Here is a 57671-nt window from a genome sequence, read left to right on the forward strand (position 1 = left end):
AAACCTTTTAAATATTTTAAGAAAATGACAAAAGTAGCAATTAACGGTTTTGGCCGTATTGGTCGTCTGGCTTTCCGTCAGATGTTTGAAGCAGATGGTTACGAGGTTGTTGCCATCAACGACCTGACAAGTCCTAAAATGTTGGCTCACCTTCTGAAGTATGACACTGCTCAGGGTGGTTTCGCTGGAAAGTACGGCGAAGGCAAACACACCGTAGAGGCTGGTGAAGACTACATCGTTGTTGACGGTAAGAAAATCACCATCTACGCTAAACCAAACGCAGCTGAGCTTCCTTGGGGTGAGCTGGGTGTTGACGTAGTTCTCGAGTGCACAGGTTTCTACACTTCAAAGGAGAAAGCTTCTGCACACATCAAGGCTGGTGCCCGCAAGTGCGTTATCTCTGCTCCTGCAGGTAACGACCTTCCCACTATCGTTTACAATGTAAACCACACCACTCTGACCAAGGACGACAACGTTATCAGCGCTGCTTCTTGCACCACTAACTGCTTGGCTCCTATGGCTGCTGCTCTGAACAAGTACGCTCCTATCGCCAGCGGTATCATGTCAACCATCCACGCTTACACTGGCGACCAGATGATTCTTGACGGTCCTCAGCGCAAGGGCGACCTCCGTCGTTCACGTGCAGGTGCTCAGAACATCGTTCCTAACTCAACTGGTGCTGCTAAGGCTATCGGTCTCGTTATCCCAGAGCTGAACGGCAAACTGATTGGTTCTGCTCAGCGCGTTCCAACTCCTACTGGTTCAACCACTATCTTGGTTGCTGTTGTTAAGGGTAAGGACGTTACCGTTGAGGGCATCAACGCTGCTATGAAGGCTGCTCAGACTGAGAGCTTCGGTTACAACGAGGATCAGATTGTATCAAGCGATATCATCGGTATGAAGTTCGGTTCTCTCTTCGACGCTACCCAGACCATGGTTAGCAAGATCGACGACGACACCTATCAGGTACAGGTTGTTTCTTGGTACGACAACGAGAACAGCTACACCTCTCAGATGGTTCGTACTATCAAGTACTTCTCAGAGAACTGCTAATTAGCATTGTCCCCAAAAAGGCAACATTGATAAAGCCGCCCTTGGCATGTGCCTTGGGCGGCTATTTTTCTAATTTGACAAAATTATAGCTATCCTTCAATACACTTCTAACCGCTTATGCCATTCGATATGATAACCATTCTTGGTCCTACTGCATCGGGAAAGACCGACCTTGCCGCCCATTTGGCAGTAAGCTTGAGAAACTGTGAAATCATCAGTGCAGATAGCCGACAGGTTTATAAACACATGGACATCGGAACCGGAAAAGACTTGAAGGACTATGTGGTTAATGGTACGGCAGTGCCTTATCACTTGATAGACATCTGCGAACCTGGCACGAAATATAACCTTTTCCAATATCAGCAGGATTTCCAACAGGCATACAACGATATCAAGAACAGAGGCAAGATGCCCATCCTATGTGGTGGCACTGGACTTTATATCGAAGCTGTATTGAAAGGATATTCCCTATCACCCGTTCCACAAAACGAGCAACTGCGCAAAGACCTTGAAGGCAAGTCGCTGGAACAACTTACGGCTATGCTTCAAGAATTGAAAGCACAAAACGGCTCTGTCATGCACAACACGACCGATGTTGATTCTGCACAACGTGCCATACGTGCTATAGAAATAGAGACCTACAATCTCCACACACCGACAGAACTGCGACAGGTGCCGCCCGTCCATTCACTTATCATCGGAGTAGATATCGACCGCGAAGCACGACGCAACAAGATCACCGAAAGACTCAAATCGCGTCTTGAAGAAGGCATGACTGATGAGGTGAAAGCCCTACTTGACAGGGGAATCCCTGCAGAAGACCTGATTTATTACGGACTGGAATACAAGTTTGTGACTGAATATCTTATAGGTAAACTCAGTTACGAAGAGATGTTCAAACGGTTGGAGATAGCCATTCACCAGTTTGCCAAGCGACAGATGACATGGTTTCGAGGCATGGAACGTCGCGGATTTACCATACATTGGATTGACGCTCTCCTACCAATGGATAAAAAAGTGGAGGAGATTCTGCGCATTTCCAAATCGGAATAATCACAACCAATTATCAGTATTCAACATTAAAAGAAATATATAAGGTGGCAGTAGATGATAAGAAGTGGGGCATCCTATATTGCCCCAAGCACCGTTCGGGCAAGCAGCGCGAACGTATTCAGCGTGCACTCAATGAGCATGGTGTGGATTACGACTTTGTGCAAAGCGAGACTGCAGGCAGCGTAGAACGCTTGATAAATATGTTGATTCACAACGGCTACAAGACTATTATCATTGCCGGTGGTGACTCGGCACTCAATGATGCGGTAAACTGTCTGATGAAAGTAGAGAAACAAATGCGCGACACCATTGCCTTGGGACTCATTCCCAACGGTTTGATGAACGATTTTGCACGCTATTGGAACTTTCGTGAAGGCAATCTTGACCAGACTATCAGTTGGCTGAAAAAGTATCGTGTACGCCCCATCGACCTTGGTTGCGTGCGCTACACCAATAAGAAAGGCGAACAATGCCATCGCTATTTCCTCAACTGCATCAATATCGGCATGGTGGCAGACGTGATGAACCTGCGTCAGCAAACGCGCGCCATATTGGGTTCTCGCTTTCTTTCTATTATTCTGTCCGCCATATTACTCATCTTCCACCGCATGGATTATAAGATGAGCATCAAAATCAATGCCGAAACCATACAACGCCGAGTGATGACGCTATGTATAGGTAGTGGCCCCGGTTATGGATTGACACCTAACGCTGTGCCTTACAATGGACTTTTGGATGTATCGCTGGTATATCAAGCCAAAATAGTACAGATATTCCACGGACTATGGATGATGCTGACAGGTCGTCTGCTCAACCATCGCATGGTGCACCCCTATCGCACACAAGAAATCGTTATAGAAGATGGTGGTAAAGCCTTGGTATCTGTTGACGGACGTCCGATGGGAACTCCTGTAGGTTCCTATCGCATCAATGTAGAGCAGGAAGTGATACGTTTTCTTATTCCAGATTAAACTTCTATCTATTATAAATCAAAGGAAAAGACGCATCTTATCCACAAACCGAAATGCTTTTCAGCTTTTCCTCATCATTGATGGCAATACGGCGACCATCAAGAATCACCAATTCCTCCTCAGCAAAAGCAGACAAAGTACGGATGGCATTACATGTTGCCATACTTGACATACTGGCAAGATCTTCTCGACTCACCCGGATATTGAGGGTTTTCCCGTCGCTCTCTGTACCGTATTTTTCCTTTAGGCGCAATAGTGCTTCTGCCAATCTGCCACGTATATGCTTTTGTGTCAAGTTGACAGTCTGTTCATCGGCACGTCCTAAGAGATTGGCCAGATGTTTGATAAAACATATCGCCAACTGATTATTTTCCGTAATAAGAAATTTGACAACGGATATAGGAATAAGACCAAGTTTCGAAGCTTCGATAGCTGATGCCGATGTGGTATAGGCTTCATCCATAAATCCAGCACGATAACCGAAATAACTATGCGGTTTCACCATGCGAACTATCTGATGACGTCCACCAATTCCCTCTTTGAATATCTTCACTTTTCCTTTGATGAGACAAAACAAAGACGTTGGATTCTCACCTTCGGTATAGATCATTTCGTTTCGCTTGTAGTCCTTCAACGTGATATGATCTATGAGATACTGACGTTGTTCATCAGTAAGTGGTGCCCAAAGATCCGTGAGGACTTTGGCTATAACAGGGTCATCTATATTTTTTCCCTCTATAATCATGTTAGTGTTGTTTATCGTGATCGAAACATTGTCCTTTGCATGCAAAGTTAATTGAAATCATGGAAAAAACAAAAAGAATATAAAGAAAAACGAATACTAATAGGTACTTTTACCGATGATATGGGTTAAAATTCTATGAATTTGCAAAAAAAACTATCTTTTATTTTGTAGAGACAACTAAATTCAGTAACTTTGGAGAAATAAAACTCCATCGCATATATGATGGACGCCTATATAACATATAAAACTAACAAAACCTAAATAGGAACTATGAGTTATTTACGATTTGAAAAAGCAGTAATGACAAACCTGCAGGAGTCACTGCACCGTGAATTGCTGCGAACTAACCGTTCGGGTGCCTATAGCAGTTCGACTATTGCCGACTGCAATACGCGCAAATACCACGGTCTGCTCGTTGTTCCCGTACCAGAACTTGACGATGAGAACCATGTGTTGCTCTCTTCATTCGACTGTACGGTAATCCAGCACGGTGCTGAGTTCAATCTCGGACTCCACAAGTATCAGGGAAACAATTACAGCCCCAACGGTCACAAGTACATCCGCGAATTTACTTGTGATGTAGTGCCTACCATGATCTACCGTGTAGGCGGTGTGATTCTGAAGCGCGAAACTATTTTCCAGTGTTACGAAGACCGCATCCTCATCCGCTATACGCTTGTTGATGCCCACAGTGCCACTACTTTGCGCTTCCGCCCATTCCTTGCGTTCCGCTCGGTACGCCAGTTTACTCACGAGAACTCTGTTGCAAGCAGAGCTTATCAAGAGGTGGAGAATGGCATCAGCACCTGTATGTATGCCGGATACCCCGACCTTTACATGCAGTTTGATAAGAAAAACGAGTTTATCTTCAAGCCCGACTGGTATCGCGGTGTAGAATATCCGAAGGAACAGGAGCGCGGTTACGCTTCCAACGAAGACCTCTACGTGCCTGGCTATTTTGAGTTACCCATCAAGAAAGGCGAGAGCATTGTGTTCTCTGCATCTACATCGGCCATTAAGACCAGCAAACTGAAGAGTCTTTTTGAAAAGGAAATAGCTATCCGCCAACCTCGCGACAACTTCTACCATTGCCTCGTGGCATCAGCCCATCAGTTCCGCAATCGCCAGCCCAATGATGACCGTTACCTGCTGGCAGGTTATCCTTGGTTTAAGGCACGTGCACGCGATACATTTATAGCACTGCCGGGACTCACCCTTGCCATAGGCGAACGCGACTACTTTGAGTTGGTGATGAAGACTTCAGAAAAAGGACTTCGCGAATATATGGAGGGCAAACCACTGACAGTGAAGCTCTACGAGATAGAACATCCCGATGTCCCCCTATGGTGTGTATGGACCATCCAGCAGTATGCCAAGGATGCCGGCCGTGAACAAGGCTATAAGATGTATGGCAAACTGGTACATGACATTGTAAAATATGTGATGGAAGACGGTCATGAGAATATGCACCTCGATGACAACGGACTGCTGTTCGCCAACGGACGTGACAAGGCCATCACCTGGATGAACTCTACCGCCAACGGTCGCCCAGTAGTGCCACGCTCTGGATATATTGTTGAGTTCAACGCGCTGTGGTACAACGCGCTCCGCTTCTGCGCTTCACTCGAAGCCGAATTTGGCGATGCTAAATTTGCTGAACAGCTCGAAGAATTGGCAGAACGTTGCAAAAAATCATTCGTTGACACATTCCTCAACGAATATGGCTATCTGCTCGACTATGTTGATGGCAATATGATGGACTGGAGCGTACGCCCGAATATGATCTTCCCTGTAGCTTTCGACTACTCTCCGCTTGACCAGAATCAGAAGAAGAATGTGCTCGACATATGCACTCGCGAACTGCTCACTCCAAAGGGACTGCGCTCGCTATCGCCCAAAAGCGGTGGATACAACCCCATGTATGTTGGTCCACAGGCACAACGCGACTATGCTTACCACCAGGGCACAGCATGGCCATGGCTTGAAGGATTCTATATGGAAGCCTGTTTGAAAATCTACAAGCGTAGCCGTCTCAGTTTCATTGAGCGACAGATGGTAAGCTATGAAGACGAAATGAACTATCATGCCGTCGGCACCATCAGCGAACTCTTCGACGGCAACCCACCTTTCAGTGGACGTGGCGCTATGGCTTTTGCCATGAATGTGGCTGAAATTCTGCGCACACTCAAGTTGTTGGAGAAATACACATACCAAAAGTAACTAACAGGAGGACAGAACTATGAAAGTATTAATGTTTGGATGGGAGTATCCTCCTCACGTGTATGGTGGACTCGCCACTGCCAACTATGGCATATCGCAGGGCTTGCATGCTCAGGGCGATATGGACATCACACTATGTTTGCCAAAACCTTTCGGCGATGAAGACCGCTCGGCATGCAACATTGTAGCTATGAATGCTGTGCCTATTGCATGGCGCGACGTCAATCGCGACTATGTAAGCCAGCGTGTAGGCAATATCATGGATCCCGATCTCTACTATCGTTTCCGTGACCATCTGTATGCCGACTTCAACTATATGCACGTCAACGACCTCGGTGCAATGGAGTTTGCAGGAGGCTATCCCGGCAATCTGCACGAGGAAATCAATAACTACTCGATTATTGCCGGTGTAGTGGCACGCACACTCGATTACGATATCATACATGCACACGACTGGCTGACTTATCCTGCCGGCATACATGCCAAGCAAGTGAGCGGTAAACCTTTGTGCATTCACGTACATGCCACTGACTTTGACCGATCACGCGGAAAAGTGAACCCCACCGTCTATTCTATCGAAAAGAACGGTATGGATCAGGCAGACTGCATCATGTGTGTATCAGAACTGACTCGTCAGACTGTCATCAACCAGTATCATCAGGATCCACGCAAGTGCTTCACGGTGCACAATGCCGTATATCCTCTGCCACAAGAATACGATGCCATCCCCCGTCCCGACCATACTGGTTGCGACAAGGTGGTAACCTTCTTGGGACGTATCACCATGCAAAAGGGTCCGGAATACTTCGTTGAAGCTGCCAACATGGTCATTCAACGCACCCGCAACGTGCGCTTCTGTATGGCAGGATCTGGCGACATGATGGATGCCATGATTCAATTGGCTGCCGAACGCGGCATCGCCGACCGTTTCCACTTCCCTGGTTTCATGCGCGGTAAACAGGTTTATGAGTGTCTGAAAGACTCCGACGTATATGTCATGCCCTCTGTTTCCGAGCCGTTTGGCATATCGCCACTCGAAGCCATGCAGTGTGGCACTCCGACTATCATCAGTAAGCAGTCGGGCTGTGCAGAGATTCTCGACAACTGTATCAAAGTTGATTACTGGGACATCCACGCTCTGGCAGATGCCATCTACAGCATCTGTGCCAACGATTCACTCTTCAACTACCTCAAAGAGGAAGGCAAGAAGGAAGTTGACCAAATCACTTGGGAGAAGGTTGGCGCATGGATCCGCACCCTCTACCTCCGCACTTTAGGCTGGGAATAGTTACTTATCAATAACACAACAACAAACGATGAATAGATTATGAAAACCATTTGTTTATATTTTGAAATACATCAGATCACACATCTGAAACGTTACCGTTTCTTTGATATCGGTACCGACCACTATTATTATGATGACTACGAGAACGAGCGTACCATCTGCGACATTGCAGAGCGCAGTTACATGCCCGCCCTCAATGCCATTGGCGAGATGATTCGCGACAACGGACAGATGTTTAAAGTGGCATTCTCCCTCTCTGGAGTCGGCATGGAGCAATTGGAAATGCACGCCCCACAGGTATTGGAGAAACTACAGGAACTGAACAACACAGGATGTGTAGAGTTTCTCGCTGAGCCTTATTCACACGGATTGTCATCACTTGCCAACGAAGAGACATTTGCCCTCGACGTCAAGAAGCAGTGCCAGAAAATTGAAGAATACTTCGGCAAACGCCCAACCGTATTGCGCAATTCATCACTCATCTACAGCGACGATATCGGCGCACAGGCTGCTGCTATGGGATTCAAAGGTATGCTCACCGAAGGTGCTAAGCACGTGCTCGGATGGAAATCGCCACACTACGTATATCATTGCGCCATGGCCCCCAACCTCAAATTGCTGCTGCGCGACGTGGAACTCTCTGACGATATTTCACTGCGTTTCAACAATTCTGACTGGGAAGGATATCCGCTCTTTGCCGATTCATATATAGACCGCATTGCTCGTTTCCCAGAAGAGGAACAAATCATCAATATCTTCATGGAACTCTCGGCACTTGGCATCGCACAACCACTGTCAAGCAACATTCTGGAGTTCATCAAGGCATTGCCCGCCTGTGCGAAAGACAAAGGCATCACCTTCTCTACACCTACAGAAATCTGCATGAAGGTGAAGAGTGTTGGTGCACTCGATGTACCCGATACGCTCTCATGGGTAGATGAAGAGCGCGATGTAAGCTCATGGCTTGGCAACGCTTTGCAGCGCGAAGCCTTCAATAAGCTCTATAGCGTGGCAGACCGTCTGCGCATTGCCGACGATCCAGGCATCAATCAGGACTGGGACTACCTCCAGGCAAGCAACAACTTCCGTTTCATGACCACCAAACCATCCAACGTTGGACTGGACCGTGGTTTCTATAGCGGACCATTTGATGCTTTCACCAACTACATGAATATACTTGGCGACTTCATCAACCGCGTCAATGCACTCTATCCTGCCGAAATCGACAATGAGGAATTGAATGCTTTGTTGACCACCATCCGCAATCAGGGTGATGAAATCGTATATAAAGACAAGGAGATTGCACGCTTGCACACACTGCTCGCAAAGTATGAAGATGGTAGCGAAAAGCCTGCAGCTAAGCCAGCAGCCAAAAAGGCATCAGCTAAAAAGCCGGCTGCTAAGACTACTGCAAAAAAAGCTCCTGCTGCAAAAACCGCTACCGCTAAAAAGGCAGCCACAAAGACTACATCAAAGAAGTAATAGCGTGAGGAATTATATTTCCCGCATAGTTGGTGTATTCTAACTCATAAAAAGCCAAACTCGTTGTACGTCCATATCGTGATGTGCAACGAGTTTTTCTTGTTGCTATAGATAAACACAAATCGGTCATTAGCATTTGCTTCATCCTTCGTAAGGCACAACGCTGTCATACACATTTTACAAGCATCATCGCTGACAGTTCGTGTTTCGTTAGCTCCATTACATGGCAACTTTTCTCGCCATGGGATAAATCAACCGAAGTCTGCCATTCGCAGCAGGATTGGCAGTTTCTCGTCGTGACTTCGATAGTTTCCCGTCGGCTTCTCGATCGACGTTCGTTGCTCTTTCGTTCGTTTTTTGCTTGTTCCTCGTTCGGTCCTCGTTCGGTCTTCGATAGACTAACGAATAAGCAACGAGAGACGAACGAGAGACGAACGAGGACCTAACGAGAACCGAACGAGAAGTTAACGAGAACCGAACGATAACGGGTCGGGTATCAAATGAAGACTCATGATCCTTCTGTTGTAACCAGTTGGGGTTGTTGAACGTACTGTTTGTAAACATAAATGCGCGGTTTTGATTATTCGTTAAATGGTTTGTTGCAAAGCTACCATCTTGTTTGGGAAATCATCCTCAGGTAGGGCTGCAAAGATACAACATCACAAAACCCAAATGTCCATCTTTGTCACTCTTTGTCACTCTTTGAGCTATTTTTTAATTTTATTTAACTCATTTATATACTTTTTATACAAATTCTGTACGCAGTCACACCAAACACTTTTGATGAGAAATCAATAATCGATCAATAAGACAACATATCTTTTGCCGTTAATAAGGCAGAATCTATTACCGAATGGTCTGTAAGTATCATTTACCGCAGTTTGAGTCTTTATTTTTGATCAGTCAAAATTTTCTGCGTTTCAAATCGCCATAGTCCATGATGTTTCATTCAAAGTTTCACAAATACAGTTTTATAAGAAATACCAAATACAAATCCAAATTCCACCCAAACCTTAATAATCGATTTGGGGTTAGTATGTTCTTTGAACCATCTCTTTAGTAAGTCCCCACCTGTTCTATCAAGCAACCAACCGGAAATTAATGTCCAGACGAAGTAGTTTCTGGATATAATTCACGCTCTTTTGCCAACTTCTCACGAAGTTCCGTGAGATTGATTTTGTGGTGTGCTTTCACTCGGTCAAAGCCCTGACCATATACACCAACCACAGCCGATTGAGCCACAAAGGCATTGGGATCTATCTCATCGATGAGGTCGAAAATGAAGCGCGACTCGCTCTTTTTAGCGATACAAAAAATCACCTTGATGTCTTTCTTCGTAAAGAAACCACTACCGTTGAGTATCGAGCATCCGCGGTCGGCTATCTGATTGATAGCCTCACCAATCTCTTGATACTTGTCGGAAATGATGAAAAACTGCACACTCTGACGTAGTGAGTTGACCATGTGGTCAACAACAAACGATATGACAAAGAGTAATACATAGCCATAGAGTACCTTTTCCCAGTCTTGCAACACCACATAGGAAGATGTGATGATGGTGAGGTCGCAGAACAAGATGATTTGTCCAAGCGACACATCACGATACTTATGTATCATGGCGGCTATCACATCCGATCCTCCAGTAGAACCTCCGGCAGAAAGTCCCAATCCCACACATGTGCCAAGGAATACGGCTCCCACCATACATGCCATAAACTTCTGATCGGCAAGCAGATGAAAATCGGGTGGCATGATATTTTGCAATACCGTAGAGGCTACAGTAAAAATCACAACACCATAGATGGTTTTAGCACAGAAACGCCATCCCAAGACCTTCAGCGCCACAACGAGCAACAAGGCATTAAGCACAAAGAATGTTTCGTGGGCTGGAATACCCGTCCCCCAATAAACAATCGATGCTACACCAATGATACCACCTGTTGTGATTTCATTAGGCAACAGAAAGAGTTCCACACCAACGGCTCCCAATATCATAGCAAGGGTGAGCACACAATAGTCGCGCAGTTGGCGCAAGAATTTCCCTTTATTACTTTTAGAATACATAAGCAATAGCAGTTTTTTAGATTGGTTATGCTTTTTTTACTCGTATGCCTCAACGCGCTGGCAAGGTTTGCGTGATGTGCTGCTCACGATGACAGATGCGCACCTCTATGCCAAACTTGTCGTGAAGATGCTCAGCCAGATGTTGGGCAGAATATACACTACGGTGCTGTCCACCTGTACAACCGAAACAAAACATCAATGATGTGAAGCCACGCTGCATGTAACGGCGCACATGGGCATCGGCAAGTCGATAGACGGAGTCAAGGAATGTCAGTATCTCACCATCGTCTTCCAAGAAACGGATGACCGGTTCGTCGAGTCCTGTCAACTGTTTGTAGGGTTCATAGCGACCGGGATTGTGAGTACTTCTACAGTCAAACACATAGCCGCCACCATTGCCACTCTCGTCTTCTGGTATGCCTTTGCGGTAAGAGAAACTATAGACCTTGACCACCAATGGTCCCTGAGAATCGTATTTAGAGAAAGTGGCAGGACCGTCTTGTGGATGCTGGCGGTAAGGGTTATGCGCAGTAGTCTTGTAGCCATCGGCTCTACTGGCTGTAAGTTCTATCTGCTGGAACTGCGGCAATTCTATCAGGTGCTGGAGCAGGTCGATGAGATAGGGATAGGGGAAATGTGCCACTTCCAATAGTTCTCGAAGATTCTGTATAGCGGGCGGTATGCTACTGATGAAATGCTGTTTGCGCTCAAAATAGCCGCGGAATCCATAGGCTCCCAACACTTGCAGAATGCGGAACAGCACGAAGAGAGAGAGTCGCTCTACAAAGTGGTGAGGTGTGGGCACCTCGGTAAACTGCTTCAGCGCGTTGTAGTATTCATAGACCATTTCGCGGCGCAGCTTATAGGGATATTTGGCTGACGCCTGCCACAGAAACGATGCCAAATCATAATAATACGGTCCACGACGTCCGCCCTGGAAATCAATAAAATAAGGATTGCCCTCGCTGTCGAGCATCACGTTGCGTGCCTGGAAATCACGATAAAGGAAGGCATCACAACGCTCAGCTGTCAGGTCTTTGGCAAGCAGACGGAAGTCAGCCTCAAGCTTTAACTCATGAAAATCCAGTTCGGTAGCCTTGAGAAAACAATACTTGAAATAATTGAGATCAAACAACACACTATCCACATTGAATTCTGCCTGAGGATAACAATTGGTAAAATCGAGTCCTCTGGCACCACGCATTTGGATGTTGGGCAACTGTCGAATGGTACGTTTCAGCAGTTCCTGCTCCTTCAACGTATATCTGCCACCGGCCTCACGTCCGCCACGAACGGCATCGAAAAGCGACACACTACCTAAGTCGGACTGCAAGTATCGGAGTTCGTCATCGCTAACTGCCAGAAGTTTAGGTACTGGCAATTGGCGCTGGGTAAAGTGCTGGCAAAGATAAACGAAGGCATGATTCTCATCGCGACTGGTGCCGATGCATCCCACCACCGATGTGCCGTCGGCAGCTGTCATACGGTAATACTCGCGATTGCTGCCTGCACCGGGCAGTTTTTCCACCTGTGCGGGTTCTTCTCCGCACCATTTACTATAGAGAGATATGAGTTGTTGCATGATGATTCAATAGATAAATATTATTGCAAGGTGAGGCCCATCAGTCCGACAACCACATCATTAGAACAAGTGCGGAGCGTGATGGAAGCCAGCGGTTTGTGGGATTTCAGCGGCATGCAGAGCATTTGGGCAGCCCCTCCGGGAATGTTACGTTGGGCGGGACCTCCGAGATGTAGAGCCTTGCCCAGGTTGCGACTCACAGTACCTGTGGCAAGTGAAACGCGATATGGTCGCGGCATGGGAGCACGGAAGGCCTTACCGTCGATATAATAGTCCTGATCTATAGGACACCAGTTGTCGGGATTGACCAGCGGCAGCGTGTCGGTCGTACCATCTGCATAATGCACCACTATCTCTGCATTGGTGATATGGGATTGCATGTGATTGGTCGAACCTGCCATCAGCAACCATGCCTTGGCTGCACGTCCCTTCAACGGAATGGTAACACTATCAGGATAGTTGTCCCAAAGCGAAGTAAACACGATGTTCTGTCCTTCGGCAGGAGTGGCAAAAGGTACGCCCATCATCACAAATTCGTCATTAACAATACTTGCACGGAAGGCGGTATCTACTATTTCCGGACAATAATCTGGATGACACCACTCTCCCACTCCCTGCACAGGTATCTGCAAGGTAGTATATGGCGGACGAGGTGTGCGATACTCCTGACGGAATATGTCTGTGACATTGGCATTATAATATGGAGTCAGCCGCTGCTTGACAAACTTACGGTCAAAGGTTGGCTCGTCGATGGGTGTTGCATCGGGAATTGTGACTGCTTCATGAAGTTCTACATCGGGCAACCGAACCGGTTCTTCCACGGTCAGCACCTGATGCTGTTCGGTAGTGCCCTCTACATCGCGATAGAGCCCCCCACCCATATTCACTCGCAGCACAATCTTCAAGGGTTTGCTGAAATGCTGATCAACCTCTATCATCACTTTTCTACCCATACGGCGGTAGGTATAGGAGAGATAAGGTGTATTGACCGAAGCATGATCCCACGATGAGGGAAAGCCCGGACGGATGATACATTTTCCGAAGAGAGCTTGTGGCTGTATGCCGAAAAGTCCCTGTAACAGCGTGCGCGAGGAAATACCGATACAATCGCCGAAATCGCGGTAACACTCACCTCGTGCAGCATCATATTTACTGATTTGTCCGAAGTTGGCAGGACTTTGTCCCTCATACATTTGGTCGATAATATTGCCCATCATCAGTCGATAGGCAGCATCTCTCCTGCCTGCTTGATAGTAGGCCAACGCCGTATGCATCACCTCGGCAGCCGCTACATTATTTATACTCCAGTCGTAAGGTTGCCAGTTGGTGGTGGCAATAGTAGCATAATCACCACGCACAGGAATATGTGGAATGGCATGATCCACATAGCGAGTGGCCCGATAGGCTTGTTCGGGCGAGCATGCGCCACAGTCGACAGGTGTATAGATGGACCATACGGCAGCACTCTCATGCTTGCGCTTCAGTCCCATCAAGTCTTCATATTCAGCCCAATGTCCTTTGTCTTCAAGCCAAAGGCGACTGTTCATGGCATCGAGAATGGCAGCCGCTTCCTGCTGATACGGCTTTGGATCGCGCCCTATGAGTTCTGCCATACGGGCAGCCAATAGGTTGGCGCGATAGTTATAGGCCGAGGAATGGGTGACTGCACCACCATTATAATATAAGGCATCTGAAGCCCAGATGCAGCAATAGGCATCATAGAGGTGGTCTCCGTCGGGGTCAAAGTTGCGTTTCTCCCATTCGAGATGTCGTTCCACCACAGGCCACATCTTTCGTATATAGGCTATATCGGCATTATATTGGAAGTGCCAAAGCAGTTCGTCGATATAGTTAAGATTCATGTCATAATGGTGCATCTGATCGTTGCGATTCGGATTCCGACAGATGTAACCATTGCTATACATGGGTGTTCCCCATCGTTTTTCTGCACGTGCAAGATGTTGTTTCTCATCTTGTGCAGGGTGCGATTGCGTTGCTGATACTTTGTTAACCTGACTACGGGCATAAGCATCAAAATGTGAGCGTGCGCGATCATTCCATCCCAGCACATCACCGAGGTATCCGGCACGCCATCCTGCCAGCGGCATTCGCCAGCCTACACAGCCATGCAACCATGTTTGTCCATCCCAATCACCATCGGCAGCCATCACAAGTGCGCCACCCAAAGTATTGATATAAGGATCAGGAGTGTCGAACGTCACACGCGAAGCCATCTTCTGATTATAAGCTACGGCTTCGGCAAAGAGTTGTGCTTGTTGGTCGGGCGACATGTTGACCACTTTGTCAAGCATCACCACAACATATACGGGAGAGGAATTGGGACATTTCACCACCTGTCGGTCGGCATCATTCTGGGCTGCATCGAAGCAGTCACGACTATCCACACCCAGGTCGCCGTTACGATGCAACTTCGGTTGTTTCACGCCGCTCAGCGTACAAGACACATCAAGAGAATTGTCGCCAGACATCAGTCGCCACACGGCACCCTCTCGGTTGTGTAGCGCCACAACATCCACCAGCACATCAGTTTTGCCTAACCTCTTGTCGCGCAAGCGATAACTGCGCATACCATCAACATACCATGCTTTGCAATAAGCAGCATTTTCAAGGTCGATACCATTGACTTTGAAAGCCACATGGCGATGATGCCCCTTCTTGGCAATAGCAAAGACAGGGCGATCGCTGGTCTCTATGCGATAGTCGGTAGGGCCACCATATAGGGCACGAGTATAACGGTTGTTGCCATTCTCGCAGACAAAGGCACGTCCTTCGGGCCGATAGTTTTGTTGGGCAACCATCGGCAACAGGCACAACCAAGATGCGACAAGCGCCAACCATCTATTCCTCATCTTCTTTCTCTTTACGTTCACGACGACGCTCCACCCATTGTTCTACGGCATATTCCGCAAACACCAGCAATATCATAATGCCAAGCGACATGCAGAAAGCCGACAGACGTGAAGTGGTCTGTCCATACACTATGAGATATATACCATAGGCTACTATAGCCTTGAGTATCCATATTAGCCAATTACTCTTATTCATATTGGGTACAAAGATACTATGAAGTGGGCGAAAAACAAAATAAAAGCCGTTTTATTTTCAACCCCACCTGATGACATTAAAAAACCGGCTGTCATCACGACAGCCGGTTTCAAAACAAACTACTTAAAAACTAATCTACTAAAACAAATCAAAAAAATATCTTTTATTTTCTAATAATCATATCATTTTGCGTTGATTTTAACTTTCAACGCTGCAAAGATAAGTGTTTTATAAACACGATGCAAATTATTTAGATAAAAAAACACTTTAAATTGATATAAATCAAATCGGGAGACTGAAACGACATTCAATCTCCCGATTTTTGATATGTTTGGTTTACAAATTATTACATCATTCCGCCCATTCCTGGGTTGCCGCCCATTGGCATAGCAGGATGCTCTTCTGGTTTGTCAACGATAAGACACTCAGTAGTCAGGAACATGCCAGCGATAGAGGCTGCATTCTCCAAAGCTACGCGAGCAACCTTGGCTGGGTCAACAATACCGGCAGCACGCAGGTCTTCATAGTTGTCAGTACGGGCATTGTAACCGAAGTCGCCCTTGCCTTCGCGTACTTTCTGAACAACCACAGCACCTTCACCGCCTGCATTGCGTACAATCTGGCGAAGTGGTTCTTCGATGGCACGCTCTACAATATTGATACCGGTCTGCTCGTCGGCATTCACACCCTTCACGTCTTTCAGTACGTCGAGTGCACGGATGTAGGTAGTACCGCCACCCACTACAACGCCTTCCTCAATGGCAGCACGTGTAGCGCAGAGTGCATCGTCAACACGGTCTTTCTTCTCTTTCATCTCAACTTCACTATTAGCGCCGACGTAAAGAACGGCTACGCCACCTGCCAATTTGGCCAGACGCTCCTGCAGTTTCTCTTTATCGTAGCTGCTGGTAGTGAGTTCGATTTCTTTTTTGATCTGTGCAATACGATCCTTGATATTCTCTTTGTCGCCAGCACCATTGACAATAGTTGTATTGTCTTTAGATACGGTAACCTTATCGCAAGTACCCAGCATTTCGAGGGTAGCCTGCTCCAGTTTCAAACCTTTCTCTTCGCTGATAACGACACCACCTGTCAGAATGGCAATATCTTCGAGCATAGCCTTACGACGGTCGCCAAAGCCAGGAGCCTTGACAGCGCAAATCTTCAAGCCACCACGCAGACGGTTTACAACCAATGTGGTCAAAGCCTCTGAATCGACATCCTCGGCAATAACGAGCAAGGGTCGTCCGCTTTCAGCAGCAGGCTGCAGGATGGGCAAGAAATCCTTGATATTGCTGATCTTCTTATCGTAGATGAGCACGTAAGGATTCTCCATGATACACTCCATCTTGTCTGAATCGGTTACGAAATAGCCTGAGAGGTAACCGCGGTCGAACTGCATTCCCTCTACAACACCGATGTGGGTATCGCGACTCTTAGACTCTTCAATGGTGATGACACCATCTTTAGATACTTTGCGCATAGCGTCGGCAAGGAGTTTACCGATTTCCTCATCGTTGTTAGCACTTACTGTGGCAACCTGTTCAATCTTGTCGTAGTTGTCGCCAACCTGCTCAGCGCTCTCCTTGATGTGGTCAACCACGGCTTTCACAGCCTTGTCAATACCGCGTTTCAAATCCATAGGATTGGCACCTGCGGTCACGTTTTTCAGACCTTCGGTCACAATAGCCTGAGTGAGAATGGTGGCAGTAGTTGTTCCATCACCGGCATCGTCACCAGTCTTAGAAGCAACACTCTTTACCAGCTGAGCACCTGTGTTCTCAAATTTATCTTCGAGTTCGATTTCCTTAGCTACCGTAACACCGTCCTTGGTGATCTGTGGAGCGCCAAACTTCTTCTCGATAACCACGTTGCGTCCCTTAGGACCGAGGGTTACCTTTACTGCATTAGCCAACTGATCGACACCGTTTTTCAACAGGTCACGAGCTTCAATATTGAATTTAATATCTTTTGCCATAATGTTTATTCCTTATTCTTTTATTATTGTCAATTGCTTATTTTTCGATAATGGCGAGCACATCGCTCTGGCGCATCATCAGATATTTTTCACCTTCAAACTCAAGTTCGGTACCGCTATATTTGCCATAAAGCACTTCGTCGCCGGCTTTCAGAATCATCTCTTCGTCCTTAGTGCCTTGTCCAGCAGCAACAATTTTACCGTGGAGAGGTTTCTCTTTAGCTGTATCAGGAATGATAATTCCACCAATCTTTTCTTCTGCGGGTGCGGGCAATACCAGCACGCGGTCACCTAATGGTTTAATGTTCATCATAATCTTTATCTGTTTTAAAGTTAAATTTCTTCTGTCAGTCAATATGCCAAAAGTGTGCCATTCGCCAAAGACTGACACATTGTCACACTTCCACTCCGTGTATGACTGCCACAAAGAAGCGGGGAATCATATATAAATAAGGTGTAAGACTGATGTGAGCACAACTTCTGCCACGATTTTTAATGATGCTTATGACATTTTTGATGTTCGGGATGCGTTCGGGATGCGTTCGGGATGTTGCCATCTTTATATGTAGCGAGATTATTAAGTAAGTCCGATATAAGTCCCAAGTGAGTCCCAAGTAAGTCCCCAAAACTGACAGACAATAATGGGAAATAGATGGGAGAGCAAAAGGGGAAATAAAAGAAAAACGGGGTTTTTCTTTGTATTTCGCTCGGTTTGCACTACCTTTGATGCAAAGCACCTTAGGTAGGCGGCACCTCGGAAATAAAAGAAAAACGGGGTTTTTCTTTGTATTTCGCTCGGTTTGCACTACCTTTGCAACGAAATGTGTACTATCGGATTTTATTCAAAAGACAACAAACCATATCAAAACAATAAATTATGAAAGATTTTATTAAATACGTAGGCGCAACCATAACCGGAATCGTCATGCTTTCTGTTATCGTAGGCATATTGGGTGTTATCTCGCTGGTCGGCCTTGCCGCAAGCACCGCATCAACCGTTCAGGTGAAAGACGGTTCAGTATTCACCCTTGTTCTCAAGAACAACATTGATGAACGCGGCACAGACAATCCGATAGGATTTCTGAAAGGCAGCGACACCACTATCGACGGACTCAACGACATTATAAGTGCTATCCATAAAGCGAAAGACAACGAGAACATCAAAGGTATCTACATTCAGGCAGACGGAATGGCAACAGACTCGCCAGCATCACTCCATGCCATTCGCGAGGCATTACTCGACTTCAAGAAGAGTGGTAAATGGATCATCAGTTACTCCGACGGATACAGTCAGAGCGAATACTACCTCTGCTCGGTGGCTGACCAGATTCTGCTCAACCCGCAAGGTCAGATTGGTTGGCACGGACTGGCTGCCGAACCTGTATTCTACAAAGATTTGCTCGCTAAGTTTGGCGTTAAGTTTGAACTCTGCAAAGTAGGAAAATACAAGAGCGCACCAGAGCAAGTGACTGCCGACGGCATGAGCGAAGCTAACCGCGAACAGGTGACTGCCTATGTGACAGGCATATGGAAGGTAATGCTCAAAGACGTATCTGCCAGCCGTAAGATTTCTACCGACTCGCTCAACGCATACGCCGATCGTTTCATGGATTTGGCCGATGCACAGGAGCTCATCAAACTGCGCCTCATCGACAAGACCATGTATGCTGATGAAGTGAAAAACGTCATCAAGAAACGCCTCGACATCGATACCGACACCGACATTCCACAACTCAGCCTGGGCGATATGCTCAATGTGGAGGATAAGAAAAATCGTGGCGACAAGGTTGCTGTCTATTATGCTTATGGAGATATTGTAGATGAAGACAACAGCAATCCCATGAATCCACAAACCTGTATCGTGGGAAAAGATATGTGTAAGGACTTGGAAGAACTGGCCGACGACGACGATGTGAAAGCAGTAGTGCTCCGCGTCAACTCACCTGGTGGTTCTGCCTATGCTTCAGAACAAATCTGGCACGCAGTCACCAAGTTGAAAGCCAAGAAACCCGTAGTGGTTTCCATGGGCGGATACGCAGCATCGGGAGGCTATTACATCAGTTGTGCAGCCAACTATATCTACTCCGATCCCACTACCATTACCGGTTCTATCGGTATCTTCGGCATGTTCCTCAACTATAGCGAACTGATGAAAGACAAGCTCGGCATCAAGTTTGACGAGGTAAAAACCAACAAACATGCCAACTTCGGCACGCGTTCACGATTCTTTAACGCAGAAGAGATGGCTATCCTCGACAAATATATCGGCAAAGGCTACGAACTCTTCCGCAAACGTGTGGCTGACGGACGCAAGATGTCCGTAGCCCAAGTGGAGCAGATTGCACAAGGCCGTGTATGGCTGGGCAACGACGCCCTGAAGATTCATCTCGTAGATGGAATCGGTTCGCTCGACGACGCTGTCAAGAAAGCCGCCCAACTGGCAAAGCTCGACGAATATTACGCCAGCGAGTATCAGACTCCAAGCAGTTGGTATGAAACCCTTCTGGCATCGGCAAGTGGCAATAGCGGCAGCTATCTCGACGAACAAATGCAAGCCACTTTCGGCGAACTCTACGAGCCGCTCCGCTACATCAAGCAGGTGGAAAACATGAGTAAGATTCAGGCTCGTCTGCCCTATTTCCTTACTATTCGATAATTACACCTTATATAATATATGAACGCAAGAGGGAATTTCATCCGCATCAACAAATGGCTACTTCCGCTGAGCTGGCTTTACGGAATCGGTGTGAAGCTTCGCAACATGGCCTTTGAGATGAATCTGCTGAAAAGCCGATCGTTTGACATACCCGTCATCTCGGTGGGCAATATCACAGTTGGCGGTACAGGAAAAACCCCTCACGTGGAATATCTTATCGAACTGCTGAAAGACCATTGCAAGGTGGCAGTACTCAGTCGTGGCTATAAGCGTAAGAGCAAAGGATTTGTCTTGGCAGACAACGACACACCGATGAAGCGCATCGGCGACGAACCGTTTCAGATGAAAAGGAAATATCCCGACATCACCGTGGCAGTTGACAAAAAGCGTTGCCACGGCATCGACCAACTGACAGAACTCAACAAGGCTGATGTCATCCTGCTCGACGATGCGTTCCAGCACCGTTACGTGCAGCCAGGCATCAATATCCTCTTGGTGGATTACCATCGTCTGATTATCGACGACTGCCTCTTGCCTGCAGGCAGACTGCGCGAACCGTTGTCTGCCAAAGACCGCGCTGATGTTGTCATCGTGACAAAATGTCCTAAAGACATGAAACCGATGGAGTATCGCGTGACCAACAAGATGATGCAGCTCTATGCCTACCAGTCGCTCTACTTCACCTCGTTGAAATACGGATCGCTACGCCCCATGTTCGGCGGACAGGACAAACAGAATCAGGGCAAACGACCACTCGAAAGCATCAAAGCCGACGAACACATCCTGTTGCTCACCGGTATTGCATCGCCCAAACAGATGATACAGGACTTAAAGCCCTACACCACGCACCTGACTCCGCTGACCTACAGCGACCACCATCAGTTCAAAAGCAAAGACATTCAGCACATCAACAACACCTTCGAACAACTGCCGAAACCACGTCTGCTCATCACGACAGAGAAAGACGCAGCCCGTCTGTACGACGTCGAAGGACTAAGCGAAGAAGTAAAAAACAATATGTATATACTCCCTGTAACCATCAGCTTCATGCTGGACCAGGGCGAAATGTTTAACAAATACATCATCAGCTATGTACGAAAAAATTCGAGAAACAGCATCCTGGATCAAAGAAAGGATGACCACAAATCCCACAACAGCGATCATTCTGGGAACAGGACTCGGACAATTAGCTTCCGAAATAACTGATAAATACGAATTCCCATACAGCGAAATCCCCAACTTCCCCATTTCTACCGTAGAAGGCCACTCTGGCAAACTCATCTTCGGCAAACTGGGCAACAAGGACATCATGGCCATGCAAGGACGCTTCCACTTCTACGAAGGCTATTCGATGAAGGAAGTAACGTTCCCCGTACGCGTCATGTACGAACTGGGCATCAAGACGCTTTTCGTGTCAAATGCAGCCGGAGGCATGAACCCACAGTTCAATATCGGTGACCTCATGATCATCACCGACCACATCAACCTGTTCCCCGAACACCCCTTGCGCGGGAAAAACTTCCCCACCGGACCTCGCTTCCCAGACATGCACGAGCCATACGACCTGCAACTGGTGGCAGAAGCTGATAAAGTGGCAGCAGAAAAAGGCATCAAAGTGCAGCATGGTGTATATATCGGCGTACAGGGTCCCACCTTTGAAACACCAGCCGAATACCGCATGTTTGCCAAGATGGGCGGCGACGCCATCGGCATGAGTACCGTCCCCGAAGTAATTGTAGCCCACCATTGCGGCATCAAGACCTTCGGTGTGAGCGTCATTACCGACCTTGGCGGCTTCGACGATCCTGTTGAAGTAAGTCACGAAGAAGTACAGGAAGCAGCCAACAAGGCACAGCCTTTGATGACCGAGATCATGCGTGAAATGATTAACATAGCATAAACAAATACATGGAAATAGCAAAACTGGGTGAATTTGGACTGATCGACAGACTGACCAAAGACATCAAACCACAGAATGAATCAACAAAGTACGGCGTAGGCGATGACTGCGCCGTACTCAGTTACCCCAACAGCGAAGTACTCGTCACCACCGACATGCTGATGGAAGGCGTACACTTCGACCTCACCTATATAGATTTAGAGCACCTTGGCTACAAGTCTGCCATGGTCAACATCAGCGACATCTTCGCCATGAACGGCACCCCACGCCAACTGACCGTCAGTCTGGCAGTAAGCAAGCGCTTCACCGTGGAAGATATGGAACAGTTCTACAACGGACTGCGCCTGGCATGCGACAAATGGCATGTGGATATCGTAGGAGGCGACACCACCTCATCTTATACAGGCCTCGCCATCTCCATCACCTGTATCGGCGAAGCCAAGAAAGAGGATATCGTCTATCGCAACGGAGCCAAAGAGACCGACCTGATATGTGTCAGCGGAGACCTCGGTGCTGCCTATATGGGACTGCAACTCTTAGAACGTGAGAAATCTGTTTACTATTCACAAGTTGACGAAGCCAAACGCAAAGGCGATAAAAAGGCATTGGAGAGTCTGGCTCAGTTCCAGCCCGACTTTGCCGGCAAAGAATATCTGCTCCAGCGCCAACTGCGCACCGAGGCACGCGGCGATATTATCGAAAAGCTCCGTGCTGCCGGCATACGCCCCACAGCTATGATGGATATCAGCGATGGACTGTCGAGTGAACTGATGCACATCTGCAAGCAAAGCCATGTGGGATGCCGTATCTTCGAGAAGCAGATCCCCATCGACTATCAGACTGCGGTAATGGCAGAAGAACTCAACATGAACGTGACCACCTGCGCACTCAACGGCGGCGAAGACTATGAATTGCTGTTCACCATTCCTATTGGTGACCATGAGAAAATCCAGGCCATCGACGATGTTCGCCTCATCGGACACATCACAAAGGATAGCCTCGGACAGGTGCTTGTGACACGCGACGACCAAGAATTTCCACTAAAAGCGCAAGGTTGGAATCCACTGCAATAATGGCAAAATAAGCGCAAAAACAAAGGTAAATGGAGGAAAAAAGGGCGAAAGTTCTTAAAATTCGTTAACAAATAGCACTTTTTCATGCGGTTTGTTTGGTATATCAAAATTATGTAGTACCTTTGCAACCGCAAACGAAAGGATTGCAAAACCGAATATGGTGCCTTAGCTCAGTTGGTAGAGCATCGGACTGAAAATCCGTGTGTCCCCGGTTCGATTCCTGGAGGTACCACTCCTCCTTTCATTTAAGCCCCTGTTCAACATTTAGTTGGCAGGGGTTTTACTTTTCTACATATCGTACTCGCGCTCGAGAATAAAAAGAAATTTGGGCATTTCTTTTCTATTCTGCTCGCTTATTCGTACTTTGGCGCTAAAGCGTCCAAGGTACTCGCGCTCGAGAATAAAAAGAAATTTGGGCATTTCTTTTCTATTCTGCTCGCTTATTCGTACTTTGGCGCTAAAGCGTCCAAGGTACTCGCGCTCGAGAATAAAAAAGAAATTTGGGCATTTCTTTTTTATTCTGCTCGCTTATTCGTACCTTTGTCGGCGGATAAACGAACTAACAAACAAAAAAGAAAGTAAAAACCAATGGGAATCATCATCGGCATTGACGTGGGCATATCGACCACCAAGATTGTTGGACTGCACGAACAACATGTTCTTTCACCCATCCGCATTACTGCGGTCGATCCCGTCACATCACTCTACGGAGCTTTCGGAAAGTATCTTCACGACAACAACATCAGTCTCAGCGACGTTGAACAAGTCATGGTGACTGGTGTGGGATCGGCATATATCGACGGACCCGTCTATGGATTGCCAACAGGCAAGACCGACGAATTCATTGCAGATGGCTTGGGCGCACGCTTTGAAAGCGGTCTCTCAAAAGCCATTGTAGTATCGATGGGCACAGGAACCAGCTTTGTGCAATGTGATGGCGATGAGATCCGACACATCGGAGGTATTGGTATCGGAGGTGGAACCGTACAGGGTCTATCGCGTGTGATGCTCAACACAAGCGATCCGAAACAGATTTCGAGTCTGGCACTCCGTGGCGACATCCGCAACATCAACTTGCTCATCGGCGACATCTCTAGTCGTCCTTTGCCCGGCCTCCCCATGAATGCCACCGCATCGCTATTCAGCAAGGCACAGTATGACGCGCCACGCGAAGATATTGCCCTTGGCATTATCACCATGGTATTGCAGAGCATCGGTTCTGCGAGCATTCTTTCCGCCCTCAACACGGGCATCAAAGACTTTGTACTGATAGGCAATCTGACGCTCTACCCCCAATGCAAAGAGATTTATCCTATGCTGGAAAAGCTCTACAACGTGCGTTTCCACATACCGAAATACTCTGAATTTTGTACTGCCATCGGTGCTGCGCTCAACTTCAGACAGCAACTCGGCAAATAGAAACTGTTAGATATCAGTATTTTAAGTTCTATTCTGCCATTTGACAAGCGACTGTGGTGCTACAGAAAGGAGCACCTGAAGTGCTTACATAAAATTCAGTTTTCAGAAAAATTTCGACCACTCGACCACCAATCCGTGTATCGCGCTGTCATTCAGCGCTATATGCGGTGGTCGATTGTCTGAAATTCAGGATTATCGACCACCCATCGACCACCAGTGCAACGATGTGATGTGCACGAATCAGCCTAAAGAATGATGCTTTTCAATGTGGAATTACTATTGTTTTCGGCAAAAGAGCAGAGCTGAGTTACTTTTGTCCTTTCAGGACGTGGTTGATTATGTGCATTCATATCCGCAGGGCGATGCCCTGGGCTAAGGAAACCATTGGGCTTTCAGCCCGCCTTTGCTTGTTTGGTTATTAACACATCTTTAGTTGTTGGGTATTAGCCCGTCGTTAGTTGTTGGGTTACTAACGCCCCGAATGGGGCAAAATCTTCATAGCCCAGGGTAACACCCTGGGGTGTATGATTTTATTTAGCCTACGTCCTGTAAGGACAAAAGTAAAGCGTGATCCTATTTTCCTTATAAAATACTATCGTTTATCAGCACTTTGACAAGCCTTGATAACACCTTTATCAAATATTGGATAACACCTTTTATCAAACGTTGGATAATACTTTTATCAAACGTTGGATAATACTTTTATCAGACGTTGAAAACACCTTTATCAAACGTTTGAAAACACTCTTGCCAAACGTTGGGAAACACTCTTGCCAAACGTTGGGAAACACTCTTGCCAAACGTTGGGCAATACTTTTGCCAAAGGTTTGGAAATGTCTGACAATACGTATATTGGGCTGAGATGTAAAAATTCGACAAATTTTGACGGTGGTCGATAGATGTTCGAATGGTGGTCGAAAACACCCTATGAAACGATATTCGACCACCAGCTAAACCGTTGTACCACATAGCTTTACACAGACTTGGTGGTCGAGTGGTCGATTTTTGCGAAAGACGCGCGTGCGCGTACGTAAGAGAAACGAGGTTTTTTCGACAGCGTCAAACAAACCTCGTCGTTGTGTCACGGTTTCGGAAAGGCGAAAAAAAACTTCCATGCGCTCAACCGCCGACCTCCTATGGCCATGATGCTATTCCAGATTGTCGATGGTGATTCCATCAAACTCAGTCATAAACGACATGATGCGCGACTGATAATGGTTGCGCTTCACCTTCAAGCGAACGGTGGCGGTATATGTTTCAGCATCTTGTGAGCGATGAGTTTTCATTTCATAAGCCAACACCTCAGCGTGTTCGCGACCGATAGAATCGAGCACTTCGCGTATTCCCTCACGTGTAGGAGCAGAGAAGGTCAGCGAAATTTGCTTCGCACCGAATCGGTTGTGCAAGATGCTGACACCTTCCAAGCACAACAATACGAGAACCGTAGAAACCGTTGCCAGCAGATAGAGTCCCGATCCGCAAGCCAATCCGATGGCAGAGGTCACCCACAGCCCAGCCGCTGTAGTCAGTCCGCGCACCACATGGCGCTGGAAGATGATACATCCGGCACCGATAAAACCGATACCGCTGACCACCTGTGAGGCAATGCGCGAAGGGTCAAGGCGCACCACTCCGCCCACCACATCATCGTAACCATATTTAGACAGTATCATGAAGATGGCAGCACCAAGCCCTACAAGGAAGTGGGTTCTGAATCCAGCTTCCTTTGCCCGGTATTCACGTTCTATACCGATGGCACCACCCAGCAGGGCTGCCAACAAAATGCGGATGATAAATGCTTCGTTCATAGTTTTATGATTTAGAGTTCTATCGTTTAGTTCTTCAATTCACAAACGACTTGTTTGCCCATTTAAAGGCATTCCATCGTCTGACAAACAGTATGCCGCGGATATTCTCGTCGAGCACAAAGGCAAACCACATGCCCACCAGTCCGAAGCCAAGCGTGATGCCCAGCAGATATCCGAACAGCACCCCCACAGCCCATTGCACCACAAGACCGAGGTAGAAGGGATAGAGGATGTCGCCAGTAGCCCTCAGCGTATTGGTCGCCCAGATATTGACACACTTACCCACTTCGAGCAGCACATCGACCCAGAAGCAGGTGCATACCAGTTTGGCGATAGTGGGATTGTCGGTCAGACAGTCGGCAATAAACGGTCCGCAGAGCGCACAGAGCACCGAGAACGACAGTGTGACGAGTGCTCCCCTACGCCAGGAGAAGCGTCCCACTTGGTATGCCGCCTGTGTTTTTCCCAATCCTGTCAGATGTCCCACCATGATGCTGCTTGCCTGGGCAATGCAGATGGCATACATATAGACAAACATCACCACATTGACAATATAGGTGCGGGCAGTCAGTTCGTCATTGCCCAGCATATTGATGAAATACAGCAAGGTGAGCTGCTGCAGGTTGTAGGATATATTTTCGCCAGCCGATGGCATGCCAATCTTCAGCAGATTGCGCAACTCGTGTGTGGGGAAATGAGCAAAGAGTTTTTGAGGCACATAGGTAAACAAGCGCCAACGCAATATGACCACCAACAACACCATAGCCACTACTCGCGATATGCTTGTAGAGATGGCGGCACCCTCGGCACCCATTTCGGGCATGCCAAACTTACCGAATATCAATATATAGTTGCCCATGATGTTGAGCACATTGACCACCCCCACCACCATCATTGGCGGAACGGGCATCTTGGCAGATCGCAGAATGGTGCTCACCGTGGTGGAAATCGCCTGTGTGAAAGCCATTCCGCCCACTATCTGCATATACGGGCGACCATACACCATCAGTTCGGGACGCAGTCCCATGAGTGTCAATATCGAGTCGGCACCGAGAAACAGCGTCAGGCTGACAGCTATTCCCACCACCAGATTGAGTGCCAAAGCCACTATGCCGACTCTGATAAACTTCTCTTCGCGTCCTGCTCCGAGATACTGTGCACACAGCACAGAAGTGCCGGCATTGATAATAGTGAAGAGCAGAAACACCAACGAGAGTATCTGGTTATCTACTCCTACTGCTGCTACAGCCGCATCGCTATACTGGCTGAGCATGAAAGTATCGACGCCTCCCAAGAGAAAAGTCAGTAGGGTTTCCAGCAGAATGGGTCCCACGAGGTGGTTGACGTCACGTTTGAAATTGTAGTGTATCATGTGTATTTGTTATCCAAATTAAAGTCATGCGGTTGCTATCAACCCGTCACAGCGACTTTTCTGCCAAACCATCGGTCGATAATCAGCGCCAAGGCACCGTCACCCGTCACATTGCAGGCAGTGCCGAAACTATCCATAGCGATATAAAGGGCTATCATCAGTGCTAACGACTGCTGGTCGAATCCCAGCATAGACTGTAGGATTCCCAATGCTGCCATAATGGCTCCACCCGGCACACCCGGTGCGGCAACCATCGTAATGCCCAGCATCAGTATGAATCCTATCATGCCTTGCATGTCGTAGTCTATATGCTGCATCATCATCAGCGCCATGGCACATGCCACAATCTTCAATGTGCTACCCGACAAATGTATCGTGGCACAAAGGGGCACCACAAAGCCGGCAATACCCTCACCCACCCCATTGGCTATGGTCTGCCGGAGTGTCACAGGAATGGTTGCTGCCGACGATTGTGTGCCGAGTGCGGTAAAATAGGCAGGCATCATGCGCATCAGCAGTCGCAACGGATTCCTATGGGTCAGCAGTCCTGCTACGGCATATTGCAAGAGCAGCAATACGACGTGCATCACGAATATCACGCCGATAATCTTCACAAAGACTGACAGCACCCGGAAGACTTCGCCCGAATGGGTCATGTTGAAGAATATGCCGAATATATAAATAGGTAGTAGCGGCAATACCACCACCTGTATGGTCTTGGTGATAATCTGTCTGAATTCGGTGAAAACATTCTTCAGCGTTGCCGTGCCCTGATAGGCTATGCCCAAGCCGAGTGTAAACGCCATGACCAATGAGGTCATCACAGCCATCGGCGGTGTGATGCTCACGGTGAAATAAGGTTCCTGCTGTTTCGCCTCGTTGATCGATGTCCATTCTATCTGATCGGAGATGAGCGAAGGGAATACCGCCTCGCTAACGCCATACGACAACAGTCCGGAACATACCGTTGCGCCATAGGCCAGCAATGCCGTGACCACCAGCAAGCGACCAGCCTCCCGTCCGATATCGGCAATGGCAGGTGTCACCAGTCCCACAATGATCAGGGGAATGAGGAATCCCAAAAACTCGCTAAACAAACCATTGAAAGTCACAAAAACGCGTACTGGCATTTCCGGCGACACCATACCGCCAGCAATACCCAGTGCCATGGCTATCAATATCCGTGGCAGCAATCCAATCTTCATCTTTTTCATAGTCGAAAAGCTAAAGGCCATATATCTGTCATGAGGTTATCTGTGTTATTCTTGCAAAAATACGCAAACTTATTGAAACTGCCAAAGAAATGGTTAATAATCTCCGTAGATCTATGACTTTGACGGACCATGACGTTGCTGTGCTGTGGTGTGGCTGGCAGCGTGTGGCTTTGTCTCATGCATCACCATCATACTGCACCATTCTTCTCTATGCCAACGTTATCACAATAGTCATGCAACATCATTGGCCGCTGTCAGCATCTATTGTGTATCATAATTCATCTGTCTATCCAAGACAAAATTACAGACTTATTACCATTTTCTAACAGTTTACCCCGAGAAACCGTTAAAATAGTATAATATTAAGCCATATATCGCAGTGTTAGTATAAATAGTGTAAAAAAACAAAAGTTTTCCAGTCTATTTGACAAACCTATCAATAATTATCTTAAATTTGTAGCCACAAAATAAAAATAAATACAATAACCAAAAACATATAACTCACTAACACATTACAATTATGAAAAGAACTCATTTTTATTTTATCACAAGTATTCTACTTGCCCTCTTTACCTTTGCCATATCGTCATGTAGTGATGACGACAAGATAGAGGTCGTTAATATGATAGTAGAAATAGACTCAGAACCTGTTATTTTTTACGACATCGTTACAAAAGAGGAACCTGGCATGTGGGTAAGAGAGGAAGGCAAAAAGAATTGGAACAAGTGGCCTCAAGATCGTATTAAAGGTTTTTCGTTTGAGGAAGGTTATTACACTAAATTACAAATAATCAAGAAGATTGACCATAACTACGATGGCTATGACGGTGGATCTTCAACCAGCTATCAGCTGCAAAAGATACTCGAAAAGATACCATCGGAATCGATAAGAAACAAATAGTCACTCATAAAAGAACAGCACCATGGTCTGTGATACACTGGCAACCTTTATCATTTCTGCCTATATGGGAGCCGCTGGCGATTGCGCGGCTCTCTATCAGGGGCAGGTTGAAACTTCGATTTCACATGCGACCTGGACTACCCATCCTTACTGGAATAGTGACTCATTTCAACTAGGAAACATCTGCTATGATGGTAATGTCTATACCTTTGTACCTATGCGCTACAATATCATGGACAACCAACTTGCTGTTGTTGCACCAGACAGCAAACTCTCTATAGTTCCTAATCAGGACAAAATCAAATGGTTTGAACTTGATGGCAACCACTTTGAAAGAGAGCATGAATGGTTCATGCAGGTTGTGTATCAGGGCAGTCATGCTTCGCTATTGCTCAACAAAACCAAGCAAAACTATGGTGATGTAGAAATCGATCGGCGTTCCTATCATCAGATAAAGACCATTGACAGATATTACCTGCGATTGGCAGACGGATCCTTACACGAGGTAAAAGGGTATAAATCGCTGCGCCGGGCAGTACCGGCATACCGCAATGAGTTGCGACAGTATAAGCGCAAACACAATATAGGATTCTGGCAGAGCGTCAGACTGGAAAGTCTGAAGAGCTGCACGGAGTTTTTGGATGGTCTGATGGCAAGCCGTGAACCCGAGGCGCACCCCGAAGATACGACCTATACCGTCTCGGTAAATCCTACAGCGCCATGGGACAGCATGTCCATCAGTATGGCTGATGCAGCAGCGGTGCCAGTCTTTCAGGCATACGCTTCGGGCAGCACCCACCGTTTGAATTACAGCGATGAGAAACAGATAAAGCCGGGAACCGCAGGCATCAAACCTCTTAATACCCAGCGAGAATACGAAATGCTCAAAGAGGTAGAGGTGTTAGGCATGCGCAAGAAGCAGTCGCAACAGTATAGCGGTGTAGAGTCGTTCCACCCCTCGCTACTTCGCAATGTCCCATTAGTCATGGGAGAAACTGACGTCTTGAAACTCGCATTGAAGTTGCCGGGAGTTGCCTCAACAGGCGAGGCTGGCAGCGGAATCAATGTGCGCGGCGGTGCTACGGAGCACACCCAGATACTCTACAACGGCAACACCATATTCAACCCGATGCACATGTTCGGACTCTTCTCGGTCATAGATCCCGATTTGGTGGGTGAGACCGATCTGTACAAGGGAGGCATCCCCAGTCAGTATGGCGGTCGTCTGTCGTCGGTCATGAATATAAAAGGGAAGACTCCCGATCGCAACAGCTTCCATGGATCAGCCAGTATCGGTCTTGTGACATCAAGAGCTGCAGTTGAAATACCTATCGTGAAAGACCGCATGTCGCTACTGTTAGGCGGTCGTGCCACCTATTCTGACTGGATGCTCAAACTGATCAACAAGAAGAACCACGATTCAGATTCGTGGAACGAAGGAGGCAACACCTACGGATACCGCGATGGCAAAGCCGGCTATTGGGATGTGGGTGGCACACTGAACACCCTCTTGTCGCACAACCATACGCTGCTCATCAATGGTTATTACAGCCGCGATCGCTTCTCGCTCACCAAAGAGAAGAAATATAACTATAGCAACACGAACCTATCGGCAGAGCTGCGCAGTCGCTATGGCGACCGACTCTCGACGACGCTCATCGCAGGTTATGACCATTATGACTATGCCAACAGAGACTCCGAATATCCCACATCTGCCGCAACGCTCTCGTTCAACCTGAACAACTATTTTGTAAAGGGCAACGCCAACTATGCACTCCATAAAGACCACCAGTTGAATATGGGCATACAGGGACAGTACTATCGGATTATGCCCGGCAGTTATCAGCCTTGGGGAGAGAACTCGTACATCGTGGGACGGAAACTCAATACCGACCATGCCGTAGAGAGCGCCTTGTGGATGGAAGACACCTGGACTTTGTCGCCAGTGCTGAATATCGTTGGAGGCGTCCGGCTGAACCTGTTCAAATCTTTCAAAGAAGGATTAGAGACCTTCTATCTGCGTCCCGACATCCGCCTTTCTGCCAACTATAAACTCAACGACAACGCATCTGTCAAAGCAGGATTCAACACCCTGCACCAGTTTATCCATAAGGTTTCCAATACCGTCATCATGTCGCCAACAGACATCTGGATGCTCAGCAACGCTAAGGTAAAGCCACAGTCGGGCTGGCAAGCAACAACCGGCTACTACCTGCAGTTTGGCAAAGGCTGCTATGAATTTTCGGCTGAAGCCTACTACAAAGGGATGAAAGACTATCTGACCTACCGCAATGCTGCCATCCTCGTCATGAATGATCATCTATACGAAGATGTGGTGGGAACAAGCGGACGTGCCTACGGCATCGAACTACAGATTCGCAAGTTCTATGGCAAGCTGAACGGATGGTTGAACTATACCTATTCGCGCACCGAACTGAAGCAAAAGAACGCTATGGGGCAAACGCCGATCAACCAAGGCCGATGGTTTGCGGCAGACTATGACAGTCCCCATAATCTGAAGTTGGTCTGCAACTATAAATTCACACGCAGATATAGCACATCGCTCAATGCAGAATACAGCACCGGCAGACCCTATACAGCTCCCATCGGCATCATGCCCTCGGAGACAACGGGCGATTACTCGGTGCCTGTCTATTCCGACCGTAACAAACTGCGCATGCCAGACTATTTCCGACTTGACTGGTCTTTCAATATCGAGCCAAGCCATCACCTGACCGCATCCACACACAGTTGGTTTACCATTGGTGTTTACAACCTGCTTGGACGTCGTAATGCCTACTCCATCTACTTTGAGGGTGACGGGAATAATGTTCGAGGTTACAAGTTGTCCGTATTCGGTGCACCTATTCCATATATTAACTACAACATCAAGTTCTAACCATGCTACATGATATCCATCACATAAAACGCGCCTTCATCTTTTGCATGACACTGCTGACAACCGTGGCATGCACCTACGACTACGAGATACCCGACTCCGAGACAGAACCCATGGTCGTCATCTTTGGGCAGATTGTGAGCGAGAGCGAGTGTGTGTTCTCACTGCATAGCACAGCAAGACCTACTGGCGAACTGGAGGAGATTTATTCCAATATAGACGATGCAACAGTTGTTGTAAAAGGTACAGACGGACAGGTCTTTGAAGGACACGGAGTCGGCAATTTCACTGGACGCTTCATCGTAAATGTCGGTAAGCTGTCGTCAGACCAGAAGTATTACGTTGAGGTATCAACCCCATACGGAAATTTCGCCAGCGAACCCATGCAACCGCTTGACGCTCCTGAGCTCACCGATATCTGTTACGAACAGTCAGAGGTCAATAAGTCGATCAATGTAATGGTCACAACCGAAGATCCCCATGCACTGGTATATCTCTTATGGCAGGTAGATGACTATTATGAGATTTACACACCGCTTACCACACAATGGAAATATTGTATGGGACAGAACGAAGGCGACTCGGATGGTCAAAACGGCACATTTGAGAAGATTTCTCCCGAAGCATATACCAACCACGGTTGGCGTCACGCCATAGCACTTGCCAATTTCGCCACCAATGAGGATTATGGCTGTGGAGCCATCACCAAGCGCAGCATCTACACACGCACTATTAGTGACCATCGGTTGCAAACACGCTGTTGCACACGCATCAAACAGATGGCTATCACCCGTCAGGAATATGAATACCGCCGGTTGATGCTCAATCAAACATACAATATGGGAGGTTTGTTCACTCCCATGCCCTCCGAACTCCCCACCAACATCAAGTCTGTCGGTGAGCGGAAAGCCATCGGATATATCGGAGTAAGAGGCCACACGAGTATGAAGGAGATGTATATCAACGGTTCGGATGTCGGCTATAAGAGCCAAAACAATCCTCAGACATTTCCACAGGATGGGCTATCGCCCTCTGCATTGGTGAACAGGGGGTATAGTGTCTATACCCACACTCCCAACACCGGCGACACCATGTGGACTTTTACCTGGTGTGTAGATTATCGTGATAAGTATTGGGGTGGAGACGCCATAGACCGCCCCGATTTCTGGCAAAACAAACAATAGTTTATGATTAGACATTTAGCTCTTATACTATCCTTACTGATAGGATGTTCTGCTTTCGCTCAGTCAAAGGTGGAAGTAGTATCTGCCTATACCGACAAAGACTGTTATCTGGTCGGAGAACGGCTTTGCGTGCGTGTTGATGCCAGCATTGACGGCAAACCCTCTGCCAGTCGTGTGGCTTACGTAGAGATTTCCGATACACTCAGCATGTATGCTCAATGTATGGTTGCCTTAAGAGATGGACATGGTTGGGCAGAGATTCCCCTACCCACCACTATGCACAGCGGCTGCTACCAACTGTCAGCCTACACACGCGTCTCGCAACGACTCGGCACAGATGCCATCTGCCGTTCCATCATCGGTGTGATCAATGCGGATAAACTCTCACGGCTGGACGACATCACCATCATCCCGTCAGACAGTTGCCAGACTCCCCATGCACTGTTCCGATACAAAGCAGGCGATACGGTATGTATTCCCTTGCCGGAAACCGATGCATCGGGCTGCTGCGTCTCTATCACGAAAGGAGGAATATCTGCCAACCTCTCTGTCTGCAAGCCATCGGTCCAACCTACGACCGAAGGAGGCATGACAGCGTATTGCCCCGAAGTAGAGGGACATATTGTCAGAGCCAGAGTGGCATCGGGCACTTCTGCCAAGGTCATGACAACCCGTCTGTCGCTGATAGGCAAGACCGCCCTGCTATATGACGGCAAGCGCCAGCCAGACGGTTCTTACCTCTACTTTACATCGGGCATCAGTGGCAACCAACCCGTATTGGTCACTGCCTACGACAGCTTAGGCCGATCCATCCCGATGGAATTGGTATCTCCCTATCAATCGATGCTACCCAAGCGTCTGCCGAAACTCACGGTCTATTGTCAGGAGAAAGCATTGCGAGAGCGTGCCGCTATCGCCCGTCAACAAGCATCAAGCGATGCGAACGCCCCTGACGCCTCGTTGGTTCACTCCATCAAGTTGATGTCTGCCACACCCGACTATTTCTATGATCTGGACGAATACACCCAGATGAAAGATGTGCGAGAAATGCTCCTTGAATTTATAAAAGGAATAAGAAAGGAGAAACAGCATGGTGTCAGTCTCCTATATACGTACAATCCAGAAACGAGAAGCTATGCCAAGATGCCGGCATTGATCTTACTCGACGGAATGCCTATCTACGATGCAGACGACCTGTTAAACTACGACGCACACCTCATCAAGTATGTTCAGATTTACTCCGGAACATTCCATTTCGGCAGCAGCAGCTGTTGCGGTGTCATCTCGTTTATCACCCGCAAAGGGCGATTGGCTAATTATAAGTTGAAAGATGGCGAACAACTCATGTCTTACGCCTTCCCTCAAGACCATCCAAACCCTGCGAACGGATTAGCATCAAAATACCATACGACGACGTGGTATCCTATGGTCAAAGCGAAAACCCTGACAATTACCATGCCATCTGCAGAAGGTCTATACCAGATGACCGTTCAGGGGAAAGACCCAACAGGCCATATCCTTCGCACAGCGTATGCTATCAAGGTGGTGAAATAGCTTCGACCGACGGTTTTGGCAGAAAATGTTTGGTAGTGTGGCAGAAATAAAGTACCTTTGCCCCACACTTCACTACTATGACATACAAGACAAAACAAATCATCGGATGCATCATCATGCTGATGTTTCCTGCACTCAACACCATGTGGCAGACTGCCGCAGCTCAGCAGTCAAAACAGCAAGCCCACATCCAACAGCGCGAAAACTATGAGTTCGATAACGACATACCACGCTATGTAGAACAACTGAAACAAGAACTTACCTACCCCATGGCATGGGGCAACAGTCCCATACGCAATTTCAAAAAGTGGAAGAAGGCAGCCCGACAAACTGTTTTCCAGTGCATGATGACTCCACCGCGCAGGGCAACGGCATGGAACATGGAGGTATTGGGTGAAGAGCAGCGCGATGGCTATCGTGCACAGAAAATTGCTTTCAATATCAACGCCTATTCACGCATCACCGCCTATCTGCTTATCCCAAATGGCAAAGGCCCGTTTCCTGCCATCAATGCACTACACGACCATGGCGGCCACCTCTTTATCGGCAAGGAGAAGATGATACGTCCCTTCATGGTCACACGAGAGGTTACCGACGATGCCGATACCTGGGCAAAACAGCTCTACGATGGTCAATACATGGGCGACTATCTCGCTCGCCACGGCTATGTGGTATTCTCCATGGATGCACCGATGTGGGGCGAGCGCGGCAGACGAGAAGGTGTGGATCGCAACCGCTACGACATCATTGCCGGCAATATGATGATGCTCGGACGCGACCTGTCAGCCTTTATGACCTACGACGACCTGGCAGCCACAGACTTCCTGGCGCAACTGCCCTGTGTCGATGCCGAGCGCATAGGCTGTGTCGGATGCTCCATGGGTGGCTACCGTGCCTGGATGCTCTCTGCCCTGAGCGACCATATCAAAGCGGGTGCTTCCATCTGTTGGATGATCAATACCGATGCCCAACTCACCAAGCGCTACGGCCGCCGCGAATATGGCGGTTTTGCCAACTGCATCCCCGCCCTGCGCCAATATCTCGACTATCCGCATATCGCATCGTTGGCATGTCCCAAAGCCATGCTGTTCATCAACGGCAGAAAGGATCATCTCTTTCCCCTACCGGGTGTAGAGCAGGCATTCGACGAGATGCACCGCGTTTGGAAAAGCCAACATGCTGACAGCAATCTCGTCACCGAGCTATGGGACATACCCCACTCCTGCGGCATACCGGTGCAAGAGCGCACCTTGACATTTTTCGACACCACCCTCAAGAAATAGCCCCGTAACAGGATAACCCAATCAATATACCACACACATATCACGATTATGAAACATAACACACCACAATGGAATAGCAGCGAGATCTGCTACATCCTAATAGTAGGCATCATAGCCGCATCACTGCTGATAGGCTTCATCTGCGAAGCAACAGGATGGTCGTTGGCATCGATGCAATGGATCACCCGATGGGTATCGTCACCAGTAGCCTTGGCACTCGGCATCGCCTTTGCCCTGCTGTTCGGCAAGGCATTCCCCGAATTCAACAAAACCATGTCGAAGAAGCTTCTGCAGTATTCCGTCATAGGATTAGGTTTCGGCATGAACGTCAACCAAGCCTTAGCCTCAGGAGCAGAAGGCATGGCATTCACCATCGTCAGCGTCTTCGGCACCCTGGCATTGGGTTGGCTCTTTGGCAGACACCTGCTGAAAGTGGATGCACAGACAAGTTATCTGATCAGTTCGGGCACAGCCATTTGTGGCGGTTCTGCCATCGCAGCAGTAGGATCAGTGCTGAAAGCCAAAGCCGAGAGCATGTCGGTGGCGCTCGGCGTAGTATTCGTACTCAACGGCATTGCCCTCTTCATCTTCCCCTACTTCGGCGATGCCTTGGGCATGACGATGAAGCAGTTTGGCATGTGGGCAGCTATTGCCATCCACGACACATCGTCTGTGGTAGGTGCAGGTGCTGCCTACGACCAGATGCACCCCGACTGGCTGGCATCACAGGGCGTCAGCGCCCTCGAAGTGGCAACTACCGTAAAGCTGACCCGCGCCCTGTGGATCGTCATACTGACGCTGGTCACCCCCTTCTTCTTCCGCTCCACCATGGCGTCGGTAACCGCCAGCAAACCCTGGTATCGCAACATTCCCACCTTCATCATCTGGTTCATCGTAGCCATTGTGCTCAATACCTACGTGCTCGCCAACCCGTCGCTCCTGGGCGATGCTGCCTCGACCGTCGGCAGTCGTATAGGCACCACCATCAACCTGCTTGCCAAACATGCGATTACGCTGTCGCTCTTCTTCATCGGTGCCTCGCTCACCAGAGACACACTCCGTGCTGTCGGCCTACGTCCACTTCTGCAGGGTGTACTGCTATGGGTGAGTATCAGCCTCATCAGTCTGGCGTATATCTGCACAGTATAAAATCGGTGTCAGAGCACTCGCTTTGCCACACAGTTCAATACTTATACAACAAAATATCCCCAAAGGGAAAAGGCGACTTACATCGTGTCATCGCCCATCCCGTTGGGGATATTTGCTACAGTAGAATGATTATTCGCACACCACCAGTCCACCATTACACGGAATGGTAACATCAAGCAGTTGCTTCTTCGACAGCTTCACCGTCTTCACCGCGCCTTCAAGAGCTGCATTGTCGGCATAGACCTTAAGCGCTGATCCTGCGGCAAACATCGGCACGGCAAGTTTGAGTTTCAGCGGTTCACGTTGCGCATTGATGCCAGCCACCATCCATCTGTCTCCACAGCGCCGAGCCACGACGATATATTTTCCAGGGTAGCCCGCTATGAATTTCACATCGTCCCATGTGGTAGGCACATTCTTCATAAACTCCACCGCCCATGCTGGAGCATCGGTCATATTGTTGGGAGCAAGGGCAAAATGTTGCACCGCACTCTGAAAGAGCACCGCTGTAGCAAGGGCAAATACATCAGATGTACGGCGTTTCGTACCATGTTTGTTGTCGGCGCCATAGAACTTGTTGAGGGCGCTGCCACCAAAATCCATAGAACCTACCGCGTTGCGGAGGAAGGGATGGAGGGTCGCATTGCGAGCCTCATTGTCACACATATACTGCGAGAAGTGGAGATTCTCACTTGCCAACACCGCTTCAGCAGCCACAAAGTTAGGATACATGCGTTCCCAACCACGGGGCAAGGTGCAGCCGTGGAAGATACACTCAATGCCGAAATCGTTGGCATCGGTCAAGATATCTTCATAGAGTTGCATCATCTCCTGCTTATCGCCACCGAAGAAATCGACTTTGATTCCACGAATGCCAATCTTCTGCATCCATGCCATCTCCTTGCGACGAATGCCTGATTTAGCCATTTTTCCATGAGGCCCTTGTGGTGCATCGTTCCAATAACCATTAGAGTTGTACCACAAGAAGAGGTCAACACCCTTTGTTTTGCCGTAGCGCGCCAGATCTTCAATCTTCTCATAACCGATCTGGCTGTCCCAATGGGCATCTACCAATACCGTCTGCCATCCCATCGCAGCAGAGAAATCGATATATTCTTTCTGCTCATCGTAGTTGCAAGAATTGTCCATACGGATAATCCATGACCATGATCCCTTGCTGCCTTCATAGGTTTTTGATGCGGGATATTTCTCTTCAACAACATCGAAGGGGATAGTTGTCTCGACAATGGGAGCCAGTGTGCTACCCAAAGTGATGGTGCGCCAAGGTGTTTTGCCCGGCAAGGTGATACCAGCAAAGGTAGAGCCGAGACCGTTCATCTCGCCCTCCTGTGGAAATCCTATCTGATAGGAGCCATCGTCATGCCCCATCAAGCGACAAGCACAATAGTCGCCATCGGTGCCAGTCTCTGAGATAAGCAACCATCCGTCATTGCCATTGCGAAACAGACAAGGAAAGGTATATCCCGTTTTGCTCAGTCGAGTGCCTACAGGAACATCAAGATCATAGTTGGTTTCATAGCTGGGAGCAGTACGCGCAAAACCTGTCATTGGAGCCATCTGCGGACAGAGAAACGATGTAGCTCCTTGTGGCATGGCAAACGAAGTAGCTTCTTGTTTAATCACACAGCAACGAGTGTCGCCATGGCTTTGCAACAAGTAGCGAAAAGCTACATCGTTGTTTCCCACATGGAACTCTACATCAAATACGGCCTTTTCGTTTTTTGAGAAGGTAAAAACCTGGCGATGAGCATCAACATCGACTTTGCTTTTTTTGATGCGAGACAGCGAATAACTCTCCTTGATGGTTGTCACTTCAGAAGCATTAGTCATAGTCAGACCATGAGTATAATCACCAACATTGGTATTGAGACCAAGTGCCGATGGTTGTAAAAACACCTTGCCATCATAGTTAATTTGATAACTGGGACAGCCTTGATTATCGGATACGGTAACAACCAAACGTCCATCAGGACTGGTCAACTGCTTTTCTTCTGCTTGTGCTGAAAGGGCAATGAGCGAAAATGCCATCATGCCCAAAATATACTGTTTCATTGTTTTTAATTAGTTTTAATGATATGAATTGTTATTTATCGAACTTCCACCAGTCAAAGTTAAAGAGATTTTTCTTCTGAATGGATGTGCTCTTGAATACGAAATAGACATCGCGTACACCATTACACTGAGTCACATCAGTGATAAACTCCCGATACTTAAACTTGGTATTGGGAATATCTATGGCTCCTGCCAATGGGCCATCTACTGCATCGAGACGAATTTCCATTCTGCCACCATACAACTGCGACGAGCAAGAAGCATGAAACTTGAGGGCACCCTTCTTGCCGAAATCAATACCGCGCACGAGGATATACTCGCCATCGTCGATATCGGTAACGAAAAGCGTCTCATTCCATGGTCCTGAAGGATTCTCACGTGTAGTTTTCAATCCATAGCCCCACGCCATGGTTTCAGCCTCAACACGACGATAAGGATTAAAGGTGCCTATCTGTTCCAACTTACAATCTTGGAAATAAGGCAGTTCCTTGATAGTACCGTCGGCATTATAGGTCATCTCGGCTGCCGATACAGAACGGCGCTCAGCATGTCGAGAACTCTCAAGGCGGAATAGGTCATACGTCAGACCAAAACAATACGACTTGCCTTTATAGTCGATAATGCCTGGATGATTGCCACGTGTACGTGGAGTATGATCCATAATATGTCCCATATGTTTCCAAGGTCCAGTGGGCGATTTACTCATGGCATAGCCGATACCTTCAGGGCAACAGGTAGAAGCAAAAGCGAGATAATACCACTTCTCTCCCTTATCATTCTTTCTTGCCCAAAGCCACGGTCCTTCCTGGTAATCATCAATACGGTCCATAGTCATAATATCACCATCGATGGAAATCATGTCCTCTTTGAGTTTCACACAATAGGTATAGGGATTGCCCCAATACATATAAGCCTGTCCGTCATCGTCGATATAAACCGACGGATCAATGTCGTACCAATGTTCCTGACGCCAAACCAGAGGATGACCCAATGGATCTTTAAATGGTCCATAGGGTGAATCGGACACAAGTACACCGATACCATGTCCATGAATGGGACAGTACATATACCACTTGCCATTGCGTTCTACCACACATTCGGCCCATGCACCATTGTCCCCCTTATACCAAGGAAAATCTTTCAACGATGCTACAACACCATGATCTTGCCAATTAACCATATCGGTAGAGGTATAGAGCAACCAGTCTTTCATCATAAATCCCTCTGAATAATCTTCATCGTGGGTGGTGTATAGATAAACGGTATCACCATGAACATACGGTGCAGGGTCTGCCGTATATTTGGTCTGGATGATTGGCATATTGATGGATTGTGCCCACAAAGACACTCCAGACATACCAGACAGTAAGGCTGTCAACAAAAGATGTTTCATCATGTTCTTCAATTTATAGTTATTGTCTCGTATTATTTTAACAGTCGGACACCATAAATCTGTCCTATCTGACGGTCTTTATGCGCCACAAAGCGAATACGAATCTCATTCTTTCCTTGCAACATAGCAGAGGGGATGGCATAGTCAACCGTCTTAAACTGGCTAGTACGCCAACGATGGCTGTTGTTTACACTACAGAGAAGTTGGTCATCAACATAGATATCAAACTCGCTGGTACGCCATTCATCCTGTCCCCAGAAGGTGAGTTGCAAACTCAGAGACGACTCACCGCCAGTCTGCATCAGATAACTGAATGAGTGTCCGTTACGAGCATCACGGAAGAACACTCCTTCGGTATTGCCACGTTCACTGCCATCAGTTTCCATGCGATGATCAGTTTCTGGTTGCTGTTCTCCAGGACTCACCTTGTCAACAGTGCGTGTCTCAAGCGCCTGACGGGCTTGTTCCTTATCGGCAAGATCTTGCATATAAGCCTTATATTCGTGTTCTCCAAGCGCCAACCAATACATCATATAGCGTGAATCGTGAATTTCAAAGAATGGTTGTAATTCGCCATCAATGGCATTCTCCATACGGGTGGCCAATTTGAAATGTAGGGGTTTGCCTGCTACTGGACGCAAATCCGCAACAATATCCTCTACTTTTTTAGGCAAAAGGATAGGTGCTTTGTCAAGCGGAAGCTTACGTCCACCAGCATACTGACCGAAACGGCTATCGTCGGCAAGTAGTGAAGCAAGATCTTCTGTGCCAGTCTTCATTCCTAATAGAATAGGACCATACATGATTGCCACATACTGTGGCACATTTGGCATGGCCTTGATACTAGCATGCATGGGCATGGATATCTCAATACGGTCACCTTTTTTCCACTTGCGTTGGATACATACAAAACCATTTTCCTCCTTACTATTAATAGTAAATCCTACTCCTCTCACCTCAAAACGGTCGCACCATTCAGGTTTGCGAATCTTCATAGTGAATACACCTTTGCCTTTCTCTACTACAATTTGCGACGTTTCACTATAAGGGAAAGCGGTTTCCTGTCGGATAACGAAACTACGCTCACGCCAGTTCAACCGCGAATGAAGGAAAAGATTGACATAAAGGGCATCGTCGGCAGGCTTGGCTCCTTTGGTATGAGTCCATGCAAATTGTCCATACTTACCATGATTCTCCATACCTGTTCCCACACAACACCACATGGCCATATTAGCAACAGAATAGTTGCGATAATGACGAGGACGAGCCGATGTAAAATATACATAACCTCCATGTTCAGGATGCTGGGTGGAAAGAATATGATTGTACATGGCCAATTCATAGAAATCACCATAGGCAGCATTGGGGTTAGCACGGTTCAAGAACTCGGTCAACTTCAACATATTATATGTATTGCACGACTCAGGACCATCAATGTCGTTGACATAATCGATGCAAGTTTCTTTGGTGGGAAAATGTTCACGACGGCTATTACCACCCAATGCTAACGAGCGCTGCTTGGTAACAATATCCCAAAAATACTGGCTGGCATCATGATAAGACAAATTGCCATCCAGTTCGGCAATACGCTGAAAACCTACAACCTTTGGTATCTGAGTATTGGCATGCAGATTATCGAGACAGTCGTGATGTTGCGCCATAGGTGTCAACAACTGCTTATGGGCGAAACGACGAGCACAGTTCAAATAATTCTGTTGATGGGTTATTGCAAAAGCATCAGCCAGCACCTCATCCATTCCTCCATGCTCATTGCCCAACATACGCTCCATCTGTTCATCACTTAAACCTGACGTGATATCAACAGCCCAGTCACAAAACTTCAAGAATAGAGTCTTGGCCTGTTCGTTTCCACAATAAAGCCAGGCATCGCGGAGTCCGGCAAACATCTTATGAAGATTATAGAAAGGTGCCCACGAACCGAAATACACACTGAAGTCACCCTTGCGAAAAGTGGACCATAGTTTCGCACTATTGGGAAATCCACCCACATAGTTACGACTCCAATCCTCACCGCGACGATTGTTGGCATCTAAACACAACTGTAACTCGCCAACCATATACTCCATACGTTTCTTACATTCCTCACTACCTGTAGCGGCATTGATAGCAAGAGCAGAGAGATAATGTCCTCCCACATGTCCATCAAGACCATCCCAGTTAGGATAGGTTGGTTTACGAGGTGCCAGTCCTGCTTCTTTACGATAGGGAGCAAGCATTCTGTCACAGTCGTATTTCAGCAGATTCGCAATATTCAAATCACGTGCATGTTTCAGCGGTCCATCAAGCAAGACAATATCGCCTAATGGAAATTCATCTTGGTAGAGTTTGTCTTGTGCCATAGTTTCAAGAGACATGGCTAAACCTACCAAAGTAATAAAAGAAGTTAGTATTTTCATATTTTTCTTTTCAAGTTGTGTTATCAATTGTTTGCCGTTAGTGTTACTATCGCTTTCTTTCCATCATAAACCACCGTTTGCTGATAGCCATCAGGCATTACAAAAGTCAGCTGACGACGCTTTACCATTTTCTTGTAACTACCTTTCCGTGCAGATATTGATAGTTGGTGATGGCTGTCGTCCCAATGTAATGTATAGGTGACATAGCCTTTGTGCTCACAGTCATAACCGTCACCAGCATCTTCATAGATGGTAAATGTAGCATCCGCACCAGAATACACCTTATATAATATAAGGAGCATCGGGGTGTTCATCGGCATATTGCTGTGGAGCGGAGGTCAACGGTAACTTCCGTTTCCGATGCGCCACACAGACGTCAGTACCATTGCCTGTCAACTGTCCATCGGGCTGATACTGCACACGAACAATATCTGCACGCACAAACTCTACACGCAGGCGTGACGGTCCGTTTGCCACTTCCAATCTGCGGCTGACAGCAACTGGCAATGCTACCTTTGTCGGTTGAAAGGCTATGACCGTCAGTGGGGCGGCAAGCGCCATAAGCAACACGGCTATTGTTTTCTGAAATTCCATTTAGAATTATCGCTACTGAAATCAAAGGGTGCGAGAGCGGGGGTGCAGTCGCCAAGCGAGACGAGGGCAAGGGGCTCGGAAGTGCCCGGTACTGCTTTCGGCATGATGCGATAGGTGCCGTCGGTCAACTGGTCGATGCGCCAGAGTTGGGCGTCATCGCCAGTATATGCCATCGTTGCCACTACATCGCCATCAGCGGTTGCCGTGAGGCAGCGAGTGGTACCCGCTATACATATCTTATAATAAGGAGTTCCCAGACTGCCGCCTTTGCCCTCGGCTACGCTGACGGTCCACTGCTGATGAGGACGGAACATATAATCGTTCATACGCACTGGCACTTCTGTTTGGGGCCAACTTGCTTCTACATCAGCAAGTGTCTGTGGTGAAAGTGGCTTCAATGGTTGCTGTGGTTTAATCCAGAAAGGCACTCGCTCGGCATCCATACGTATGAAATCTACAGCCATCTCAAGCGCATAGCCACGGCGTTCAGATTCAATCTCATAGGTTCCATCGAGCAAATCGTCACCTGCAACGGGCCAGCCGTTGCGCCACAATAATGGGCGAATGGCTAATACACTACGACCACCTTGACGGAAGTCGGCCTCGTAGTGGAACGACATTTTTTCTACACCATCGGCTATCACGAAACGACCGAAATGCCCCGGGCCAGTCTTGAGATTATTGGCAGCAATCACCATCTTACCGCCACCCTGCAACATGTCGCGTCCTACGTTGTCAAGATACGGACCGGTCACGCTGCGTGAACGTCCTACCACGATGTTGTAGGTGGAGTTGGGGCCGTCGCAACAGGTGCCATGGGTGCCCAACAGGTAATACCATCCGTCGCGATAGATGAGGTCGGTAGCTTCACAGTCGATGGCGATATTGACGGGCTCGTTGCCTGACATGCGCTTGCCAGTCTGCGGATCGAGTTCTACCAAACGGATAAAACCGAAATAGGTGCCGTAGCTGAGCCAGAGGCGTCCCGTGGTGGGATCAAGTAGCAGTCCGGCATCAATGGCATCACAGTCTTCATCGTCAAGCGACGATGCCACGACGACGGGGTCTGTATATTGGAAGTCGGGAGAGGTAAAATCCAGCGTTTTGTTCCACATGGTTAGCACATCGCCACGATGACTGCCGCCAAGACCTCCGCCCGTAGCACTATATGCCACAAGATAGCGATCGCCAATTTTTACAACATCGGGGGCTGCACCGCGTCCAGGACGTATGGCACCGCCTTGCCACACCCAACCATCTGCCGACCACAGACCGCCTTCGCCTGTTCCGAAAGTGTAATATTTGCCATCACACTCGGCTATGGTCGATGGGTCGTGAATGAAAGGTTCGCCCACTTGTGCGCTCGCTTGCAGAGAAGCACATGACAACAGGGCACACAAAGCACCCACAGAAATGGTTTTATTGAATATTCTTGACTTCATCGTCATTTCACATTAAGTTTAATATTACGTATTGGATTGCCTTGCGCATCAAGGAAGCGTACGCAGAAATCGCTCATGCCAGGACCATTGATGACGGCACCTACCAGATAGTTGCGGCCTTTCTTCAGTGTCAGTTTCGGTGAGACGACATCGTCGCGCACCATGCGACGGTCGCCAGAGAGCATGACTGCCTCCTTGCCACCATTGAGCCACCATATGGAAGCGCCATTAGAACCGATGGCCAGGCGCACATCGGTCATCTCTTCAGGACTGTCAATGGCTGTCACTGCCCAAAACACTACACCGTATTTCTGCTTTTCAAAAGAGGTGGCGAAACGGAAGAGTTTTACATTGAAGAGTTTGCTGTCGAGTGCATGCCATCTGAGGGTTTCCTTTCCCACCTGCTGTGTACTGCCATCTTTAGGCAGACGGAGCATGACGGTGGGAAGATAGTCGTTGTAGAACTTCTCGCGTAGATAACTATCCGTAAAGACAGTGTTAGTGCGGACTGGAGCACTGATGGGCTCTAACAACATCCACCGCTGAAGGAATCCGTCTTCGGTAGGTACTGAAGGTGTTGCCGTGGGTAGCGTGAAGTATGGGGTAGCTGCTTCTGGCAAGACTTTCTTTTTCTGTGCCGTTACAGTACTTACGGTGAGCACGAAAGCGCAAATGCAAATCGCCCACCTACGCATATAGCTTTTCTTCATACAAATCCGTTTTTTAGATATTAACAGTTACATTGACTTTCTTCAAGTCTTTATCTGCAGAGCTATTACCATAATATACTTCATACTTGCCACCCTTAGTCCGAACGGTATTGGTGGCTGCATCAAAAAGTTCGAAGCTCTTGCTGTCAAGTGTGATTACAGCATTGGTGGTTTGGCCAGCCTTCACTGTCACACGCTGATAGGCTTTGAGCGACTTCAACGGACCATCTGCATCTGTTGGATCCTTGATATAGACCTGAATGGTCTCGGTGCCGTCTTTCTTACCCACATTGTTCACAGGAATAGTCAGCGTGACTTTTCCGTCTTTTCCGAATGAGGTAGCAGAAAGTTGTGCATCACCTATAGAAAAGGTGGTATAGCTCAGTCCGTAGCCGAAGGGGAAGAGGGCGTCGTTCATATAACGATAGGTGCGACCCTTCATAGAATAGTCTTTGAAGTCGGGCAACTGCTTGGTGTCGCGATAGAAGGTGACGGGGAGTTTGCCACCGGGGTTGTATTCACCGAAAAGTACGCGTGCAACAGCTTCACCACCTTCTTGTCCCGGATACCATGCCTGTAGGATAGCATCACAACTCTGTGACTCTGGAGTGAGTGCAATAGCCGAACCTGAGCAGTTTACAAATACTACTTTCTTTCCAGCTGCCTTCAATGCTTTCAGGAAATTGCGTTGTACGGCAGGCAGTTCGATATCGGTACGGTCACCGCCCTTGAATCCTGGTACATGGATGGGCATTTCCTCGCCTTCAAGTTGTGAAGAGATACCTCCTACAAAGACTACCGTCTGGCAGTCGTTCAACTGATTGATGGCGTCTTGATAGTCGATAGGTGTCTCATGGCCGATATTGATTTTGAGGTCGGCATTATATGTTGGCATCTCATGATAACGGATTTCTATCTTGTAAGATTTGCCTTTCTCTCCGTCAAATTCAATGCGCGACTCGGTGGTGCGCCATGTAGATTGTTGGGCTTTGAGCTCTCCGTCGAGATATACCTCATAGTGTCCGCAACCATCCACATCGAGCAATACCTTGGCGTGCTGTTGCGGGCGGAATACGGTTTCATAGACTGCAGAAAAACCGGTCAGACTGACATTGGGAGCAAAGGTATGCTGGCCGTGGGTGGTGACCTGTACGGGATTCTTCTCGTAGGTGACAGTAACGGGTTTGCCCTCACGCTCACGATTGTTCCAGAAGGTAGCCTTGAAACCTGTTTTGCCATCCATACTACACTGATTGTAATAGGATTCAAGCGTCTGGTCGTTGACCAAGTCGCAGCCCTTGAATGTTATGATTTGGCTTTTCTTTAATCGGCTCTTGATACCGTCGAGGATGGTTATGGTCTGTCGGGGTGTGCCATTGTAGTTGCCCCACATCATGGGTTCGTTGTTGGCATTAGGACCGATGACGGCTATCTTCTTCTCGTGTCTGCTGAGAGGGAGCACATTGTTGTTGTTTTGCAACAAGGTCATGGTCTGGAGCGACATTTGGAGGGAAAGGTTGCGATGTTCCTTGCTACACAATACTGAAGCAGGAATATTTGACCACGACACGATGCTGTTGTCGTCCATCTCACCCAGGTCGAAGCGACCTTCCAACAGGCGCACAACGTGTTTATCAACTTCTGCTTCGGTCAGTGCGCCATATTTCACTGCTTCTGGCACTGACTTGTACATATACTGGAAGCCACACTCTACATCGGTACCTGCCAATACTCCCTTAGCGGCAGCATTCTTTGGATTGCTCGATACCTTATGGTTATTCCAGAAGTCAGTCACGGCACCACAGTCGGACACAACGAGGTATTTGAATCCCCACTCATCGCGCAGAATGGTTTGAAGCAAACGAGTGCTTCCACAACAGGGTTCGTCGTCCCAACGCTGATAAGCGCACATCACCTCGCGCACCTTAGCATCCTGCACGAGCGACTTAAAGGCAGGCATATATGTTTCCCATAGGTCGCGCGGTGTCACATCGGTGATATTATCGGTGTGGCGAGACCACTCTGGACCGCTATGGATGGCATAGTGCTTGGCACAAGCCCATAACTTTCGGTATTTAGTATCTTCAGGACCTTGCAAGCCACGCACCACGGCGCACCCCATCATACTGGTCAGATAGGGATCTTCACCATAGGTCTCCTGACCGCGCCCCCAACGTGGATCACGGAAGATATTAACATTGGGAGTCCATACCGACAGGGCGTGAAAGCGCGTGACCTCGCCTCCCTGTTGCTGGAGTTGATTCCATTTGGCACGCATCTCGGTAGAGGTGGCATCAAACACCTTATATACCAAACCATCGTTGAACGAAGCTGCCATACCAATAGGTTCTGGGAATACGGTGACATCGCCCATATTGGCAACGCCGTGGAGGGCTTCACTCCACCACTGGAAGCGCTTGATGCCCAAACGGGGTATGGCGGGAGAATCGTCCAGCATCAGTTGGGCTTTCTCTTCCAAAGTAAGGCGACTACACAAATCCACTGCACGCTCATGGGCAGAGAGTGACGGATTCTGATAAGGCAATTGCTGTGCCTGCAATGCTACCGGCATACTCAGTATTGCAAGGCTTAGGAGTAATGTTCTGTGGGTCATAATGTCATTTATTAGTTGTTATCTATTTTGGGGTTCTATAATTCTGTAGTTTCCGCTCAGATGCATAAAGGCGAAGAGGCGGAGCAAGCCATCATAGTAGGCATCGAAGAATCCATCGGAATATGGCTTGTTTTCCAGATTCCACAGCCGTTCTACAAATTCACGGCTTTTATTATGGGTACATACCAGCGACACTGCTGCTGCAGTTGCCACCAATCCTGTGGAATGGCGTAGTGTCTTATACTCGGTGCCTGCCTGAAGGGTGTCTTTCACCGCAGTACCATCGATGTTGTACTGATCGACATAATGGTCTATGCCTTGCGAATAGAGGAAGTTTTGGATACGATTGCCATATTGCTGTTGCCACTGGCGATCCTTGCATGCCCAACTATAATCCAAGGCTATATTCATCGGCACACGCCATGAGTCGAAACGGAAAGCATCGCCGATAATGCCACGACCGCCCATCAGTGTTCCATCGTAGTTACAATAGTCGGGATTCAGTCCGGTCACTGGATGGATGGCTTTATGGAGAAACTCGCGACTCTTCTGTGCACATTCGTTCCAGAACTGCGAACGACCATCGTTAGCCCACTTTGCCCATACCTCATAGAATGCTGGCAGATGATAGGATGGGTCAGTGAAGCGTCCGCCAAACTTATCGGGTGTGAATGTGATGAGTTGGTGTTCGAGGTTGATGAGCGGTGCACTCTGATCCATACCAGCCTTTTGCATCGAACAGTTGAGGATGTACTGAGCTTCCTTCAGATAGTTGATGCCTGTATCATTGCCCCATCTGTTAGAGGCAAAGATCAGTGCAGTGACATAATAGAGTTCGCCATCGGAAGCAGGACCTTGGGCATTGCGCGTACCATCGGTTTTACAGCTCCATGCAAAATATCCCTCCAACGGGCCATTCTGATGTTGCATATATGTCTTTCCCCAACGCCAAAGGCGGTCGAAGATGTCTTTTCTATCAAACTGCACGGCAATCATCAAGCCATACGACATGCCTTCGGTACGCACATCATGATTTTTGATATCGCTGATATATGCCATCGAGTCGCCTACTTCAAAATATACTTTATCGGGCCCTTCAAACACATCATGGAAGATGCTTTTGAGTTTGCGGTCTATCTCGCTCTGCGGATAACCAAGTTCAGCAAAGAGGTTACGATACTGGTGGGTGTCGAATGCGCCTTGGGTCCACGGCAGTGCGTCGAATCCTACCCAGTCAACTTCTACTGTTCCTGCGGTCTGCACGGTGAAGTGCAGGTCGTGGATGCCCAACGGAGGTGTCACTACTGGGGTAGAGGCTTGTGTCCATTGATTGCTCTTGGGCAGTTTCATCTTGGCAATGACAGTGCCTTTGGCACCATCAGCCCTAACGGTCATGGTGCCACCTTTAGGTGAACGCACACGGACGGTAAAGCGTTCTACCTTCTCTTGAGCAAAATCCACCTTATTATATATAAGGGCATTCTGCTTTCCAGAGAAGAGTGTCTTCCATCCTTTGAAGCAGTCTGTGGTGTCAAGATAGTCGATGGACACCCCTTTACTGCTGACAGACGAGTAGCGGTCTATGTCTATTCGATTGCGGGCATTGGCAATTCCTACACCACGGAGTGTGGGAACAACCTTTTGGATAGTACCATCGGCATTGAAACAGAGCGAATCGATACGCACCGAGCGGTTTTTATCAAAGCGTGGAGAATAGTCGTTATGGTGATAGAACAGATACCATTGGTTCTGATATTGTACGATAGAATGGTGGTTGGTCCAGCATCCCGTGGGCGATTCATCCATGATAATGCCCTTAAATGTAAATGGTCCCATGGGATGATCAGCCATGGCATAGGCTAAAGTCTCTGTGCCGTTTTTCTTTCTCACCCAAGGGAAGGTGAGGTAATATTTGCCATTGCGTTCAAAGGCAAAGGGTCCTTCCTTGAATCCTTCAGGCAGTCCGTCTATCCGAACAGGGTTAGAAGCCAGTTCGGTCATATTGTCTTTTAGTCGTGCCATCCACAGAGCACCACCTGCATAATAGATGTAAGCCTGTCCGTCGTGGTCAATCAGCACACAGGGGTCTATGCCATGCACACCCTTGATAGGTTTCCACATCGGCATGAAAGGACCTGTGGGATGGTCTGCCACAGCCACACCGATACCGAAACCGCGTTCTTCTCCTTTGGGTGCTGCGGGAAAATAGAAGTAGTAGCGACCGTTTTTCTCTACACAGTCAGGCGCCCACATGGTATAAGAGCCATCCTGCACCCAGGGCACTTTATCTTGCGACACGATCACGCCATGGTCTTCCCAGTCGGTGAGATTAGAGGATGAGAATACGTGATAGTCTGCCATACAGAACCAATCCTTCAGTTTTTCTATTGGACTGGGAATGTCGTGCGAGGGGTAGAGATACACTCTACCATTGAAGACCCTGGCTGTGGGGTCTGCAGTGAATTGTCCTTTGATAACGGGATTTTGTGCACATACCACGGAAGCGGTTGCAACAGCCATGCCAAGCAGTAGTTTTCTACAGTTCATACAGAATAATTGTTTAGTTATTGCTGTTGCAAAATTAGGCATTTCATCGGACATTATATGTATTCTCGTGTTTCATATTGTTTTCAAATAGTATCAGATTCATGCGATATTGCGGCTTCGCGAGTTTTTCATCCTTATCGGTCAAGAATATCAAAATATTCGACCACACATCGACCAACAGTGCATATCGTGTCACCCCAAACTGCTATACATCATAGGAGAAACGGTGACGACAATCAGATACCGTCAAGCGTAACATTTACTTTACCACGCGTAAACTCCGGAATGTTATAGGATTTCATGGTTCGGAGATAATAGGCAGCATCGGATTGTGGCAAGAGAAACGGTTTGGAAACCTTGCCATCAGCATCTATATGCACGATATATGGTCGGGTATAGAGTCCGTCATCCTGTCGGCTTGCCATCACCATCCATCGTGAATTACTACTCCACGAATGGTATGACGCACGAAAATCGGGCAATATCGATACCATTTCTAATGCGGTAGTGGCATTGGCAGGTATCATCATGAGGCGTGCTTCTTTGTGCCAGATAGAGAAATTGCCATAATCGGAAAGTGTAAACACCAAGTGGCGACCATCGGGAGAGCATCGGGGAAATGATACACTCTTCTGTGTCTGACGGGCATCATAGATGACATGTACGCTATCAGCAAACTGTTTCTTCTCTGCATCAAACCCTATACTACAGAGCGAATAGTGCACCTGGTCGTAGTCATCAGGGATTTTCACGCTGTCAGCACTGCAAAAATACAAGGTTCTACCATCGGCACTCCATGACGGGAAAGTTTCAAACTTGGTTTTCGACATCAACAGCGGTGTAGTGATCAACGTATCGGCTTCAAGGTCATAGACCATGACATCGGAGGAGAAATCAAACACCTCTATTCTGTTTCGGTCAGTAGTATGAAACATCTGCTTTGTATCGTTCTGCGAAAAAGCAATAAAGCGACCGCTTTGATGCCATGAAGGATAGACCAACGACTTCGGCGTGACGAGTTTGCGCAATCGTGCCTTACCGTTTTTCATATAGGTTCCAGCATGGTTAAGGCGCAGATGAAACATGAGTTGTTCAGGATTGTAATTACAGAACGAGTGGCAGTTCATGCAACCTTTATCCGTTTGGCGGTTGGTTATGATAGCTTCCTCGTCATAGTTTTCCACACTACGCTGGTATATGCCCATCTCATTCCATACTTCATAACCAGGTTCGATGAGTCTATAAACCAATGTATTGTCGATGGAATCGGGCGAAATATTCATCTTAAAGGCATCATACTCCACCCATTTACCATTTTTCTCTCCCTGAATGGTCACTGTTATCTCATGTGAGGCTGCCACCAATTTATGCCAATCGGCTTCCGATATGCAGATGCCATCAGTGTCATCGCTGCCCACGATTATCGTTTCTGAACCTGAACTAAATACGGCTTGCACAGACTCCAAGGCATTGGCACTGTCGTTCAGAGCAAAGGTTGGAGCGGAGATATTCACCGGAAGCAGCACATCGGCGTAGTCAGGGAACAGTGGTGCAGACTGACGCAACGGTTCTGCCTCTTGTCTGTGGAGCGTACAAGCAGCCAGAACAAATGCCGACAGCATGACAAACAATATTTTCTTGATCATTTTCGGTTTCCTCCTTTCAGTTTTTTATAGGCATCGGCAAAGTATTTCTGTTGCGTCAACTGATATTCAGGAAATTCATCACAAAGGCTCACAAATTGTTGATTGTAGTGTGCAAGCAGATAGAGCGCACCCAAATACTGGAGCGTGGTGCGACATTGCACCGTTCCACGTGTCTGTCGAGCCACATGCAACAGATCGTCGTCAAGGCCTTTAATACCGGAAAAACGATTATCGGTAATCAGGCATCGGCGCTTCACGCCATATTCCGCATCCTTCGCTACGGCATCATCATGATAGAGGAATCGCCTTTGCGACATAGCCCATGTCTTATAATAAACAGTCTTTTCTAACCATCGGATGTATTTCTCTGCCACAGCATATTGCCCATAGATGATGTTGGTCTGTACCAGTCGCATCAGCAGGCGCGGTGAGAAATCATTCTTTTTCTCATTCAGTTCGAAGGCATAACGCTGCGATTGGGCGATATGTCCCATAGAGTAATAGATGTCGCTGAGCAATACTGCGAAGTCTTCGTTCTGTATGGCATCGATATAAACAGATCGGATATCAATACATGGTTCGTCGTAGAGACACTGACCGAGCAATCCTTTCTCGGCAAGTGCCATATTCAGAAAGTTCTGTGTCAACAGATTGGTCACTCTCCCACCCTCATCACAACGGGCAATGATGCCATCCCAATCCTGCTTTCGCACCATATTACTCATTTCAATATATTGGGTTTGCTGCTGGCCTGCTGGGGTAAAACGGGCTGTTAGTGCCGACAAGCCATTGGGGCTTATCAATGCCAACAAGCCCAAGCTCGCAAGCCATGAGGGTACAAGTGACAGGTACAGCCATCCAGTCTTTTTGCAGAATAGGCGGATAATGACCATTGCCAATACAGCCACCAACAATGCTACAATCATTGTCATAAGGATGCCGATGATAGAATGAGCAAAATATTGCAGGAAGAATTGGCGCACCACCTCTCCCACTCCATATTGGAAGAGTGCATACGACAGATAGTGACTGTCCCAATAGAACGTAGTCCACCCCTCTGCATAGTTCAGTATCGGAACACACAGAGCAAAGAGCGACACATGAAGTGCCACGGTCAGCACCAATATCAACAGTACGGTTTTCTTCATTTATAGTTTCTAACCCACAAAGTTACATATTTTTCCACACATACCCAAACTATTACGGCAAAATATTCGCATCATCATCCTGACCGTTTCAATCCATATCTTTCGGCAGGACACGGGTGATGGATGTGATAGACAAAACGCTCATAGCAGTCAGATAGATATTAAAGAAATCGCCACGCCCCATGATGGAGCGTGGCGAGATATGAGAAGAATGTTTTATTTATTCTTTGTTTTCCTGACCAGCATAAGCAGGATTCTGCTTCAGAGCTGGGTTCTTCATGAGTTCTGTAGCAGGAATTGGCATATCCATCTTGTTGATATCAAAGTCGAATGTACGCTTTGTCCAAGGATAGTTAGCATAGTCCTTACCACCATCATCCTTTGGATAGTTGTAATTGATGTGATCCTCAATATAGCCAGACTTGATCATATCTGGGCAGAGGCTCCACTCTGAGTTGAACTCTTTACGACGCTCCTCATTGACAGCAACCTTCCATACTGGAGAAGTGTGCTTGTAGCCAACGCGGTTAGGCTTAGCCTGAAGTCCTGTATAGTAAGCCTTAGCATCAGGAGCGGGATTTCTTTCTGTCAGCACGCCAACAGGATAGCTGGTCATAGTGATGTTCTTCCCGTTGCCAGCATACACATTGTTATAGTGTCCATAGTATGCACTGTAGTCCTTACCGATAGTTTCGTTACCCCATGCACGGTCACGAATCTTATCGATTGCAGCCCATCCAGCAGGAGAATTTTCACCTTCTGTACGGAAGCAGCACTCTGCATAGTCGAGCAATACGTTAGCATAACGCTTACCATAGATAATCACAGGAGCCCACATCTGAGTACCCCATGAGTTACCATCAGCATAGGCAGAACGCCAGATCTTGGTCGTCCAGACAGCAGGAGCAAACTCACCATTGGTGAAGTGGAACTGACGAGTCTTGGTACCAGACTGTACACCTTCAGCATTAATGAATGGTGCAACGACATGACCACTGGCATCCTTAACACCCAGAGAGTCCTTCAGATAAGGGTTGTAGCCCCATACAGTATTAGATTTTTGAATACCATATTCAGCCAATTTGGCTTCTGGAATAGCACCTGTAGCGCATGAAGCGTCACGACGTGTGTCACCTGGTTCATAGCATGCATACCATTCCCATGAGAGGTATTCAGCACCCCATCCACCATTCTCAGGACAAGCGCAGAACCACTTAAACATGTTTGGATTACAGAAAGTGATAGTACGGTCACTGCCCCAGCTACTCCATTCGTTACCTTCGTCTGAACACATCGCCCAGATACATTCCTTATTCCAGAATCCTGCAGGATCCCAGTTGGTAGCGAAGTTAGAAGACAGTTCGTAAGTATTGCTGTCGATAATATCTTTCAGCGCTTGCTTAGCTTTGGCATAGCAATCAGCAGCCTGATCGGGGCAACGGAATGCTTTCCACATGTATGCATCAGCGAGGTATGCCTTGGCCATACCCTTGGTGCAACGGCCATACTGATTGTTGTATGGAGTCCAATCCAGCAGTTCTGCAGCCTTAGAGAAGTCTTCGATGATGAAGTCCCACATTTCTTCGTAGGTCTCTGCAGCAGCCTTGACAGGAGTATTATTGAAGTCTTCACCGGTGGCGAGCATAGGAACACGACCGAATGTAGTAGCCAACCAAGTGTAGAAATATCCACGGAGTGCGCGAGCCTCACCTTCGCAAAGCTTCTTAGCTTCTGGGGTTACTTTCTCTGCATTCTCAAGTCCAGCCAGATAGAGGTTAGCACGTGCGATAGCAGCATAAGCGTGTGACCATCCTTGACCCAGTTCACCAACGTTGGCATCCCATGTCTGGTCGAGGAATTTTACGTCCCAACCGGTACACTGTGTATCCATTGTTGGGTGGCTTCCAGTAAACAACTGTGGTTTAAAGCCCCAGCTATCATCTTGTTTGCTGACGTTGTTATAGGCATAGATACCGTTCAATCCAAGGCGGGCATTATCATCACTCTCAAACTGAGATTCTATGTCCAGAATGTCATACTTTGGTACGTCAAGGAATTTATCGTTGTCGCATGAAGAGAAAGCGACGCATCCTAAACCTGCCAATGCAAAATATTTAATTATATTTTTCATAATTGTCTTTCTTTATAGTTAATTAGAAGGTAATGTTAAGACCGCACATGTAAGTACGTGGAGTTGCATAACGGCCAGTGTCAAGACCTGAGTAGATGACGCTACCCTGACCAACTTCAGGATCACCATACTTGCTGTATGGAGAGATTGTGCAGAGGTTCTGAACAGCTACGTAAGCACGTACTGCAGTGAGACCGAATGAGCTGAGGAACTTCTTAGGAACGTTGTAACCTACCTGAATATTGCTAATCTTGAGGAAATTACCGTTCTCTACCCATGCATCGCTAATGCGGCTGTTCTTGTTGTTGTCAAGGCGAGTCAGGCGTGGGAGTGTTCCGTTAGGATTGGTTTCAGCGTTGTACATGTTATTGTAGCTATCCTTAAGCAGAGCAGGAGTCCAAGAGTCATCCGACGGGTTCATGATAGAAAGACGCATCTTTGAATAAGAAAGGATGTCCATACCCAGTACACCGTATGTGTAAAGACTGAAGTCCCAATCCTTATAAGTAGCGCTGAGGTTCAAACCGAAGTTAAACTTAGGCAGACCATTGCCGAGGATTACGCGGTCATTATCATCGAGTGTGCCGTTCTTATCAGTATCAACGAAGAGGAAGTCACCGATCTGTGCATCCTGTCCCTGAGCCTTAGCTTTGTCGAGTTGCTCCTGAGTTTTGATGATACCTGCAACTTTATATCCATAGTATGAACCTACGGCTTCGCCTTCGCGACAGATAGAGTGGTTGTTCCAGTTGAAACCTGTACCACTGATAGCACCAAGGTTTGAACCGTCGATTTCGTCGGCAGAATATGTGCTGTTGCCACCGGTACATGTTGCAGTGTAGTCCGCACCCATCTTCTTAATCTTATTCTTCAAGGTAGAACCGTTGAATGCCACGTTGATAGCCCAGTCCTTATTGAGTTTCTTGTTGTAGTTTACAGAGAATTCGAAACCGGTATTATCAATCTGACCGTAGTTGGTATAGATAGAAGTATTACCTGCTGATGGACGAATCTGACGCTCAAGGAGCAAGTCCTTAGTCTT

42 protein-coding genes and 1 tRNA gene (1 of these 43 running past the window's edge) are annotated in these 57671 nt (G+C 47.7%); 19 read left to right on the forward strand and 24 right to left on the reverse strand.

Features of this window, described 5'->3' with window-relative positions:
- The first annotated feature begins 24 nt into the window (after positions 1–24).
- From gap to CIK90_RS13190, 3 genes are all read left to right on the forward strand, one after another.
- Positions 25–1053, forward strand: coding sequence for a type I glyceraldehyde-3-phosphate dehydrogenase (gene gap, locus CIK90_RS13180; RefSeq protein WP_094390131.1), 1029 nt, complete (start codon positions 25–27; stop codon positions 1051–1053).
- Between the two features lie 129 nt (positions 1054–1182).
- Positions 1183–2106 carry a tRNA (adenosine(37)-N6)-dimethylallyltransferase MiaA gene (miaA, locus tag CIK90_RS13185; RefSeq protein ID WP_094440013.1) on the forward strand — a complete coding sequence of 308 codons (924 nt, stop codon included), beginning with the start codon at positions 1183–1185 and terminating at the stop codon, positions 2104–2106.
- A gap of 44 nt (positions 2107–2150) precedes the next feature.
- Positions 2151–3077 carry a diacylglycerol kinase family protein gene (locus CIK90_RS13190; RefSeq protein ID WP_094390132.1) on the forward strand — a complete coding sequence of 309 codons (927 nt, stop codon included), beginning with the start codon at positions 2151–2153 and terminating at the stop codon, positions 3075–3077.
- Positions 3078–3114: 37 nt separating this feature from the next.
- Here the strand turns inward: CIK90_RS13190 and CIK90_RS13195 are convergent, their stop codons facing one another.
- Positions 3115–3822: a Crp/Fnr family transcriptional regulator gene (locus CIK90_RS13195; RefSeq protein ID WP_371592443.1), complete on the reverse strand. Its 708-nt coding sequence runs from the start codon at positions 3820–3822 to the stop codon at positions 3115–3117.
- Between the two features lie 270 nt (positions 3823–4092).
- Between CIK90_RS13195 and CIK90_RS13200 the strand changes: the two genes are divergently transcribed.
- From CIK90_RS13200 to CIK90_RS13210, 3 genes are read left to right on the forward strand one after another with little or no spacing between them, the layout of a single operon-like run.
- A complete protein-coding gene (locus CIK90_RS13200) occupies positions 4093–6042 on the forward strand; it encodes a glycogen debranching enzyme N-terminal domain-containing protein (protein WP_094390133.1) in 1950 nt (649 codons plus the stop codon).
- Between the two features lie 19 nt (positions 6043–6061).
- Complete coding sequence (locus CIK90_RS13205; protein ID WP_094436488.1) at positions 6062–7330, forward strand: glycosyltransferase family 4 protein; 1269 nt, start codon at positions 6062–6064, stop codon at positions 7328–7330.
- Between the two features lie 39 nt (positions 7331–7369).
- Positions 7370–8812 carry a glycoside hydrolase family 57 protein gene (locus tag CIK90_RS13210; protein ID WP_094465821.1) on the forward strand — a complete coding sequence of 481 codons (1443 nt, stop codon included), beginning with the start codon at positions 7370–7372 and terminating at the stop codon, positions 8810–8812.
- Positions 8813–9910: 1098 nt separating this feature from the next.
- Here CIK90_RS13210 and CIK90_RS13215 read toward each other — a convergent pair.
- The 7 genes from CIK90_RS13215 to CIK90_RS14290 form a co-directional block, all read right to left on the reverse strand.
- On the reverse strand, positions 9911–10876 hold the full coding sequence (locus tag CIK90_RS13215) for a YitT family protein (RefSeq protein ID WP_094465823.1): 966 nt from the start codon (positions 10874–10876) through the stop codon (positions 9911–9913).
- Between the two features lie 49 nt (positions 10877–10925).
- Entirely contained in the window at positions 10926–12458 is a 1533-nt protein-coding gene (locus CIK90_RS13220; RefSeq protein ID WP_094465825.1) for a phosphotransferase, read from the reverse strand.
- Between the two features lie 20 nt (positions 12459–12478).
- Positions 12479–15328 (reverse strand): DUF4450 domain-containing protein, encoded by a 2850-nt coding sequence (locus CIK90_RS13225; RefSeq protein ID WP_094465885.1) that lies wholly within the window; start codon positions 15326–15328, stop codon positions 12479–12481.
- Entirely contained in the window at positions 15318–15524 is a 207-nt protein-coding gene (locus CIK90_RS13230; RefSeq protein ID WP_094436496.1) for a hypothetical protein, read from the reverse strand. The genes CIK90_RS13225 and CIK90_RS13230 overlap by 11 nt, the downstream gene beginning before the upstream one ends.
- Before the next feature lie 346 nt (positions 15525–15870).
- On the reverse strand, positions 15871–17502 hold the full coding sequence (gene groL / locus CIK90_RS13235) for a chaperonin GroEL (RefSeq protein WP_094436498.1): 1632 nt from the start codon (positions 17500–17502) through the stop codon (positions 15871–15873).
- A 37-nt stretch (positions 17503–17539) separates the two neighbouring features.
- Positions 17540–17812 carry a co-chaperone GroES gene (locus tag CIK90_RS13240; RefSeq protein ID WP_094390191.1) on the reverse strand — a complete coding sequence of 91 codons (273 nt, stop codon included), beginning with the start codon at positions 17810–17812 and terminating at the stop codon, positions 17540–17542.
- A gap of 85 nt (positions 17813–17897) precedes the next feature.
- Positions 17898–18059 carry a hypothetical protein gene (locus CIK90_RS14290; protein ID WP_158214679.1) on the reverse strand — a complete coding sequence of 54 codons (162 nt, stop codon included), beginning with the start codon at positions 18057–18059 and terminating at the stop codon, positions 17898–17900.
- Between the two features lie 320 nt (positions 18060–18379).
- On the opposite strand from CIK90_RS14290, the gene sppA reads away from it, so the two are divergent.
- From sppA to coaW, 6 genes are all read left to right on the forward strand, one after another.
- Positions 18380–20158: a signal peptide peptidase SppA gene (gene sppA, locus CIK90_RS13245; RefSeq protein ID WP_094465827.1), complete on the forward strand. Its 1779-nt coding sequence runs from the start codon at positions 18380–18382 to the stop codon at positions 20156–20158.
- 18 nt (positions 20159–20176) lie between these two features.
- The gene (gene lpxK, locus CIK90_RS13250) at positions 20177–21364 is read left to right on the forward strand and encodes a tetraacyldisaccharide 4'-kinase (protein WP_094465829.1); all 1188 of its coding nucleotides are present in this window, start codon (positions 20177–20179) and stop codon (positions 21362–21364) included.
- Complete coding sequence (locus tag CIK90_RS13255) at positions 21294–22058, forward strand: purine-nucleoside phosphorylase (RefSeq protein ID WP_254046366.1); 765 nt, start codon at positions 21294–21296, stop codon at positions 22056–22058. The genes lpxK and CIK90_RS13255 overlap by 71 nt, the downstream gene beginning before the upstream one ends.
- Before the next feature lie 8 nt (positions 22059–22066).
- On the forward strand, positions 22067–23131 hold the full coding sequence (gene thiL / locus CIK90_RS13260; protein ID WP_094390143.1) for a thiamine-phosphate kinase: 1065 nt from the start codon (positions 22067–22069) through the stop codon (positions 23129–23131).
- Between the two features lie 159 nt (positions 23132–23290).
- A tRNA-Phe gene (locus CIK90_RS13265) sits at positions 23291–23363 on the forward strand.
- A gap of 356 nt (positions 23364–23719) precedes the next feature.
- Entirely contained in the window at positions 23720–24550 is an 831-nt protein-coding gene (coaW, locus tag CIK90_RS13270) for a type II pantothenate kinase (protein WP_094390144.1), read from the forward strand.
- A 1148-nt stretch (positions 24551–25698) separates the two neighbouring features.
- On the opposite strand, the gene CIK90_RS13275 is transcribed toward coaW, so the two are convergent.
- From CIK90_RS13275 to CIK90_RS13285, 3 genes are read right to left on the reverse strand one after another with little or no spacing between them, the layout of a single operon-like run.
- Positions 25699–26358, reverse strand: a complete 660-nt coding sequence (locus CIK90_RS13275; RefSeq protein ID WP_094447004.1) for an MgtC/SapB family protein — start codon at positions 26356–26358, stop codon at positions 25699–25701.
- A 34-nt stretch (positions 26359–26392) separates the two neighbouring features.
- Positions 26393–27730, reverse strand: coding sequence for an MATE family efflux transporter (locus tag CIK90_RS13280; RefSeq protein WP_094390146.1), 1338 nt, complete (start codon positions 27728–27730; stop codon positions 26393–26395).
- A 38-nt stretch (positions 27731–27768) separates the two neighbouring features.
- On the reverse strand, positions 27769–28944 hold the full coding sequence (locus CIK90_RS13285; protein WP_094390192.1) for a dicarboxylate/amino acid:cation symporter: 1176 nt from the start codon (positions 28942–28944) through the stop codon (positions 27769–27771).
- Between the two features lie 113 nt (positions 28945–29057).
- Between CIK90_RS13285 and CIK90_RS14295 the strand changes: the two genes are divergently transcribed.
- The 7 genes from CIK90_RS14295 (at position 29058) to CIK90_RS13315 (ending at position 37914) form a co-directional block, all read left to right on the forward strand.
- Positions 29058–29270 carry a hypothetical protein gene (locus tag CIK90_RS14295; protein ID WP_144269610.1) on the forward strand — a complete coding sequence of 71 codons (213 nt, stop codon included), beginning with the start codon at positions 29058–29060 and terminating at the stop codon, positions 29268–29270.
- A 194-nt stretch (positions 29271–29464) separates the two neighbouring features.
- The gene (locus CIK90_RS13290) at positions 29465–29845 is read left to right on the forward strand and encodes a DUF4377 domain-containing protein (RefSeq protein ID WP_094390147.1); all 381 of its coding nucleotides are present in this window, start codon (positions 29465–29467) and stop codon (positions 29843–29845) included.
- A 22-nt stretch (positions 29846–29867) separates the two neighbouring features.
- Positions 29868–32744: a TonB-dependent siderophore receptor gene (locus CIK90_RS13295; protein ID WP_094465833.1), complete on the forward strand. Its 2877-nt coding sequence runs from the start codon at positions 29868–29870 to the stop codon at positions 32742–32744.
- Between the two features lie 2 nt (positions 32745–32746).
- Complete coding sequence (locus CIK90_RS13300; RefSeq protein WP_094465835.1) at positions 32747–33928, forward strand: DUF4249 family protein; 1182 nt, start codon at positions 32747–32749, stop codon at positions 33926–33928.
- A gap of 3 nt (positions 33929–33931) precedes the next feature.
- Positions 33932–35482, forward strand: a complete 1551-nt coding sequence (locus tag CIK90_RS13305) for a hypothetical protein (protein WP_144007292.1) — start codon at positions 33932–33934, stop codon at positions 35480–35482.
- Positions 35483–35625: 143 nt separating this feature from the next.
- Complete coding sequence (locus CIK90_RS13310; protein ID WP_094436572.1) at positions 35626–36765, forward strand: S9 family peptidase; 1140 nt, start codon at positions 35626–35628, stop codon at positions 36763–36765.
- Between the two features lie 48 nt (positions 36766–36813).
- Positions 36814–37914 (forward strand): YeiH family protein, encoded by a 1101-nt coding sequence (locus CIK90_RS13315; RefSeq protein WP_094390151.1) that lies wholly within the window; start codon positions 36814–36816, stop codon positions 37912–37914.
- A 129-nt stretch (positions 37915–38043) separates the two neighbouring features.
- Here CIK90_RS13315 and CIK90_RS13320 read toward each other — a convergent pair whose 3' ends face one another.
- The 13 genes from CIK90_RS13320 to CIK90_RS13380 all read right to left on the reverse strand — a co-directional run.
- Complete coding sequence (locus CIK90_RS13320) at positions 38044–39987, reverse strand: glycoside hydrolase family 97 protein (protein ID WP_094465839.1); 1944 nt, start codon at positions 39985–39987, stop codon at positions 38044–38046.
- 31 nt (positions 39988–40018) lie between these two features.
- On the reverse strand, positions 40019–41380 hold the full coding sequence (locus tag CIK90_RS13325; RefSeq protein WP_094465887.1) for a glycoside hydrolase family 43 protein: 1362 nt from the start codon (positions 41378–41380) through the stop codon (positions 40019–40021).
- A 32-nt stretch (positions 41381–41412) separates the two neighbouring features.
- Positions 41413–43797 (reverse strand): beta-L-arabinofuranosidase domain-containing protein, encoded by a 2385-nt coding sequence (locus CIK90_RS13330; RefSeq protein WP_254046367.1) that lies wholly within the window; start codon positions 43795–43797, stop codon positions 41413–41415.
- Positions 43798–43820: 23 nt separating this feature from the next.
- On the reverse strand, positions 43821–44099 hold the full coding sequence (locus CIK90_RS13335; protein WP_158216079.1) for a DUF5110 domain-containing protein: 279 nt from the start codon (positions 44097–44099) through the stop codon (positions 43821–43823).
- Entirely contained in the window at positions 44080–44391 is a 312-nt protein-coding gene (locus tag CIK90_RS13340; RefSeq protein WP_094465845.1) for a hypothetical protein, read from the reverse strand. Before CIK90_RS13340 ends, CIK90_RS13335 begins: the two co-directional genes overlap by 20 nt.
- Positions 44370–45839: a family 43 glycosylhydrolase gene (locus tag CIK90_RS13345; protein WP_371591582.1), complete on the reverse strand. Its 1470-nt coding sequence runs from the start codon at positions 45837–45839 to the stop codon at positions 44370–44372. The genes CIK90_RS13340 and CIK90_RS13345 overlap by 22 nt, the downstream gene beginning before the upstream one ends.
- A complete protein-coding gene (locus CIK90_RS13350; protein WP_094465847.1) occupies positions 45836–46543 on the reverse strand; it encodes an acetylxylan esterase in 708 nt (235 codons plus the stop codon). Before CIK90_RS13350 ends, CIK90_RS13345 begins: the two co-directional genes overlap by 4 nt.
- Before the next feature lie 13 nt (positions 46544–46556).
- Positions 46557–49157: a xylan 1,4-beta-xylosidase gene (gene xyl3A, locus CIK90_RS13355; RefSeq protein WP_094465849.1), complete on the reverse strand. Its 2601-nt coding sequence runs from the start codon at positions 49155–49157 to the stop codon at positions 46557–46559.
- 18 nt (positions 49158–49175) lie between these two features.
- Positions 49176–51704 carry a glycosyl hydrolase family 8 gene (locus CIK90_RS13360; RefSeq protein WP_094465851.1) on the reverse strand — a complete coding sequence of 843 codons (2529 nt, stop codon included), beginning with the start codon at positions 51702–51704 and terminating at the stop codon, positions 49176–49178.
- A 236-nt stretch (positions 51705–51940) separates the two neighbouring features.
- Positions 51941–53350: a PD40 domain-containing protein gene (locus CIK90_RS13365; RefSeq protein ID WP_094465853.1), complete on the reverse strand. Its 1410-nt coding sequence runs from the start codon at positions 53348–53350 to the stop codon at positions 51941–51943.
- On the reverse strand, positions 53347–54498 hold the full coding sequence (locus CIK90_RS13370; RefSeq protein WP_094465855.1) for a DUF6057 family protein: 1152 nt from the start codon (positions 54496–54498) through the stop codon (positions 53347–53349). The genes CIK90_RS13365 and CIK90_RS13370 overlap by 4 nt, the downstream gene beginning before the upstream one ends.
- Before the next feature lie 220 nt (positions 54499–54718).
- Positions 54719–56629 carry a RagB/SusD family nutrient uptake outer membrane protein gene (locus CIK90_RS13375; RefSeq protein ID WP_094465857.1) on the reverse strand — a complete coding sequence of 637 codons (1911 nt, stop codon included), beginning with the start codon at positions 56627–56629 and terminating at the stop codon, positions 54719–54721.
- Between the two features lie 22 nt (positions 56630–56651).
- On the reverse strand, positions 56652–57671 hold the end of the coding sequence (locus tag CIK90_RS13380; RefSeq protein ID WP_094465859.1) for a TonB-dependent receptor. The gene runs 2262 nt beyond the window's last position; 1020 of the gene's 3282 nt are visible here — the last part of the coding sequence; its start codon lies off the right edge, out of view — the gene reads right to left on this strand; its stop codon occupies positions 56652–56654.

Origin of the sequence: Prevotella sp. P5-126, from assembly GCF_002251185.1 — a bacterium.
Taxonomy (GTDB): Bacteria; Bacteroidota; Bacteroidia; order Bacteroidales; family Bacteroidaceae; genus Prevotella.

Coding starts and splice junctions, on each gene's coding strand:
- CIK90_RS13195 (WP_371592443.1), bottom strand. CDS start 3,822: ATGATTATAGAGGGAAAAAATATAGATGACCCTGTTATAGCCAAAGTC.
- CIK90_RS13220 (WP_094465825.1), bottom strand. CDS start 12,458: ATGCAACAACTCATATCTCTCTATAGTAAATGGTGCGGAGAAGAACCC.
- CIK90_RS13290 (WP_094390147.1), top strand. CDS start 29,465: ATGAAAAGAACTCATTTTTATTTTATCACAAGTATTCTACTTGCCCTC.
- CIK90_RS13375 (WP_094465857.1), bottom strand. CDS start 56,629: ATGAAAAATATAATTAAATATTTTGCATTGGCAGGTTTAGGATGCGTC.
- CIK90_RS13360 (WP_094465851.1), bottom strand. CDS start 51,704: ATGAACTGTAGAAAACTACTGCTTGGCATGGCTGTTGCAACCGCTTCC.
- CIK90_RS13315 (WP_094390151.1), top strand. CDS start 36,814: ATGAAACATAACACACCACAATGGAATAGCAGCGAGATCTGCTACATC.
- CIK90_RS13370 (WP_094465855.1), bottom strand. CDS start 54,498: ATGAAGAAAACCGTACTGTTGATATTGGTGCTGACCGTGGCACTTCAT.
- CIK90_RS13345 (WP_371591582.1), bottom strand. CDS start 45,839: ATGACGATGAAGTCAAGAATATTCAATAAAACCATTTCTGTGGGTGCT.
- CIK90_RS13285 (WP_094390192.1), bottom strand. CDS start 28,944: ATGAAAAAGATGAAGATTGGATTGCTGCCACGGATATTGATAGCCATG.
- CIK90_RS13350 (WP_094465847.1), bottom strand. CDS start 46,543: ATGAAGAAAAGCTATATGCGTAGGTGGGCGATTTGCATTTGCGCTTTC.
- CIK90_RS13205 (WP_094436488.1), top strand. CDS start 6,062: ATGAAAGTATTAATGTTTGGATGGGAGTATCCTCCTCACGTGTATGGT.
- miaA (WP_094440013.1), top strand. CDS start 1,183: ATGATAACCATTCTTGGTCCTACTGCATCGGGAAAGACCGACCTTGCC.
- xyl3A (WP_094465849.1), bottom strand. CDS start 49,157: ATGACCCACAGAACATTACTCCTAAGCCTTGCAATACTGAGTATGCCG.
- CIK90_RS13335 (WP_158216079.1), bottom strand. CDS start 44,099: ATGCTCCTTATATTATATAAGGTGTATTCTGGTGCGGATGCTACATTT.
- CIK90_RS13295 (WP_094465833.1), top strand. CDS start 29,868: ATGGTCTGTGATACACTGGCAACCTTTATCATTTCTGCCTATATGGGA.
- CIK90_RS13215 (WP_094465823.1), bottom strand. CDS start 10,876: ATGTATTCTAAAAGTAATAAAGGGAAATTCTTGCGCCAACTGCGCGAC.
- sppA (WP_094465827.1), top strand. CDS start 18,380: ATGAAAGATTTTATTAAATACGTAGGCGCAACCATAACCGGAATCGTC.
- CIK90_RS14295 (WP_144269610.1), top strand. CDS start 29,058: ATGACTTTGACGGACCATGACGTTGCTGTGCTGTGGTGTGGCTGGCAG.
- coaW (WP_094390144.1), top strand. CDS start 23,720: ATGGGAATCATCATCGGCATTGACGTGGGCATATCGACCACCAAGATT.
- lpxK (WP_094465829.1), top strand. CDS start 20,177: ATGAACGCAAGAGGGAATTTCATCCGCATCAACAAATGGCTACTTCCG.
- CIK90_RS13240 (WP_094390191.1), bottom strand. CDS start 17,812: ATGAACATTAAACCATTAGGTGACCGCGTGCTGGTATTGCCCGCACCC.
- CIK90_RS13320 (WP_094465839.1), bottom strand. CDS start 39,987: ATGAAACAGTATATTTTGGGCATGATGGCATTTTCGCTCATTGCCCTT.
- CIK90_RS13280 (WP_094390146.1), bottom strand. CDS start 27,730: ATGATACACTACAATTTCAAACGTGACGTCAACCACCTCGTGGGACCC.
- CIK90_RS13275 (WP_094447004.1), bottom strand. CDS start 26,358: ATGAACGAAGCATTTATCATCCGCATTTTGTTGGCAGCCCTGCTGGGT.
- CIK90_RS13325 (WP_094465887.1), bottom strand. CDS start 41,380: ATGAAACATCTTTTGTTGACAGCCTTACTGTCTGGTATGTCTGGAGTG.
- CIK90_RS13255 (WP_254046366.1), top strand. CDS start 21,294: ATGACCACAAATCCCACAACAGCGATCATTCTGGGAACAGGACTCGGA.
- CIK90_RS13225 (WP_094465885.1), bottom strand. CDS start 15,328: ATGAGGAATAGATGGTTGGCGCTTGTCGCATCTTGGTTGTGCCTGTTG.
- groL (WP_094436498.1), bottom strand. CDS start 17,502: ATGGCAAAAGATATTAAATTCAATATTGAAGCTCGTGACCTGTTGAAA.
- CIK90_RS13305 (WP_144007292.1), top strand. CDS start 33,932: ATGATTAGACATTTAGCTCTTATACTATCCTTACTGATAGGATGTTCT.
- CIK90_RS13200 (WP_094390133.1), top strand. CDS start 4,093: ATGAGTTATTTACGATTTGAAAAAGCAGTAATGACAAACCTGCAGGAG.
- gap (WP_094390131.1), top strand. CDS start 25: ATGACAAAAGTAGCAATTAACGGTTTTGGCCGTATTGGTCGTCTGGCT.
- thiL (WP_094390143.1), top strand. CDS start 22,067: ATGGAAATAGCAAAACTGGGTGAATTTGGACTGATCGACAGACTGACC.
- CIK90_RS13340 (WP_094465845.1), bottom strand. CDS start 44,391: ATGGAATTTCAGAAAACAATAGCCGTGTTGCTTATGGCGCTTGCCGCC.
- CIK90_RS14290 (WP_158214679.1), bottom strand. CDS start 18,059: ATGGCAACATCCCGAACGCATCCCGAACGCATCCCGAACATCAAAAAT.
- CIK90_RS13230 (WP_094436496.1), bottom strand. CDS start 15,524: ATGAATAAGAGTAATTGGCTAATATGGATACTCAAGGCTATAGTAGCC.
- CIK90_RS13330 (WP_254046367.1), bottom strand. CDS start 43,797: ATGAAAATACTAACTTCTTTTATTACTTTGGTAGGTTTAGCCATGTCT.
- CIK90_RS13365 (WP_094465853.1), bottom strand. CDS start 53,350: ATGATCAAGAAAATATTGTTTGTCATGCTGTCGGCATTTGTTCTGGCT.
- CIK90_RS13300 (WP_094465835.1), top strand. CDS start 32,747: ATGCTACATGATATCCATCACATAAAACGCGCCTTCATCTTTTGCATG.
- CIK90_RS13210 (WP_094465821.1), top strand. CDS start 7,370: ATGAAAACCATTTGTTTATATTTTGAAATACATCAGATCACACATCTG.
- CIK90_RS13310 (WP_094436572.1), top strand. CDS start 35,626: ATGTGGCAGACTGCCGCAGCTCAGCAGTCAAAACAGCAAGCCCACATC.